This window comes from Actinomadura atramentaria DSM 43919, from assembly GCF_000381885.1.
Lineage (GTDB): Bacteria > Actinomycetota > Actinomycetes > Streptosporangiales > Streptosporangiaceae > Spirillospora > Spirillospora atramentaria.
On the sequence record NZ_KB907221.1, the window covers coordinates 56761 to 114431 of the forward strand.

Annotated in this window: 50 protein-coding genes and 1 tRNA gene (1 of these 51 running past the window's edge); 30 read left to right on the forward strand and 21 right to left on the reverse strand. The window is 75.5% G+C overall.

Translation table 11 applies throughout. The features are described from left to right. Positions 1–95 precede the first annotated feature (95 nt). Both G339_RS0126685 and G339_RS0126690 read right to left on the reverse strand, forming a co-directional pair. Positions 96–845: an MBL fold metallo-hydrolase gene (locus G339_RS0126685; RefSeq protein WP_019634127.1), complete on the reverse strand. Its 750-nt coding sequence runs from the start codon at positions 843–845 to the stop codon at positions 96–98. Between the two features lie 55 nt (positions 846–900). Continuing rightward, positions 901–1656, reverse strand: coding sequence for an IclR family transcriptional regulator (locus tag G339_RS0126690; protein WP_026341803.1), 756 nt, complete (start codon positions 1654–1656; stop codon positions 901–903). A 69-nt stretch (positions 1657–1725) separates the two neighbouring features. Here G339_RS0126690 and G339_RS0126695 point away from each other — a divergent pair, with 69 nt between their 5' ends. The 10 genes from G339_RS0126695 to G339_RS0126740 are packed head-to-tail and all read left to right on the forward strand — an operon-like array spanning position 1726 to position 13386. Next, positions 1726–2703 carry an ABC transporter substrate-binding protein gene (locus tag G339_RS0126695; RefSeq protein WP_019634129.1) on the forward strand — a complete coding sequence of 326 codons (978 nt, stop codon included), beginning with the start codon at positions 1726–1728 and terminating at the stop codon, positions 2701–2703. Beyond that, positions 2700–3521, forward strand: a complete 822-nt coding sequence (locus tag G339_RS35395; RefSeq protein WP_019634130.1) for an LLM class flavin-dependent oxidoreductase — start codon at positions 2700–2702, stop codon at positions 3519–3521. Before G339_RS0126695 ends, G339_RS35395 begins: the two co-directional genes overlap by 4 nt. Continuing rightward, positions 3518–4657: an LLM class flavin-dependent oxidoreductase gene (locus tag G339_RS0126705; protein ID WP_019634131.1), complete on the forward strand. Its 1140-nt coding sequence runs from the start codon at positions 3518–3520 to the stop codon at positions 4655–4657. The genes G339_RS35395 and G339_RS0126705 overlap by 4 nt, the downstream gene beginning before the upstream one ends. Then, complete coding sequence (locus G339_RS0126710) at positions 4654–5556, forward strand: ABC transporter substrate-binding protein (protein ID WP_019634132.1); 903 nt, start codon at positions 4654–4656, stop codon at positions 5554–5556. Before G339_RS0126705 ends, G339_RS0126710 begins: the two co-directional genes overlap by 4 nt. 1 nt (position 5557) lies before the next feature. Continuing rightward, positions 5558–6697 (forward strand): sugar ABC transporter substrate-binding protein, encoded by a 1140-nt coding sequence (locus tag G339_RS0126715; RefSeq protein WP_019634133.1) that lies wholly within the window; start codon positions 5558–5560, stop codon positions 6695–6697. A 1-nt stretch (position 6698) separates the two neighbouring features. Then, the gene (locus tag G339_RS0126720) at positions 6699–8246 is read left to right on the forward strand and encodes a sugar ABC transporter ATP-binding protein (RefSeq protein WP_019634134.1); all 1548 of its coding nucleotides are present in this window, start codon (positions 6699–6701) and stop codon (positions 8244–8246) included. Continuing rightward, positions 8243–9256 (forward strand): ABC transporter permease, encoded by a 1014-nt coding sequence (locus G339_RS0126725; protein WP_019634135.1) that lies wholly within the window; start codon positions 8243–8245, stop codon positions 9254–9256. The genes G339_RS0126720 and G339_RS0126725 overlap by 4 nt, the downstream gene beginning before the upstream one ends. Then, positions 9253–10386 carry an LLM class flavin-dependent oxidoreductase gene (locus G339_RS0126730; protein WP_019634136.1) on the forward strand — a complete coding sequence of 378 codons (1134 nt, stop codon included), beginning with the start codon at positions 9253–9255 and terminating at the stop codon, positions 10384–10386. Before G339_RS0126725 ends, G339_RS0126730 begins: the two co-directional genes overlap by 4 nt. Continuing rightward, positions 10383–11837 (forward strand): aldehyde dehydrogenase family protein, encoded by a 1455-nt coding sequence (locus tag G339_RS0126735; RefSeq protein ID WP_019634137.1) that lies wholly within the window; start codon positions 10383–10385, stop codon positions 11835–11837. The genes G339_RS0126730 and G339_RS0126735 overlap by 4 nt, the downstream gene beginning before the upstream one ends. Beyond that, entirely contained in the window at positions 11824–13386 is a 1563-nt protein-coding gene (locus G339_RS0126740) for a GMC family oxidoreductase (RefSeq protein ID WP_019634138.1), read from the forward strand. Before G339_RS0126735 ends, G339_RS0126740 begins: the two co-directional genes overlap by 14 nt. Here the strand turns inward: G339_RS0126740 and G339_RS35400 are convergent. Continuing rightward, positions 13383–14708, reverse strand: coding sequence for an MFS transporter (locus tag G339_RS35400; RefSeq protein ID WP_019634139.1), 1326 nt, complete (start codon positions 14706–14708; stop codon positions 13383–13385). The two genes, G339_RS0126740 and G339_RS35400, sit on opposite strands and share 4 nt — an antisense overlap. Positions 14709–14896: 188 nt before the next feature. On the opposite strand from G339_RS35400, the gene G339_RS37140 reads away from it, so the two are divergent. Next, on the forward strand, positions 14897–16879 hold the full coding sequence (locus tag G339_RS37140; RefSeq protein ID WP_019634140.1) for a bifunctional phosphatase PAP2/O-acyltransferase family protein: 1983 nt from the start codon (positions 14897–14899) through the stop codon (positions 16877–16879). Beyond that, the gene (locus tag G339_RS0126755; RefSeq protein WP_019634141.1) at positions 16876–17673 is read left to right on the forward strand and encodes an SDR family NAD(P)-dependent oxidoreductase; all 798 of its coding nucleotides are present in this window, start codon (positions 16876–16878) and stop codon (positions 17671–17673) included. Before G339_RS37140 ends, G339_RS0126755 begins: the two co-directional genes overlap by 4 nt. Positions 17674–17695: 22 nt before the next feature. Here G339_RS0126755 and hpnH read toward each other — a convergent pair whose 3' ends face one another. From hpnH to G339_RS0126795, 8 genes are all read right to left on the reverse strand, one after another. Then, positions 17696–18700 (reverse strand): adenosyl-hopene transferase HpnH, encoded by a 1005-nt coding sequence (gene hpnH, locus G339_RS0126760; protein ID WP_019634142.1) that lies wholly within the window; start codon positions 18698–18700, stop codon positions 17696–17698. Then, the gene (locus tag G339_RS0126765) at positions 18700–19296 is read right to left on the reverse strand and encodes a phosphorylase family protein (RefSeq protein WP_019634143.1); all 597 of its coding nucleotides are present in this window, start codon (positions 19294–19296) and stop codon (positions 18700–18702) included. The genes hpnH and G339_RS0126765 overlap by 1 nt, the downstream gene beginning before the upstream one ends. Next, positions 19293–21257, reverse strand: a complete 1965-nt coding sequence (gene shc, locus G339_RS0126770) for a squalene--hopene cyclase (protein ID WP_019634144.1) — start codon at positions 21255–21257, stop codon at positions 19293–19295. Before shc ends, G339_RS0126765 begins: the two co-directional genes overlap by 4 nt. Further along, positions 21257–22318: a polyprenyl synthetase family protein gene (locus tag G339_RS0126775; protein ID WP_019634145.1), complete on the reverse strand. Its 1062-nt coding sequence runs from the start codon at positions 22316–22318 to the stop codon at positions 21257–21259. Before G339_RS0126775 ends, shc begins: the two co-directional genes overlap by 1 nt. Then, positions 22315–23625, reverse strand: a complete 1311-nt coding sequence (gene hpnE / locus G339_RS0126780; RefSeq protein ID WP_019634146.1) for a hydroxysqualene dehydroxylase HpnE — start codon at positions 23623–23625, stop codon at positions 22315–22317. Before hpnE ends, G339_RS0126775 begins: the two co-directional genes overlap by 4 nt. Before the next feature lie 5 nt (positions 23626–23630). Further along, entirely contained in the window at positions 23631–24518 is an 888-nt protein-coding gene (gene hpnD / locus G339_RS40065; protein ID WP_019634147.1) for a presqualene diphosphate synthase HpnD, read from the reverse strand. Between the two features lie 3 nt (positions 24519–24521). Next, positions 24522–25382 (reverse strand): squalene synthase HpnC, encoded by an 861-nt coding sequence (hpnC, locus tag G339_RS40070; protein ID WP_019634148.1) that lies wholly within the window; start codon positions 25380–25382, stop codon positions 24522–24524. Positions 25383–25462: 80 nt separating this feature from the next. Next, positions 25463–26104, reverse strand: a complete 642-nt coding sequence (locus G339_RS0126795) for a TetR/AcrR family transcriptional regulator (protein WP_019634149.1) — start codon at positions 26102–26104, stop codon at positions 25463–25465. 127 nt (positions 26105–26231) lie between these two features. Here G339_RS0126795 and G339_RS0126800 point away from each other — a divergent pair. The 7 genes from G339_RS0126800 to G339_RS0126830 all read left to right on the forward strand — a co-directional run bounded on the left by G339_RS0126800 (position 26232) and on the right by G339_RS0126830 (position 34303). Continuing rightward, positions 26232–26304, forward strand: a tRNA-OTHER gene (locus G339_RS0126800). A gap of 69 nt (positions 26305–26373) precedes the next feature. Continuing rightward, positions 26374–27744: an SDR family NAD(P)-dependent oxidoreductase gene (locus G339_RS0126805; RefSeq protein WP_019634150.1), complete on the forward strand. Its 1371-nt coding sequence runs from the start codon at positions 26374–26376 to the stop codon at positions 27742–27744. A 26-nt stretch (positions 27745–27770) separates the two neighbouring features. Next, positions 27771–28907, forward strand: coding sequence for a leucine-rich repeat domain-containing protein (locus tag G339_RS0126810; RefSeq protein WP_026341805.1), 1137 nt, complete (start codon positions 27771–27773; stop codon positions 28905–28907). Continuing rightward, complete coding sequence (locus G339_RS0126815) at positions 28904–30526, forward strand: ankyrin repeat domain-containing protein (protein WP_026341806.1); 1623 nt, start codon at positions 28904–28906, stop codon at positions 30524–30526. The genes G339_RS0126810 and G339_RS0126815 overlap by 4 nt, the downstream gene beginning before the upstream one ends. Then, on the forward strand, positions 30523–31692 hold the full coding sequence (locus tag G339_RS0126820) for an AAA family ATPase (protein ID WP_019634152.1): 1170 nt from the start codon (positions 30523–30525) through the stop codon (positions 31690–31692). The genes G339_RS0126815 and G339_RS0126820 overlap by 4 nt, the downstream gene beginning before the upstream one ends. Continuing rightward, positions 31692–32858 (forward strand): vWA domain-containing protein, encoded by a 1167-nt coding sequence (locus G339_RS0126825; protein ID WP_019634153.1) that lies wholly within the window; start codon positions 31692–31694, stop codon positions 32856–32858. Before G339_RS0126820 ends, G339_RS0126825 begins: the two co-directional genes overlap by 1 nt. A 116-nt stretch (positions 32859–32974) precedes the next feature. Beyond that, positions 32975–34303, forward strand: coding sequence for an aromatic acid exporter family protein (locus G339_RS0126830; protein WP_019634154.1), 1329 nt, complete (start codon positions 32975–32977; stop codon positions 34301–34303). Positions 34304–34342: 39 nt separating this feature from the next. Here G339_RS0126830 and G339_RS39160 read toward each other — a convergent pair whose 3' ends face one another. After that, positions 34343–34696: a hypothetical protein gene (locus G339_RS39160; RefSeq protein ID WP_157408026.1), complete on the reverse strand. Its 354-nt coding sequence runs from the start codon at positions 34694–34696 to the stop codon at positions 34343–34345. A 21-nt stretch (positions 34697–34717) separates the two neighbouring features. Between G339_RS39160 and G339_RS35410 the strand changes: the two genes are divergently transcribed. Further along, entirely contained in the window at positions 34718–35512 is a 795-nt protein-coding gene (locus G339_RS35410) for an SAM-dependent methyltransferase (protein WP_033324475.1), read from the forward strand. Positions 35513–35808: 296 nt separating this feature from the next. Here G339_RS35410 and G339_RS0126850 read toward each other — a convergent pair whose 3' ends face one another. The 3 genes from G339_RS0126850 to G339_RS35415 are packed head-to-tail and all read right to left on the reverse strand — an operon-like array spanning position 35809 to position 38445. Next, the gene (locus G339_RS0126850; protein WP_019634158.1) at positions 35809–37041 is read right to left on the reverse strand and encodes an acetyl-CoA hydrolase/transferase family protein; all 1233 of its coding nucleotides are present in this window, start codon (positions 37039–37041) and stop codon (positions 35809–35811) included. A gap of 33 nt (positions 37042–37074) precedes the next feature. After that, positions 37075–37824, reverse strand: a complete 750-nt coding sequence (locus G339_RS0126855) for an ABC transporter permease (protein WP_019634159.1) — start codon at positions 37822–37824, stop codon at positions 37075–37077. Positions 37825–37836: 12 nt separating this feature from the next. Further along, positions 37837–38445 (reverse strand): ATP-binding cassette domain-containing protein, encoded by a 609-nt coding sequence (locus G339_RS35415; protein WP_019634160.1) that lies wholly within the window; start codon positions 38443–38445, stop codon positions 37837–37839. On the opposite strand from G339_RS35415, the gene G339_RS35420 reads away from it, so the two are divergent. After that, positions 38438–38905 carry a hypothetical protein gene (locus G339_RS35420; protein WP_240489911.1) on the forward strand — a complete coding sequence of 156 codons (468 nt, stop codon included), beginning with the start codon at positions 38438–38440 and terminating at the stop codon, positions 38903–38905. The two genes, G339_RS35415 and G339_RS35420, sit on opposite strands and share 8 nt — an antisense overlap. Before the next feature lie 18 nt (positions 38906–38923). Here the strand turns inward: G339_RS35420 and G339_RS0126870 are convergent, their stop codons facing one another. The 5 genes from G339_RS0126870 to G339_RS0126890 form a co-directional block, all read right to left on the reverse strand. Further along, on the reverse strand, positions 38924–41254 hold the full coding sequence (locus tag G339_RS0126870) for a DUF8189 domain-containing protein (protein WP_084693427.1): 2331 nt from the start codon (positions 41252–41254) through the stop codon (positions 38924–38926). Between the two features lie 573 nt (positions 41255–41827). Then, entirely contained in the window at positions 41828–43126 is a 1299-nt protein-coding gene (locus tag G339_RS0126875; RefSeq protein WP_019634163.1) for an oxygenase MpaB family protein, read from the reverse strand. 13 nt (positions 43127–43139) lie between these two features. Further along, complete coding sequence (locus tag G339_RS0126880) at positions 43140–43826, reverse strand: TetR/AcrR family transcriptional regulator (RefSeq protein ID WP_019634164.1); 687 nt, start codon at positions 43824–43826, stop codon at positions 43140–43142. Positions 43827–43870: 44 nt separating this feature from the next. Continuing rightward, the gene (locus tag G339_RS0126885; RefSeq protein WP_019634165.1) at positions 43871–44299 is read right to left on the reverse strand and encodes a VOC family protein; all 429 of its coding nucleotides are present in this window, start codon (positions 44297–44299) and stop codon (positions 43871–43873) included. 115 nt (positions 44300–44414) lie between these two features. Then, complete coding sequence (locus G339_RS0126890; RefSeq protein WP_026341807.1) at positions 44415–44909, reverse strand: FBP domain-containing protein; 495 nt, start codon at positions 44907–44909, stop codon at positions 44415–44417. Positions 44910–44980: 71 nt separating this feature from the next. Between G339_RS0126890 and G339_RS0126895 the strand changes: the two genes are divergently transcribed. Further along, positions 44981–45559, forward strand: a complete 579-nt coding sequence (locus G339_RS0126895) for a TetR/AcrR family transcriptional regulator (protein ID WP_019634167.1) — start codon at positions 44981–44983, stop codon at positions 45557–45559. 14 nt (positions 45560–45573) lie between these two features. Then, positions 45574–47445 (forward strand): sensor histidine kinase, encoded by a 1872-nt coding sequence (locus tag G339_RS37145; protein ID WP_019634168.1) that lies wholly within the window; start codon positions 45574–45576, stop codon positions 47443–47445. Here G339_RS37145 and G339_RS0126905 read toward each other — a convergent pair. Next, positions 47371–47976, reverse strand: coding sequence for a response regulator transcription factor (locus G339_RS0126905; RefSeq protein WP_019634169.1), 606 nt, complete (start codon positions 47974–47976; stop codon positions 47371–47373). The two genes, G339_RS37145 and G339_RS0126905, sit on opposite strands and share 75 nt — an antisense overlap. Positions 47977–48100: 124 nt before the next feature. Between G339_RS0126905 and G339_RS0126910 the strand changes: the two genes are divergently transcribed. From G339_RS0126910 to G339_RS0126940, 7 genes are all read left to right on the forward strand, one after another. After that, the gene (locus G339_RS0126910; RefSeq protein WP_019634170.1) at positions 48101–48637 is read left to right on the forward strand and encodes a nuclear transport factor 2 family protein; all 537 of its coding nucleotides are present in this window, start codon (positions 48101–48103) and stop codon (positions 48635–48637) included. Positions 48638–48689: 52 nt separating this feature from the next. After that, entirely contained in the window at positions 48690–49619 is a 930-nt protein-coding gene (bla, locus tag G339_RS0126915) for a class A beta-lactamase (protein WP_019634171.1), read from the forward strand. 47 nt (positions 49620–49666) lie between these two features. Further along, positions 49667–50707: an aldose epimerase family protein gene (locus tag G339_RS0126920; protein ID WP_019634172.1), complete on the forward strand. Its 1041-nt coding sequence runs from the start codon at positions 49667–49669 to the stop codon at positions 50705–50707. A 91-nt stretch (positions 50708–50798) separates the two neighbouring features. Beyond that, on the forward strand, positions 50799–51464 hold the full coding sequence (locus G339_RS0126925; protein WP_019634173.1) for a hypothetical protein: 666 nt from the start codon (positions 50799–50801) through the stop codon (positions 51462–51464). Beyond that, positions 51461–52990 (forward strand): DNA polymerase Y family protein, encoded by a 1530-nt coding sequence (locus tag G339_RS0126930; RefSeq protein ID WP_019634174.1) that lies wholly within the window; start codon positions 51461–51463, stop codon positions 52988–52990. The genes G339_RS0126925 and G339_RS0126930 overlap by 4 nt, the downstream gene beginning before the upstream one ends. Positions 52991–53147: 157 nt before the next feature. Beyond that, entirely contained in the window at positions 53148–56420 is a 3273-nt protein-coding gene (locus tag G339_RS0126935; protein ID WP_026341808.1) for an error-prone DNA polymerase, read from the forward strand. Between the two features lie 90 nt (positions 56421–56510). Beyond that, positions 56511–57671, forward strand: partial view of a protein kinase domain-containing protein gene (locus G339_RS0126940; RefSeq protein WP_019634176.1) — the 5' portion only. Its footprint extends 792 nt past the window's final position; 1161 of the gene's 1953 nt are visible here — the first part of the coding sequence; its start codon is at positions 56511–56513; its stop codon lies beyond the right edge, outside the window.

Consider the following 57671-nt stretch of genomic DNA (forward strand, 5'->3'; position numbering starts at 1 on the left):
CGATAAATCATTTTCCGTAGACAACGGAGAAGTCAGCGCCAATCGGGTATCGAACCCGTGTCGGAAAGGGAAGTGGAAACTGCGTCCGCGAGCGGTCAGCCGTGGGCGCGGGCCTGCGCGACGGCCGTCGCGAGGGGCGTCTCGTGGGCGGGGCCGTGGCCGGGGAGGATCACGTCGGCGGCGACGGCGGCCAGGGGGTCCAGGCCGGCGAGGGCCAGCGAGCGGGGGCCGTGGTCGAAGATGCGCGGGATGAGCTGCGGGCCGCGCAGGCGGGTGAGCGCGTGGCCGGTGATCAGGGCGTCCCCGGTGATGATCGCCCCCGCCGCGGGCAGGTGGAACGCCGTGTGGCCCGACGTGTGGCCGGGGGTCGGGACGGGAACGGGCGCGCCGGGCAGGTCCAGCGGCCCGTCCGCCGCGAACGCCTCGACGTGCGGGACGGCCGCGTCGCGCGTCGCGCCCGCCCGCACGATGCCGAGCGCCCACGGCAGCACGCCCGGCCGCCACAGGTTCGCGACCAGGCGGCCCGGGGTGAGCTGCTCCAGGTACTCGCGGCGCGCGTGCCCGACCTCGCGCGGGTCGCAGAGCGCGGGCGTGCCGTAGCGGCGGTGGAACGGGACGAGCGCGCCCACGTGGTCGACGTGCGCGTGCGTCAGCAGGATCGCGCGGACGTCCTCGGGCCTGCGGCCGAGCGCGCGGATCGACTCCTCGACCGCGTCGGCGTCGCCCGGGTAGCCGCCGTCGACGAGCGTGAGGTCGTCGCCGTCGCGCAGCAGGACCCAGTTCACGCTGGTCCCGGCGACCAGGAAGACGTCCTTGGTCACCTCGGTGATCGCGTCGCCGCGCATGCGTGCCTCCCGGGTCCGGCGGTGTCCCCCGATCGTGCCGCATCGGCCGCGCTTTTCAACCGGGCGGGCGCTCGCCGGGCGGCAGCAGCAGGATCTGCAGCGCCTTGGCGCAGGTGCGGGCCTGCGCGAGGTACCAGTCGAGGCGGCGGATGGTGATCAGCTCGGGAGTGGCGCGCAGGGCGAGCGCGTAGCGGGCGCCGTCGGCGTGGTCGAGGACGGGCACGGCGAGCGTCCGGACGCCGGGGACCGACTCCCCGTCGTTGACCGCGTAGCCCTGCTCGCGGACGAGGTCGAGTTCGGCCTTCAGCTCGACCGGGTCCACGATCGTCCGGTCGGTGAGCGCGGGGAGCGGCCCGAGGCGGGCCAGGTCCGGTTCGGGCGACCAGGCGAGCAGCACCTTGCCGAGGGCCGTGGAGTGCAGCGGGCGGCGCAGCCCGGCACCGGCGTCGGGGCGCACCGAGTCGCCGACGAGGATCAGCGCCTCGTCGCCGCCGCGCAGCGCGAGGTCCACGGTGGTCCCGGTGACGCGGGCGAGCTGGCCGAGTTCGGGGACCGCGCGGTGCAGGCCGCGCTGGTGGAAGGAGAGCTGGCCGAGTTCCACGACGGACGGGCCGAGCCGGAACCGGGACGTCGCGGGGTCCTGCTCCAGGAACCCGGACGCGACGAGCGTGCGGGCGAGCCGGTGCGCGGTGGAGGTGGGCAGGTCCAGCCGCCGCGCGAGGTCGGACGCGCCGAGCGCCGGTCCGCCGTCGCGGAAGCACTGGAGGATCGTCAGCGCCCGGCGCACGGCCTGGGCTCCTTCCACGGGCATCCGGCACGTCCTTCCCACATGGTGATAACCAAATTGTCCTACCGAAATAGTAGTGATTAGCTGACCGGCATGGAACGCCCCTCCCCGCCGGACACGCTGTGGTTCACCCGCTGCCCGGTGCCGACCGCCACCGGCGTCGCCGCCGACCTGGGCTGGCTCGCCGCCGAGTTCCGCGCCGACGGCATCGCCGTCCGCTCGCTCCAGGACGTCCCGCCCGGCGAGGCGGGCGACCGCCACTACACGCACGCGCTGCCCGGGCTCGTCCGCGAGGGCGGCAGCGTTCCCGCCCTGTGGGCTCGGTCACGCGGCGCGGACACGCGGCTGCTCGGCCTCACCTGGATCGAGGAGCGGCAGGCCGTCCTCACCCGGCGCGGCGAGACGGGCCTGCGGCTCGGCGCGGCGCGGCTCGCGGTCCCCCGGCGCGACATCGCGATCGACTTCTGGCGGGCGATGGCGCTGGCCGGGTTCGCCGGGGCGCTCGCGCTGGAGGGCGCCGCGCTGGACGACGCCAAGACCGTCGAGGTCGAGGCCGCGCCGGACGCGCCGCAGTGGGCGGCGGAGCTGGCCGCGCTGGAGCGCGGCGAGGTGGACGCCGTGTACGTCAAGGGCGCGCTCGCCGTCGAGGCCGCGCTCGCGCACGGCGCGGAGGTCGCGGTCGACCTGGACGCCGTCCCGGACCGCCGGTCGCGGGTCAACAACGGCACGCCGCGGCCGATCACCGTCCACCGGCGGCTGCTGGAGGACCACCCGGACCTGGTGGCGCGGTTCCTGGCCGTCCTGCTGCGCGCCGCCGACTGGGCCGCCGGCAACCCCGGCGGGCTGCGGCGCGTCCTGTCCGCCGAGACGGGCGCGGGCGCGGCGGCGGTGGCGCGCGCCTACCGGCCGCAGCCGCTGCACCCGGACCTGTCCGACGAGCGGCTGGACCTGCTGGCTGCGCAGGAGCGGTTCCTGCGCGCCCGCGGCTTCCTGGACGCGCCGGTGGACGTCCGGGAGTGGGCGGACCGCGGCCCGCTGGACGCCGCGCTCGCGGCGGAGGCGGCGCGATGACCGCCGAGTTCCACCTGACGCTGCCCGTCCGGCCCGCGCCCCGGCCCGCGCTGCCGGGCGTCGTCACCGACCGGCGGCCCCCGGCGCGCGGCCCGTTCGACGTCCTCGACCAGGTCGCGCGCGGCGCGGACCTCGCGGGCCTGGCGGGCGTGGTCGCGCCGTTCGACCCGGCGGGCGCGGACGCGCTGGTCGTCGCGGGCGGCGCGCTGCGCGCGACCCGGCACGCGGTGGTGACGGCCGCGTTCCACCCGGCCGCGACGACACCGGTGTACGCGGCGAAGCTGTCGGCGTCGCTCCAGCGGTTCTCCGGCGGCCGGCTCGGCTGGCTGCCCGTCGTGGACCTGGACCCGGCCGTCGCGCGGGCGCACGGCGACGTCCTGACCGGCCCGGACCGGTACGCGCGCGCCGACGAGTTCCTGACGGTCGCCAAGGGCGTCTGGACGCAGGAGAAGTTCACCTTCGAGGGCCGGTTCTACGACGTGTTGGACGGGGGGCTCGGCCGCCCGCTCGCCGAGCGCCCGTTCCCGCGCGTGTTCCTGTCCGGGACGTCGGACGAGGCGCTGGCGCTGTCGGCCGCGCACGCCGACGTCCACCTCTTCGATCCGGGCGACGACGTCGCGGCGCTGCTGCCGGACGGCGTCCGCGCGGGCCTGCGGCTGCCGCTCGGGGACGCCGACCCGGCGCGGATCGCGGACGAGGTCCGGGCGAGCGGCGCGTCCGTCGTCGTCGCCGTGGCCCACGACGGCGACGAGCTGCGCGCCGCGTACCGGATCGGCGAGCACCTGCTGCCGCTGCTGCGTGAGGAGGACGGGTCGTGACCGTCGACGTGTACTGGCGCATCCACATGGAGGGCGACCAGACGTCGCTGCGCCGCCGCGCGGGCACCCGGGGCGGGTTCGCGCCGGACGTGCCGGGCTCGCTCGCGCCGGGCGTCCGCGCCGGGGAGCCGGACGGCTTCTCCCACGCCGACTACATGGCGGAGGTCGCCCGCGCCGCCGAGCGGTCCGGGTTCGTCGGCGGGCTGCTCCCGTCGTTCCCGCACACCGACGACCCGTGGGCCGCCGCCGCGACGCTGGCCCGCGACACCGAGACCTACAAATTCATGATCGCCTTCCAGCCGGGGTTCCTGCACCCGGTGCAGGCGGCGCGGATGAGCGCGAGCCTGCAACTGGCGACGGGCGGCCGGACCGTCTACAACGTCATCTCCGGCGGCGGCGGGCCGAGCCAGCTCTGGTGGGGCGACAGGGTCGACCACGACGACCGGTACGCGCGGACGTCGGAGTTCCTGGACGTCCTCAAGGGCGTCTGGCACGGCCACGAGACCGGCGGTTTCACCCACGACGGCCGGTTCTACCGCGTCGAGGGCGCCGCGCTGCCGGACGGCCTGACCGGGCTGCCGCTCCCGGAGGTCTACTTCTCCGGCTCGTCCCCGGCCGCGATCGAGGCGGCCGGGCGGCACGCCGACCGGTACCTGTCGTGGCTGGAGCCGTTCGACGCGCTCGCCGAGAAGTTCGCGGCCGTCCGCCGGTTGAGCCCGGCGCCGCCGCGCTTCGCGGTCCGCGCCGAGATCCTGGCGCGCGAGACCGACGAGGAGGCGTGGGACGAGCTGCGCCGCGCCTGGACCGGCCGCACCGCCCGCACCGAGGACGGCGGCGGCGACAGCGGTGACTCGGTCGGCTGGCGGCGCGGCCGGTCGTTCCTGGCCGACGCGGGCGACGACGTCCGCGGCCTGGAGGTCCAGCCCGGTCTGTGGGGCGGCTTCCACGAGCTGCGCGACGGCCCGCCGTTCGGGCTCGTCGGCTCGTACGAACGCGTCGCCGAACGGCTGGACGAGCTGATCGGGCTCGGCGTGGACGCGTTCGTCCTCGCCGGAGTCCCCCACCTGGAAGAGGCCCGCCGCGTCGGCGACCACGTCCTCCCCCTGCTGTCCGCAACCCCTGGAGTCCCCGCATGACGACCCGCGTCGGTTACTTCCCGCAGAACAACTCGCTCTGGGTGCTCGCCCGTCGCGGCGTTCTGGAGCGTTCCCTTCCGGACGTCGCGTGGGTGGACCTGCGCGACCTCGCGCCCGGCGACCGCCCCGACCCGAGGACGGGCCTGCCGTCCGTCCACAGCGACCACCTCTTCGACGGCGGCTACGACTTCATCGGCACCGGTGCGACGCCGCCGATCACCGCGCAGGGCAACGGCCGGGACATCGTGTACGTCGCGATGTCCGAGCCGCGCCACGAGAACGGGCGGCTGGTCGCCCACGCCGATTCCGGCATCCGCGAGGTCGCGGACCTCAAGGGCCGCCGCGTCGCGCTCGGGCACGGCTCGTGGCAGACGACGCTCGTCCTGCTCGCGCTGGAGAAGGCCGGGCTGACCTGGGCGGACATCGAACCGGTGGACGTCTACGACGACGCGGCGCGGCGGTTCCTCGACCGCGAGGTCGACGCCTGGGTCGGCTCGTACCCGTACCTCACCGCCGTCGAAGAGCAGGCGGAACTGCGCGACCTCGTTCCGACCGACACTCTCTTCTCGCACCGGTCGATGTGGTTCACCAGCCGCGCGTGGGCGGACTCGCACCCCGGTGAACTGGCCGCGATCGTCGGCGCGCTCCAGGAGTCCGACCGGTGGGTCGCCGAAAACCCCGCCGAGGCCGCCGCGCTGTTCCCCGGCCTGGACACCGCCGCGTGGGAGCACGCGCTGCGCACCCGGCCGTGGGGGCTGCACCCGGTGGACGAGGAGTTCGTCGCCGAACAGCAGCACGCCGCCGACCTCCTGCACGCGGCGGGGCTGCTCAAGCGCTCCGTCCGCGTCGCCGACGCCGTCCGTCCCGACATCAACCGCCTCGTCGAACAGAGCCGCTGACATGCAGATCACCCTCACCCGCCGCCGCACCGCCCGGTTCGCCGTCCCCCTCGCGCTCGTCGCGCTCGTCGCCGCCGGGTGCGGCCGGGCCGGGACGACCGCGGACGCCGCGAAGCCGTCCGGCGACGCCGACACGGCCGCCGTGCGGGCCGCCGAGCGGTTCCTCGCGCCCTACAAGGGCAAGGCCGACGTGTGGAAGGGGCCGACGACGTCGCCCCCCGCCGCCAAGGGCAAGACGATCGTGTTCCTCAACCGGTACACGTTCAGCGAGACGAACTCCTACGTCATCAAGACCGCCCGGCAGGCCGCAGCGGCGCTGGGCTGGAAGTTCGTGGCGCTGGACGTCAGCAAGGACTTCGACGCGGGCGTCGCGCAGGCCGTCGCGATGAAGCCGGACGGCCTGTTCAGCCAGGTCACCGAGGGCGACACGGACGTGAAGGCGCTGCAGCGCATCGCGGACTCCAAGATCCCGCACGTCGAGTTCACGGTCGGCACGACCGACTACAACAAGAACAACCCCGGCATCACCCACATCGTGGACTACCACTTCTACGAGCAGGGGCAGCTCGCCGCCGCGCAGGCCGTCGTGCAGACCGGCGGCAGGGCGAAGCTCGGCCTGTTCCACGCGGCTGCGAACTCCTCCAACCGGCAGGAGATCCAGGGCATCAAGGACTACTTCGCCAAGTACGGCGGCGGGTCGGTCGCCAAGGAGAACGTGGTCGCGGACGGCGTCATCGGCACCCCGCAGCTCGGCCAGGCCGCCGTCGCGTTCCTCCAGGGCAACCCGCAGATCAACGTGCTGTGGCACGAGTTCGACGGGATCGCGCTCGGCGCGGTGCCCGCGCTGAAGGCGGCCGGGCTGTCGAAGGTCCCGCAGATCTCCCACGAGGGCGACGCGCCGAACCTGGACTTCGTCCGCGACGGCGCGGGCCAGGTCGCGGACGTCGCGGTGTCCTACGGCTGGGCGACGTGGGCGGCGTTCGACGACCTCAACCGGATCTTCAACGGTCTCGAGCCGCCCGCGGACGACGGCATCCCGGTCCGCGTGCTGACGAAGGACAACCTGCCGCCGCGCGGCCAGCGCTTCGAGGGCGACCTCGACTACGCCGCGCGGTACAAGAAGCTGTGGAAGGTCGGCTGAGGTGGCCGCCGCCCTGACCGGTCCCCCCGCGCTGCGGGTGCGGGGGCTCGGCAAGACCTTCGGCCGCAACCGGGTGCTGTCCGGGCTGTCGTTCGAGGTCCGCGCGGGCGCGGTGACGGCGCTGCTCGGGGAGAACGGCTCGGGCAAGTCGACGCTGGTGAAGATCCTCGCGGGCGTCCACGCGCCCGACCCCGGCGACGCGCGCGTCGAGGCCGCCGGGACGCCGGTCGCGCTGCCGCTCACCCCGGACCGGGCGCACGCGGCGGGCCTGCGGTTCCTGCACCAGGACCTCGGGCTCGTCCCGGAGCTGACCGTCGCGGACAACCTCGCGCTGGCGGACCGCTCGGGCCGGTCCGGGCTCGCGCCGACCCGCCGCCGCGACGAGCGGCGGCGCGCGGCGGAGCTGCTCGCGCCGTTCGACGTCGCCGCCGACCCCGGCGCGCACGTCGCGGACCTGCCGGTGTCGGAGCGCTCGATGGTCGCCGTCGCCCGCACGTTCGGGGACGTCCCGCCGGGCCGCCCGCCGGTGGTGTTCCTCGACGAGCCGACCGCCGCGCTGGCCGCCGACGACGTCGCGCGGCTGTTCGCGGCGATCCGGCGGCTGTGCGCGCGCGGCGCGGCGGTCGTGCTGATCTCGCACCGGCTGGAGGAGGTCCTGGAAATCGCGGACCACGTGCTGGTGCTGCGCGACGGACGGCTCGTCGCGGACCGGCCCGCCGCCGGGCTCACCACCGCGACGCTGGTGGAGGACATGACGGGCCGCCGCGTCGAGCCCGGCCGCGCCGCCCCGGCGGGCGGCGGGGACGCGGCGGGCGGCGTCCCGGCGCTGTCGGTGCGGGGCCTGCGCGGCACGCGGCTGCGCGGCGTCGACCTGGACCTGCGCGCGGGCGAGGTGCTGGGCCTGACCGGGCTCGTCGGCTGCGGGCGCAGCGAGCTGGCGCGGATCGTCGGCGGCGCACAGCGCCCGCGCGGCGGGAGCGTCGAGGTCGGCGGGACGGCCGTGCGGCTGCGCTCCCCCGCCGACGCCATCGCGCGCGGGATCGTCGGCGTCCCGCAGGACCGGCACGCGCACGGCGTGCTGCTGGACCTGTCGGTCCGGGAGAACCTGACGCTCGGGGACCTGCGGCCGGTCACCCGGCGCGGCGCGATCGGGCGGGCCGCCGAGCGCGCCGAAGCGCGGGCGCTCATCGAGGAATTCGACATCCGCCCGCCCGACCCCGAGGCCGCGCTGCGGACGCTGAGCGGCGGCAACCAGCAGAAGGTCGCGCTGGCCCGCGCCGTGCGGCTGGAGCCGCGCGTCCTGGTGCTGGACGAGCCGAGCCAGGGCATCGACATCGGCGCCCGCGAGGGCATCGGCCGCGTCGTGCGGCGGCTGCGCGACGCGGGCGTCGCGGTGCTGCTGGCGACGTCCGACCTGGACGAGCTGATGGACCTCGCCGACCGCGTCGTCGTGCTGGACCGCGGCCGCGTCCACGCGACCCTGCGCCCGGCCGACGCCGGGCGCGACGACCTGTTCCACGCCGTGACCCTCTCAGGACGGGCAGCTTGAGCACCGACACCTCCACCGCCCCCGCGCCGGCCGCCGCGCCGGCCGGTCCCCCGCCCGCCGCGCTCGCGGCCCGGCTCACCGGCCTCGCCGCGCGCTGGTCCCTCGTGGTCCTGCTGGTCGCGTTCGCCGTGGTGTTCTCGCTGCTGCGGCCGGGCCAGTTCGACACCGCGCAGAACGCGCAGACCATCGCCTACTCGCAGTCGGTCATCGTCGTCGTGGCGCTGTCGGCGCTGGTGTCGGCGACGGTCGGCGAGATCGACATCTCCATCGGCGCGGTCATGACGACGAGCGGCGTCGCGACCGCGTGGGCGTTCGGGCGGGGCTGGCCACCCGTCGCGGCGGTCGGGCTCGGCCTCGGCTGCGGGCTGGTCATCGGCGCGGTGAACGCGCTGCTGATCGTCCGGGCGCGCATCAACTCGTTCATCGCGACGCTGGCGATGACGACGCTGCTCACCGGCCTGGCGCTGCTGCTCACCGACGGGCTGACGCTCTACAAGGGCGTCCCGCAGGGCTTCAACGACCTGGTCGCGGTGACCGTCGCGGGCGTCCCGCTGATGGTCGTCTACACCGCCGTCCTGGCGCTCGCGCTGGCGTACCTGCTGATGCGGACGCCGGTCGGGCGGCGGATGAAGGCGGCGGGCAGCGGCCGGGCGGCGGCGGAGCTGATCGGCGTCCGCACCGCGCGGTACGTGTCGGCGGCGCTGGTCCTCGGCTCGGTGATCGCCGCGTTCGGCGGGGTGCTCGGCACCGCGCGGCTGCAGGCCGCCGGGCCGGGCGGCGGCGACGCGGTGATGCTCAGCTCGATCGCGGCGGTGTTCCTCGGCGCGGTCGTGTCGCGGCGCGGCCACCTGAACGTGGGCGGCACCGTCCTCGCGGTCCTGACGCTCGGCGTCGGGATCACCGGTCTCACGATGCTGGGCGCCCCCGCGTGGGTGCCCGACGTGTTCAACGGGCTGGCGCTCGTCGCGGCCCTGCTCATCTCGCGCGCGGGAAAGGCGGCGACGGCGTGAAACTCCTGTGGTATCTGACCTCCCCCGACGGCCCGTACCCGTGGGAGCCGTCGCACCGTTGGGCGACGGACTTCGACCACCTCCGGCGGCTCGCCCGGGCGATCGACGACCTCGGCTACTACGGGGCGCTCATCGGGACCGGCCGCGACGACGGCCTCACGGTCGCCGCGTCGATGATCGGCGCGACACGGCGGATGCGGTTCCTCACCGCCGTCTACCCCGGCCTGACGTCCCCGGCGAAGCTCGCGCAGATCGCGCACACCATCGACCGGCACTCGGGCGGGCGGCTGCTGTTCAACGTCGTCAACGGCAACGACCGGACGCTGGCGCAGTACGGCGTCCACCTGGAGCGGGACGCGCGGTACGACTTCAGCGCCGAGTACTGGGACGCGTTCCAGCGCGTCTACCTCGGCGAAGAGGCCGCATACGCGGGCGAGCACGTCCGGCTCGCCGCCCGCGACCTGGACGGCGGCCCGCTCTCGCCCTGGGACGCGTTCCCGCGCCCGACCCCGCTCTGGGGCGCGGGCACCTCGCCCGCCGGGATGGCCCACTCGGCGAAGCTCCTGGACGTCTACCTCAGCTTCGCCGACACCCCCGAACGGCTCGGCGCGAAGTTCCGCCAGGTCGGCGCGCTCGCCGCCGAGCGGGGGCGCAAGCTGACGTTCGGGACGCGCTTCCAGATCATCGTCCGCGAGACCGAAGAGGAAGCCTGGGCGCGCGCCGAAGAACTCCTGGCCGCGACCGACCCGGCGACGGCCGCCGCGCTCGCGCAGTGGAACCTGCCGCCCGGCGAGACCGTCGAGACGTTCCGCAGCGGCGATCCGGCGGTCGAGCGGCGGCTGGCGGCGCTGCGCGCGGGGCGGCTGCCGGACGTCCGCGAGCTGGAGATCCACCCGAACGTGTGGACGGGGCCGAGCCTGTTCGGCTTCGACGTGGTGTCGCCCGCGTCCGGCACGTACCTGGTCGGCAGCGCCGAGAACGTCGCGGCGCGGCTGCGCGAGTACGCCGCGCACGGGACCGAGTCGTTCATCCTGTCGGGCTTCCCGCTGATCGAGGAGGCCCGCACGGTCGCGGAGCTGCTGTTCCCGCTGCTCGACCTGGACCACGAGTTCGCCGAGGAGCGCCGATGACCCGCACCGCGCTGGTCGAGGAACTGCTGGCGGCCGCGCCGGGCTTCGTCCTCGGGGACGAGACCGCCGCCGCGCCCGCGTCGGACGCGCTGCTGACCGTGCTCGACCCGTCGTACGCGTCGCCGCTGCTGGAGACCGCGTCCGCCGGGGAGGCCGACGTCGCGCGGGCGGTCGGCCTGGCGCGCGCCGCGTTCGACGACGGCCGGTGGCGGGCGCTCGCCCACCCCGCGAAATCCGCCGCGCTGCACCGGATCGCGGACCTCATCGAACGGCACGCCGCCGACTTCGGGCAGCTCGAATCGCTGGACGTCGGCGTCCCCGCGCCGGTCGGCCCGCACCTCGCGCACGCCGCCGCCGAGGTGTTCCGGCACTACGCGGGCTGGCCGGGGCGGCTGTACGGGGACGCGAACCCGTCCGAACCGGACGTCCACTCGTACACGCTGCGGCAGCCGCTCGGCGTCGTCGCGGCGATCGTCCCGTGGAACATGCCGCTGCTCATGGCCGCGTTCAAGGTCGCGCCCGCGCTGGCCGCCGGGAACTCGGTGGTGCTCAAGCCCGCCGAGCAGACGCCGCTGAGCGCGCTGCTGCTCGGCCGGATCGTGCTGGAGGCGGGTCTGCCGCCGGGCGTGCTGTCGGTGCTGACCGGCGACGGGACGGCGGGCGCGGCGCTGGTCGAGCATCCCGGCGTGGATCTCGTCGCGTTCACCGGGTCCACCGAGACGGGCCGGGCGATCCAGCGCGCCGCCGCCGGGACCGTCAAGCGCGTCCTGCTGGAACTCGGCGGCAAGAGCCCGAACATCGTGTTCGCCGACGCCGACCTGGAGCGCGCCGCGGCGGCGGCGGGCCGCACGGCCTGGCAGAACTCCGGGCAGATCTGCTTCGCCGGGACGCGGCTGCTGGTCGAGCGGTCCGTCCACGACGAGGTGGTGGAGCGGATCGCCGCCGACGCGGCGAGGCTCACGGTCGGGCCCGCGTTCGCGGACGGCACCGACCTCGGGCCGCTGGTGTCCGCCGAACAGCTCGCGAAGGTGCGCGGCTACGTGGAGTCCGCCGAGGCGGAGACGGCCTACGCCGGGACGGTCCCGGACGGCCCCGGCTACTTCGCCGCGCCGACCGTCTTCACCGGCGTCGACCCCCGCTCGCGGCTCGCCCGCGAGGAGATCTTCGGGCCGGTGCTCGCGGTGTTCCCGTTCGACGCCGCCGAGGAAGCGCTGCGGCTCGCGAACGACACGTCCTACGGGCTCGCCGCCGCCGTCTGGACGCGCGACGTCGGCCGCGCCCACGCGTTCGCCCGCGACCTGGCCGCCGGGACGGTGTGGGTGAACGCCTACGGCGAGCACGACTTCGCCGCGCCCTCGGGCGGGGCCCGGCAGTCCGGACTCGGCCGCGAGCACGGCCGGGAGTGGATCAGCGCGTACACGGAGGCGAAGACCGTTCATGTCCGACTCTGATTTCGACTACGTCGTCGTCGGCGGCGGGACGTCCGGCCCGGTCGTCGCGGCCCGGCTCGCCGAGGACCCCGACCTGTCGGTCCTGCTGCTGGAGGCCGGGCCGCCGCTGACGCTCACCGAGAGCCTGGCGCCCGCGCTGTGGCCGCGCACGCTCGGCGGCCCGATCGACTGGGGGTTCCGGACCGTCCCCCAGCCCGGCCTGGACGGGCGCGTCGTGGACTGGCCGCGCGGCCGCGTCCTCGGCGGGTCCAGCGCGCTGAACCTCGGCGGCTGGATTCGCGGGCACCGTTCCGACTACGACGCGTGGGGCGAGTACGGCGGCCCCGGCTGGGACCACGCGGCGCTGCTGCCGCTGTACCGCCGCGCCGAGGACTCCGGGCGCGGGCCCGCGCCGTGGCGCGGCGTCGGCGGGCCGGTGACGCTGCGGGAGCCGGGGCCGCCCGGCCCGGTGTACGAGGCCGTCGAGCGGGCCGTGGCCGAGGCCGGTTTCGGCGGGCGGACGGACGTCAACGGCCCCGACCCGTTCGGCAGCGACGTCCAGGAGATGACGTTCGCCGACGGCGAGCGCCGCACCCCGGCCGCCGGGTACCTGCGCGCGGACCGGCCGAACCTGGCGGTCCGCACGGGCGTCCGCGTCACCCGCGTGGTCGTCGAGGGCGGCCGCGCGGTCGGCGTGGAGGCGGACGGCGGGCTCGTCCGCGCGCGCCGCGAGGTCGTGCTGTCGGCCGGGACGATCGGGTCGGCGCACCTGCTCCTGCTGTCGGGGATCGGCCCGGCCGCGCACCTGGCCGAGCACGGGATCGACGTCGTCGCGGACGTCCCGGGCGTCGGCGGGAACCTGCACGACCACCTGCGGGTCGCGGTCCACGTCCACGCCGGGCCGGACGCCGGGGCGCCCGCGCCGCTCGTCAGCGACGAGAACCTGCGGCTGTGGGAGACGACGCGCGGCGGCCCGCTGCGCGACCTGGCGGGCGGCGGCGTGGCCTTTCTACGCACCGACGAGGAGTACTGCGCGCCCGACGTCGAACTGCTCATCGCGACCGGCCCGGCCCCCGGCCGCCCCGACCGGACGGGGTACATGCTCGCGCCGGTCGTCCTCCAGCCGCTGAGCCGGGGCACGCTGCGGCTCGCGTCGGCGGACCCGGCGGACGCGCCGCTGCTCGACCCCGCCTACCTCGCCGAACCCGAGGACCTGGCGACGCTCGTCGCGGGCCTGCGCGCCGCGCTGTGGGTCACCGAGCAGCCCGCGCTCGCGCCGTACACCGAGGGCCGGTCGCTCGCGCCGGACGCCTCGCGCGAGGAACTGGAGGCGTACGTCCGCGCGAACGCCGACACGGTGTTCCACCCGGTCGGCACCGCGCGCCTCGGCCCCGACGACGATCCGCTCGCGGTCGTGGACGGGCGGCTGCGCGTGCGCGGCGTGACGGGGCTGCGCGTCGCGGACGCGTCGGTCATCCCGGTCATCACGCGCGGCCACACGATGGCCCCGGCCGTCGTCGTCGGGGAGCGCGCCGCCGACATCCTCCACGCGGACCACTGGGCCGATTAAGCGTTCGCGGCCGGGCCGTCGTCCGGCCCGGCCGCGGGCGGCGCGTCGTCGGGATGGGAGCGGATCAGGAAGCTGCCGAGCAGCGCGATGCCGCCGGAGCCGATGAGGACGAGCTGGATCGGGTCCACCGAGCCGAGCGGCCCGAGATGGTACTCGTCGCCCTTGAGGACGTCCGCGACCGCGCCGGTGATGAGCGCCGCGACGGCCAGGCCGAACCGCAGCGTCCCGTGGAACGCGGTCAGCGCCACGTCGCGGACGTTGCCGGTGAGGCCGTCCTGGAGATGGGTGATGGAGCTGACCAGCGCCGTCGTCGCCGCCATCCCGAACAGGAACGCCGCCAGGTAGGCGACGGTCAGCGACGCGAACAGGCCCATCGCGACGATCACCAGGCCCTGCCCGGCGATGCCGATGCGCATCTGCGCGGGCAGGTTCGCGTCCGTCCGGCCGCGCAGCAGCGCCAGCCCGACGACGAACCCGACGCCGAACAGCCCGACCAGCGCGCCGAACCCGAGCGGCCCGGCGTGCAGAACCTCCCGGACGAACACGACGCCCAGCGAGAACAGCGCGCCGAGGCCGAGCGCCACGATCCCGACCGCCAGCAGGATCTCCCGGACGAACTGGATGCGCAGCGCGGACGTCAGCCCGTGCCGGACCGTCCCGCCCGACGCGCGCGCCGCGTCCTCGGCGGCCCGCACCGCCGCCGGGTCGGGGCCGAGGTCGGGCAGCGAGCGGATCGCGAAGAACGACACGACGTAGCTCGCCGCGTCCACCCAGAACACCGCGACGTACTCCCAGTGCCCGGTCCACGCGCCCTTGCCCGACGCCAGGTGGACGAGCCCGAACGCCGCCGCGCCGAGCGGCACCATCGCGTAGTAGAAGCCCATGACCAGGCCGTTGGCGAGGGCGAGGCGGCCCGCGGCGGGCCGGTCGGGGTCGTCGCGCTCCCCGATCAGCACCGGCACCGAGGAGTCGCGGGCGGGCAGGAACGCCAGGCTCGCGACCTCCATCGCGAACGCCCAGAAGAACACCCAGCCGAGCCACGGGACGATCGGCAGCAGCGCCGCCATTACGGCGCGGATCAGGTCGGCGGCCATCATGACGCGGCGGCGGTTCCAGCGGGTGATCGCGCGGGCGGCCAGCGGCGCGCCGACCGCCGACGGCAGCAGCCGCAGGACGAGCACGCCGCCGATCGCGGTGGTCGACCCGCTCAGCTTGAGCACGAAGTACATCAGCGCGAGCGTGCCCATCCAGTCGCCGAACGAGGAGACCGCCTGCCCGGCGAGCAGGCGGCGGAAGCCGACCAGCCGGAGCAACTCCTTCATCCGCCCCCCAAGGCTCCGTCCCGGTGCGCGGGACCGGCGGCCGCGCCGCCGATCTTCCGCACGACATGTCCGGTACCCCCCGGTGCGCCCGCCCAACATCACCGGCTCGCCAAGATCACCCCGGGGCGAACGGCCGTCTGACGCGGTGATTCCTGGGTAACTAGCGGGTTGTGGGGACACAGGACGTGGTGACCGCTCCGGAGGCCGTGCTGCCCGGTCGGCGAGCGCCCACCGGCCTGCGCGCGTGGCGCGAACTGCTCGTCGGGCTCGCCGTGTTCGCGCTGTACGCGCTCGTGGTCATGCTGCCCGAGGACGCGCGGCGGGCGGCGGCGCGGCGGCACGCCGACACGCTGTACGGCTGGGAGCGCGCGCTGCGCATCGACGTCGAGCACGCGCTGAACGGCTGGCTGGCGCACCAGCCGGTGCTGCGCGTCCTCGCCAACTACGAGTACGCCGTCACCTACATCGCGAGCGCGCTCGGCCTGCTGGTGTGGCTGTACCTGCGCCACCCCGACCGCTACCGGACGGCCCGCAACACGTTCGTCGTCCTGAACCTGCTCGCCCTGGCGTGCTTCACGCTGTACCCCCTGATGCCGCCGCGGCTGATGCCCGACCTCGGGTTCGTCGACACCGTCCGCCTCGGCCGGACGTGGGGGTCGTGGGGGTCGCCGCTGGTGGAGAACGCCGACCAGCTCGCCGCGATGCCGTCGCTGCACATGGCGTGGACGCTGTGGGTCGGCGTGGAGCTGGCGAAGACGTCGGCGCTGCGCTCGGTGCAGGTCCTCAACGCGCTCCACATCCTGCTGACCGGGTACGTGATCATGGCGACCGCCAACCACTACGTGCTGGACGCGGTGGCGGCCGTGCCGCTGGTGGCGCTGTCGGTCTGCACCGTCCGCCGCACGCGCGGGGCCCGCGCCGAGCGCGTCGCGGCGACCGACGCGTTCTTCCTCGCCGTGGAGACGCCGCGCGCGCCGCAGCACGTCGGCGGGGTGATGGTCCTGGACACCTCGCGGACGCCGGTCGGCCGGGCGGACGTGGTGCGCCTCGTCCTGGACCGGCTCGACCGGGTGCCCCGGTTCCGGCAGCGGCTCGTCACGCCGTCGCGGCTGCGCCGCCCGGTCTGGGAGGACCATCCCGTCATCGACTGGGATTGGCACGTCGTCGAACGGGACGTCACCGGGCGCGGCATGACGGGCCTGCGCGCCGTCGTCGCGGAGTTGCAGAGCGAGGCGCTGCCGCGCGACCGGCCGCTGTGGCGGATGGTGGTCGTGCAGGGCGTCGCGCCCGACCGGACCGCCGTGGTGTTCCTGATGCACCACGTCGTCGCGGACGGCATCGGCGTCGTCGCGCAGGCGCTCCTGCTGATGGACGCCCCGCCCGCGCGCGCCGACCGGGGCGGCCGCCGGCCGGGCCCGGCGGCGCGCGCGGCGGCGACGGCCGTCGGGTTCGCGCAGCTCGCCGCCGACACGCCGCCGCGCACCCGGCTGCCCGTCGGCGGGACAGCCGAGCGCCGGTTCGGCACGACGACGCTGCCGCTGCCGCTGATGCGCGACGTCGCGCGGCGGCACGGCGCCCGCGTCACCGACGTGGTCCTGTGCGCGGTGGCGGGCGCGGTCCACCGCGTCGCCCGCGACGCCGACCCGGCCGCCCGCGACGCGCTGTGCCGCTTCGCGGTGCCGCTGATGATGCGCTCCCCCGAGGACGGCGCGGAGGGCAACCACACGACGGCCGTCATGGTGGACCTGCCGATCGGCGCGCTCCCGGAGAACGAGCGGCTGGCCCGCATCGCGCGCCGCTGCCGGGGGCGGCGGACGGGCACCCGGGCGCAGGCCGCGTGGTTCGTGATGCGGGACGTCGCGCGGCTGATGCCCGCGCCGCTGCACCGCCGCTTCGCCCGCGCCGTCTACAGCCCGCGCTTCCTGCAAGGGGTCGTGTCGAACATGCCGGGCCCGGTGACGCCGCCGGTGCTGTCGGGCGCGCCGCTGGACGAGGTGTATCCCGTGATCCCGCTGGTCCCGGGCGCGCCGCTCGCGGTGGGCGCGCTGAGCATCGCGGGCGTGCTGTGCGTCGGCGTCTCGGCGGACCCGCGCCTGGCCGACGACGCCGACCGGTTCGTCGGCGCGATGCGCGACGTCGTGGACGAGCTGCGACGCGGCGGTGCCGCGTGACCCGCCCGCTCGACGGCAAGGTCGCGCTCGTGACGGGCGCGTCGTCCGGCCTCGGCCGGGCGGGCGCGCTGGCCCTCGCGCGGGCGGGCGCGCGGCTGGTCGTCCACGGCCGCGACGCCGCCCGGCTCGCCGAGGTCGCCGAGGCGACCGGCGGCACGGCCGTCGCGGGCGACCTCGCGGACCCGGCCGAGGTCGAACGGGTCGCGGCCGAGGCGCTGGCGGTCGCGGGCCGGGTGGACGTCCTGCTGTGCAACGCGGGCGTCGGCTGGTCCGGCCCGTTCCCGCGCATGGCGGCGGCCGACGCGGCGCGGCTCGTCGCGGTGAACCTCGCCGCGCCGATCGCGCTGACCCGCCTGCTGCTGCCGGGGATGCTGGAGCGCGGCGGGAGCCTGGTCTACGTCACCTCGATCGCGGGGCGGCTCGGCGTCGCGGGCGAGTCGGTGTACTCCGCGACGAAGGCGGGCCTGGACATGTTCGCGGTGAGCCTGCGGCAGGAGGTGCGCGGCACCGGCGTGCGCGTCGGGGTGCTCGTGCCGGGCGTCGTGGACACCGCGTTCTTCGAGCGGCGCGGCGAGCCGTACCCGCGGCGGCGGCCCCGCCCGATCCCGGCGGAGCGCGTCGCGGACGCGCTGCTCGCGGGGATCGTCGCGGGCCGCCCGGAGATCTTCGCGCCGCGCTGGCTGCGGCTTCCGGTCGTCGTGCGGGGCCTGTTCCCCGGCGCGTACCGGGCGCTGGACGGCCGGTTCGGCACCCGGACCGTCGCCGTGGAGGACGTGCAGGCCGGGCCGCGCTGAGCGGCGGCCCGGCCCCGTCCGGTCAGGCGCTGCGCGCGGCCCGGATCGTCTGCTTCAGCGAGCCGAGCGTCGCGAACACCGACGTCGGCTCGTACCCGCAGTGCGCCATGCAGTTCTCGCAGCGCGCGTCGCGGCCCCGCCCGTAGGCGCTCCAGTCGGTGGTCTCGACCAGCTCCCGGTAGGTGTCGACGTGCCCGTCCTCCATGAGGTAGCACGGCCGCTGCCAGCCCTTGAGCGAGTACGACGGGATCGCCCAGGCCGTGCAGTCGAAGTCGACCTTGCCCTCCAGGAAGTCCAGGAACAGCGGCGAGTGGTTGAACCGCCACCGCTTCCGGTTCCCGTTCGCGAACGCCTTGCGGAACAGCGTGCGGGTCTCCTGGACGCCGAGGAAGTGCTCTTGGTCGGGCGCCTTCTCGTACGCGTACGCCGGCGAGATCATCATCTGGTCCACGCCGAGGTCGTCGTTGAGGTAGTTGAGGACGTCGATGACGTTCTGCGGGCTGTCGTTGTTGAACACCGTCGTGTTGGTGGTGACGCGGAAGCCGCGCTCCTGGCACAGCCGGATCGCCGCGACGGCGTCGTCGAACACCCCGTCCTTGCAGACCGACGCGTCGTGCCGCTCGCGGAGCCCGTCCATGTGGACGGCCCACGCGAAGTACCGCGACGGCGTGAACTGGTCGATCTTCTTCGGGATCAGCAGCGCGTTCGTGCAGAGGAACACGTACCGCTTGAGCTTCACCAGCTCGTCCACCAGCTCGGCGATCTGCGGGTGCATGAGCGGTTCGCCGCCCGCGATCGACACCATCGGCGCGCCGCACTCGCGGATCGCCGCGACGGCCTGCTCGACGGGCATCCGCTTCTTCAGCTCGCTCGCCGGGTGCTGGATCTTCCCGCACCCGGCGCAGGCGAGGTTGCAGGCGTACAGCGGCTCCAGCTCGACCAGCAGCGGGAAGCGGTCGCGTCCCGTGAGCTTGTTGCGCAGGATGTAGCCGCCGATGCGCAGACTCTGGCGCAGTGGCATGGCCATTACGGACCGGCCTCCTCATGCAGGTGGGATTCCTTCGTCGCCGCGGCGGCGGCCCACGCGGCGAGCGCGGGGCCGGCGAGCCGCAGCCTGCGCCGGGCGGCGAGGCCGCGCAGCACGGTCGCGGGGGTGACGAGGGGGTGGTCGGGCGTGTCCACCACCGCGCGGACCACCGCCCACGGGCGGTCGCCCGCGGCCGCGACCAGCGGCGCGGACTCCATGTCCACGACGATCGCGCCGAGCGCGGCGAGCGCCCGCCGCTCCCGGCCGGTGACGGGGTGGTCGGCGGTGATGACCGGGCCGAGGCGGACGGCCGCCCCGGCGCGTTCGAGCAGCTCCGCGACGTCGGCCGCCGCGCGGCAGCGCAGCGGCCCGGCGGCGGTGCGCACCTCGGTGGCGACGACGAGGTCGCCGGGGCGCAGCCGGGCGTCCAGTCCCCCGCCGAAGCCCGCGACGGCCAGCGCGTCGAACGGCGGGAGCCGGTCGGCGGCGGCGCGCGCCCGGCGCGGGCCCATCCCGGTCCGCACGACCGTGCGGCCGGGGCCGCGCAGGGCGCGGGCCTCGACGCCGAGCGCGGCGCACACCGCCAGCCGCGTCACCGACGTCCCCCCGCGCCGAGGTAGCGGCCGAGCGCGCTGACCGGGAACACCAGCCGGTACAGGTGGTAGTTGATGTAGAAGTCGCCGGGGAACCCGGTGCCGGTGAAGAAGTCCTCGTCCCAGCCGCCGTCGTCGCGCTGGTTGCGGACGAGCCAGTCCACGCCGCGCCGCACCGCCGGGCCGCGCTCGCCCGCGGCGAGCAGGCCGAGCAGCGCCCACGCGGTCTGCGACGGGGTGGACGCGCCCCGGCCGATCCACGACGCGTCGCGGTAGGACCGCAGGTCCTCGCCCCAGCCGCCGTCGGGGTTCTGGTGGCGTTCGAGCCAGTCCACGGCCCGCCGGACCGCGGGCTTCTCCGGCCGGACGCCCGCGGCGATCAGGGCGGGCAGGACGCCGCCCGTCCCGTAGACGTGGTTGGCGCCCCACCGGCCGAACCAGGAGCCGTCCTCCTCCTGGTGTTTGAGCAGCCACACCACGGCGCGCTTCACGATGGGCGTGCGGGCCATGCCGCGCGCGCACAGCGCCTCGACGACGTGCGCGGTGACGTCGGCGGACGGCGGGTCGATCACCGCGCCGAAGTCGCAGAACGGCAGCTTCTCCGGGAGCGTGCGGGTGTTGTCGGCGTCGAACGCGGCGAACCCGCCGTCCTTGGAGACCATCCCGGTCATCCAGCGCAGGCCGCGCTCGACGGCGGGCCCGGCGTCGGGGTGGCCGACGCGGTCCAGCGCGAGGATCGCCTCGGCGGTGTCGTCGGTGTCGGGGTAGACGTCATTGTCGAACTCGAACGCCCAGCCGCCCGGCGGCAGGTCGGGCCGCCGCACGCTCCAGTCGCCGGGGCCGCGGACCTCCTCGCGCAGCACCCAGTCGGCGGCGCGCAGCAGCGCCGGGTCGTCGCCGGGGACGCCCGCGTCGGCGAGCGCGGTCATCGCCAGGACGGTGTCCCACACCGGGGACTGGCACGCCTCCAGGCGGCGGCCCTTCTCGTCGCGGATCGTGAACCGCTCCAGCCCGGCGAGGCCGCGCCGCATCACCGGGTGGTCGAGGCCGTACCCGAGCAGGTGCAGCGCGATCAGCGAGTACACCCACGGCGGCTGGATGCCGCCCCACGAGCCGTCCGCCTCCTGCCGCGCGACGATCCACTCGCCCGCCCGGCGCAGCGCGGCGCGGCGCGGGCCGCGCAGCGGACGCCGGTCGTAGACGTGCAGGAGCTTGTCGAGGGCGAGGAACGCCTCCTCCCAGCCGGGACGGCCGGGGCGGCGGCTCCGGCGGCGGGCCGGGCCGGGCGCGGGGCGCAGCTCGTCCAGGTCGAACGGGAGCGGCCGGACGGGGCGCAGCGCGCCGACGACCGTCAGCGGGACGATCGTCTGCCGCGCCCAGCAGCCCCAGTCGTAGATGTTCAGCGGGAACCACGACGGCAGGAACATCATCTCCGGCGGCAGGACCGGCAGGTCGTCCCAGGACCACTGGCCGAACAGCGCCAGCCAGAACCGCGTGAAGACGCGGGTCGCGGGAATGCCGCCGTCCGCGCGGACGAACGCCGAGGCGCGCGCCATGTGCGCGGCGTCCGGGGCGTCCCCCGCGAGCCGCAGCGCGACGTACGCCTCGACGGTGGTGGACAGGTCGGCCGGGCCGCCGTGGAAGGTCGCCCAGGACCCGTCCGGGCGCTGCTGGGACCTGATCCAGCGGGCGGCCTCGCGGGTGTCGTGCGCGGAGCGGACGCCGAGGAACTCGCGGAGCAGCAGGTCCTCGGCGTCCATCGTGACGTTGGTCTGCAGCTCGCCCTTCCACCAGCCCTCGGGCGACTGGAGGGAGAGCAGGCGGTCGCGGGCGGCGGCGAGGGCGTCGGCGGGCGTGCGGTCGCCCGCGGGGGCCGCCGCGAACGGCACGGCCCCCGGGCGGACGGCGGTCGCGGACTCCTCGGCGGACTCCCCCGCCGGTTCGGTGGACGCGGTGGTCGTCATCAGTGGTCCCGGTGGGTGACGAAATCGGCGATGTGCAGGAACTCGGCGCGGACGTCGTCGGGCGGCGCCGCCGCGTCCAGGTGCGCGGCGGCCGACTCGATCCGCCGCACGGCCTCCGCCTCGGCCCACGCGCGCCCGCCGGACGCCTCGACGAGCCGGGCGATCTCCTCCAGGTCGGCCGTCCCGGACGGCACCGGCCGCCGGTACAGCCCGGCGAGCCGCGCCGACTCCGGCGTGCCCGCGCCGAGCGCGGCGACGATCGGCAGCGACATCTTGCGGGACCGCAGGTCCGACAGCGCGGGCTTGCCGGTGACGGCCGGGTCGCCCCAGATGCCGAGCAGGTCGTCGACGAGCTGGAACGCCAGGCCCAGCTCGGACCCGAACCCGGCGAGCGCGGCGGCGACCGGCTCGGGCGCGCCGGTCAGGACCGCGCCGATCGAGCAGGAGCAGGCGAGCAGCGCGGCGGTCTTGCCCCCCGCCATGTCCAGGCACTCCTCCAGGGTGATCTTCTGGCGGGTCTCGAACTCCAGGTCGAGGGACTGGCCCGCGATGAGGCGGCGGGTCGCGGCGGCGAGGTCGCGGGCGGCGGCCTGCGCGCCGGGCGCGGGGGCCTCCAGCAGGACCTCGCCCGCGAGGGCGAGCAGCGCGTCGCCCGCGAGGATCGCGGCGGGCTCGCCGAAGATCGTCCACGCGGCGGGGCGGTGCCGCCGGGTGCGGTCGCCGTCCATGATGTCGTCGTGCAGGAGCGAGAACGCGTGCGTCAGCTCGACGGCGACGGCGGCGGGCAGCGCGGTCTCGGGCGCGGCCCCGGCGGCGCGCGCCGACAGCAGTGCCAGCGCGGGCCGCAGCGCCTTGCCGGACGAGCCGGTCGGCCTGCCCGGCGCGGCGGGCTTGCCGCCGTGGTTCGCGACGGCCCCGGCGGGCCTGCCGTCGGCCTCCGTCCAGCCGAAATGGTGCGCCGCGACGCGGTACGTGCGCGGGTCGAGCCGGCCGACCGCGGCGCGCAGCGCCCCGTCGACGAGTTCACGCGTGCCGGTCATCGAGACGGGAACGGTGGTCATCGGTCCCTCACCCCCTCCAGGTGGCGGCGGACCAGGCGAGCGGCGGCCAGGCCGCTGCGCACTGCGCCCTCCATGGTGTCGGGCCAGCCCGTGTCGGTCCACGCGCCGGCCAGGAACAGGCCGGGGGCGCGGGTCGCGGCCCCCGGACGCGGCGCCCCGCAGCCGGGGCGCTGGCGGAACGTCGCCCGCCGCTCGCGCGTCACGAACAGCTCGCGCAGGCGGGCGTCGCGCGCGGCGGGCAGCAGGCGGCGCAGCTCGGGCTCGAACACCGCGCGCAGCTCGGCGACGGGGCGGTCGATCCAGCGGTCCGCCGCCGACACCGACACCGCGAGGTACTGGCCGTCGGCCAGGCCGCTCGGTCCCGTCCGGTCGAACATCCACTGGACGGGCGACCCGACGGCGGCGGCGAACGGCAGGTCGAGGACGCGCCGGTCGAACACCGCGTGGACGTTGACGATCGGGCTGGCGTCCAGCTCGGGCCAGCGCAGCGGGTCGGGCAGCGCCTCGGGCGGCAGCAGCCGGGCCGCCGCGCGGTGCGGGACGGCGACGACGACCGCGTCGGCCGCGATCGGGACGCCGTCCACGACGACCTTCGGGTCGGCGGTGACGGCCTCGACCTTGGCCCGCAGCCGGACCTCGCCGCCCGCCGCCTCGATCCGCCGCAGCGCCGGGCCGCCGTGCAGGTCGCCGAGCGGGACGGCGGGGACGCCGATGTCGGCGGCGTCGGGGCGGCCGAACAGCGCGCGGCGGCACACCAGCGCGGACAGGCCGAGTGCGGCCTCATCCACCTCGGCGTTCAGCGACGCGGTGATGAACAGCCCCCACAGCGCCTCGCGGGCGAGCGCGCTCTGCCCGCGCGCGGCCAGCCACGGCCCGGCGGCGACGTCGTCCAGGGACGGGTCGGCGGGGTCGAGGCGGCGCAGCGCGGCGGACGCGCGGACGGCCCGCAGCCGGTCGCGGACGGGCAGCGGCGCGTAGCGGGCGAGCGCGGGCAGCAGGTGCAGCGGGCTCGGCAGCGGGGCGCGGCGCAGCCGGGCGGCGGGCCCGCCGGGCTGGAGCACGGTGACGTCGAAGCGGTCCTGGACGTCCGCCCTGTCCGCGACGCCGAGGCGGTCGAGCAGCCCCCGGTAGGCGGTGCAGCAGCGCAGGAACACGTGCTGGCCGTTGTCGATCGTCAGATCGCCGCGCCGGAACGAGTGCGTCGCGCCGCCGAGCCGGGGCCGGGCCTCCAGCAGCGTGACGGGCACGCCGCACTCCTGGAGCGCGACGGCGGCGCTGATCCCGGCGAGGCCCCCGCCGACGACCACGACGCTCAACGCTCCACCCCCGTCAGCGCCCGCGCCGCCACGACGGCCTTCTGCCAGGTCGGCAGCGACATCCGCGACGACAGCGCGATGGTGGGGCGGTCCGCGATGCGCTCCAGGAGCCGCCGGTAGATGCCGGACATCGCGGCGGTGCAGGCGGCGCTGCGGCGGTCCAGCATCGGCAGCAGCCGCTGCCCGTCGGCGTACCAGGCGCGGGCCCGCTCCACCTCGAAGCGGACGAGCGCGTGCAGTTTCTCCGGCGGGTCGGTGAAGCGGCCCGCCGCGTCCTGGTCGAGGGTGCAGCCGAACCGGTCGAGGGTCTCGGCGGGCAGGTAGACGCGGCCCGCCAGGCGGTCCTCGCGGACGTCCCGCAGGATGTTGGTGAGCTGGAGCGCGACGCCGAGCGCGTCCGCGAGCCGCCCGGCCTCCTCGTGCCGCTCGGTGCCGAACACGCCGAGCGACAGCCGCCCGACCGTGCCCGCGACCTGGCGGCAGTAGCCGAGCAGGTCCTCGAACGCCTCGTAGTGGGTGCCGCGCACGTCGCTCTCGCAGCCGTCGATCAGCTCCCCGAACGCGTCGAGCGGGATCGGGTGCCGCGTCGCGGCGTCGGCGAGGGCCGTCAGCACCGGGTCGCCGCCGAGCGCGCCGAGCCCGGCGCGGCCCGCGACGACGTCCTGGAGGGTGTCCAGCCGCCGCCGCGCGTCGGCCAGCAGCTCCAGCCGGACGTCGGCCGGGTCCGGGCCGTCGCCGATGTCGTCGATGCGGCGGGCGAACGCGTAGATCGCGCTCATCGCGCGCCGCTTCGGGGCGGGCATCAGCCGGATGCCGTAGGCGAAGTTGCGCGCCTCGGCCCGGACGACCCGCTCGCAGTGCTGGTAACCGTCGGCCACCGTCATCTCTCAGCCCCTTCCCAGAGCGGACGCCCACCCGGCCAGCAGCCGGACCCGGCCCGCGCGCAGTTCCCGGCCGAGCACGTCGTGGCGGCCGCGGTCGAGCGCGGCGAGGGTCGCGCGGCCGCCCGCGACGTACCCGGCGACGGCGAGCCGCGCCCAGCCGGCGAGCCCGGCCAGCAGCGGCGGCGCGCCCTCGGCCAGCAGCGCGGCGGCGCGGGCGGCCTGCAGCGCGACGACGCCGCGCAGCCGCGTCGGCGTGTACGGGAGCGCGAGGTCGTCGTCGGTGCAGCCGAACCGCCGCAGGTCGTCGGCGGGCAGGTACACGCGCCCGCGCGCGTAGTCCTCGCCGACGTCCTGGCAGTGCTCGATGACCTGGAGCGCGGAGCAGACGCGGTCGGAGGCGTCCATCAGCTCCGGCGTGGCGCGGCCGAAGACGTGCAGGACGATGCGGCCGACCGGCTCGGCGGACAGCGTGCAGTACTTCAGCAGCTCGTCGAACGTCGCGTAGCGGTCGACGACCTGGTCCTGGCGGTTGGCCTGGATCAGGTCGCGGAAGGGGTCGAGGGGGATTCCGCGGTCGCGGACGGTGGGGGCGAGCCGGCGTAACTGCGGGAGGCGGGGGGTGCGCCCGGCGGCGACGGCGTCGAGCTCGGCGTCGATCAGGTCCAGGAGTTCGGCGCGGCGCTCGGGCGGGGCCTCGTCGCCGACGTCGTCGACGAGCCGGGCGAAGCCGTACACGGCGCGCAGGTCGGCGCGGTGGCGGGCGGGCAGGACCCGGGTCGCGACCGGGAAGTTCTCGCGGGTGACGAGCGCGCCGAGCGTCCGGTCGTGCTCGTCGAAGCTCCAGCTCGGATCGGGGGACGCCACGATGTCCTTTCGTCGGTGATCAACACTGTGTGATTCGCCGACTACGGCATCGAGGAAACCCTGTCCGAGGTATGGACTGTCTAAAGCGCGGCGTCCGGCGCCGCGAGGGCGGGCACGACGTCCTCGACGAGGTGGAGCAGCACGTCGCGCAGCAGCGTCCGGGTCTGCGCGCGGGTGAGCCGCCCGTGCTTGAGCCATTCGCGGGCGGCGGCCTCGGCCATCCCGGAGTAGCCGCGGAACGCCGCGCGGACCTCGGGGTGCGCGGCGGCGAGCGGGGCGAGGCCGACGACCTCGGTGAGGTGGTCCACGGCGCGGCCGCGGGCGGCGTCCAGGACGCGCTCCAGGTCGGCGTCGCCGCCGGACGCGGTGAGGTCCAGCGCCCGCACCCACGCGGTGCGGTTGCGGTGCAGCAGCTCCAGCCACGCGTCGAGGCTCCGCTCGATCCGGTCGCGGACCGTCGCCCCGGCGTCGAAGGCGGGGACGGGGACCGGCGGGATCTCCACCATCCGCTCGACGGCGGCGACGTACAGTTCGCGGCGCGTCCCGAAGTAGTGGTGGAGCAGGCCGCGGCTCACCCCGGCGGCCGCCGCGATCTCGGCGGTGGACACCGCCTCGTACGGGCGTTCGCCGAACAGCCGCCGCGCGCACGCCAGGATCTGCTCGCGGCGCTCGTCGGGGCCCTTGCGGACCCGGCGCGGCCGTTCCGTCGCGTGCTCGCCCATCGGCCGCCTCCCGTTCCTCCGGCCCGGCGTCCATCATGCCGCGCCGGACGCCGCCGGACCTGGCGAGATGTCCTCTTCGCGAATGATGCCCGCGAACGTGTCGATCTTCGCTATCGTCTGGCGCGGCGGAGCCGTAGCGCAGAGGTCGTCGCGCCCATGCCGCGAGCTGGAGGACGTCGGTTCGAATCCGACCGGTTCCGCCCCCGGTCGTCCACGCCGGGCGGCGGCCCGACGCGCCGCCGTCCCGGCGAGCCGTCGAAGGAGCCCCCGTGTCCGCCGAGCCCCCCGCCGGACCGCGGCCGCCGGGGGACGACGAGCTGGCGGCCTGCCTGCGCGTCCTCGCGCGGGCGCGCGAGGCCGACCCCGACGACCCCGCCTGGACCGAGGTCCACCGCGCCGCCGAGCAGACCCGCCGCGCCGCCAAGAAGGCGCGCCGGGCCGCGCGGCGCGCCGAGCGCCGCGCGCACGACCTGGCGGCGCTCGCGACGGCCGAGCGGTTCCGCGAGCAGAACCCCTCCCCCGCGCCCGCGCTCGGGCCGCCGGCCGGGACGGCGCGGCCGGTGCTGCGCGGCGCGCGCGCCTGCTATGTCTGCAAGGAGCCGTACCGGGAGGTCGATTCCGAGTACCACCAGCTCTGCGCCGCGTGCGCCGAGGAGAACCGGGAGCGCCGCCACGCGCGGTGCGACCTGCGCGGGCGCGTCGCGCTCGTCACCGGCGGGCGCATCAAGATCGGGTTCCAGCTCGTGCTGAAGCTGCTGCGCGACGGGGCCGAGGTCGTCGTGACGACGCGGTTCCCGCGCGACGCGGCGCGGCGGTTCGCGGCCGTGCCGGACGCGGCGGACTGGCTGGACCGGCTGCACGTCCACGGGGTGGACCTGCTCGACCTGCCGTCCGTCGCGGGGCTGCTGGAGGCCGTCGAGGCGCGGTTCGACCATCTCGACGTGCTCGTCAACAACGCGGCGCAGACCGTCCGGCGGCCCGCCGCCTACCACCGCGAGGTGCGCGGGCGGGAGGGCGCGCCGCTGCTCGGCCGCGCGGCGCGGGTGGACGTCGCCGAATCCGCGCGGGCGGCCGTGCCCGCGCTGATGCCCGCCTCGGACCCGGCGCTGTTCCCGTCCGGCCAGGTGGACGAGACGGGCGAACCGCTCGACCTGCGGGACCGCAACAGTTGGACGCTGCGGCTGCACGAGATCGACCCCGGCGAATGGCTGGAGACGCAGCTCGTCAACGCGTTCGCGCCGTTCCTGCTGACGTCGCGGCTGCGCGGCATGCTCACCGCGTCGCCGTTCCCCGACCGGTACGTCGTGCAGGTGTCGGCGATGGAGGGCAGTTTCGCGCGGGCGAACAAGACCGTCCGGCACGCCCACACCAACATGGCGAAGGCGGCGCTGAACATGCTGGTCCGCACGGCCGCCGCCGACTACGCCGCCGACGGCGTCCACATGACGGCCGTCGACACCGGCTGGGTGACCGACGAGCGCCCGCACCCGGACCGGGCGGCGCAGCGCGCGGCGGGGTTCCGCCCGCCGCTGGACGCGATCGACGGCGCGGCCCGCGTGTACGACCCGATCGTGCGCGGCGTGCGCGGCGAACGCCTGTCCGGGGTGTTCCTGAAGGACTACCGGCCCACCGCGTGGTGAGGGCGCAGGGTGAGAGAGAGAACGACATGACGCCAGAGCCGATGCCGGTGCGCTGCCCGGCGATCGAGCACCCCGACGTCCCGCCCGCCGACCCGGCGGCGCTGGCGCCGCTGCTGGACCGGCTGGCGGCGCCCGCGCCGGTCGCCGGGGACGAGGAGTTCCCGGTCGGGACGCTGCGCGCGGACGGCCGCGTCGACCTGTGCAAGCAGGGCCTCGGCGCGGACGGCGCGGCGCGGCTGCTGCCGGTCGCCGCGCGGTCCCCGCACGCCGCGCACGTGCTGCTCGGCACGAACGCGATCGGCGACGCGGGCGCGCGGGCCGTCGCGGACGCCGTCGCCGCCGGGCACGGGCTGCGGACGCTCTACCTCGGCTGCAACCGGATCGGCCCGGACGGCGCGGCGGCGCTGGCCGACCGGCTCGCGGGCGACGGCACCGTCCGCGCGCTGTGGCTGAAGCGCAACCCGGTGGGCGACGCGGGCGCGGCGGCGCTCGCGGCGATGCTGCGCCGCAACGCCGCGCTGCGCACGCTCGACCTGGTGAACACCGGGCTCGGGACCGACGGCCTGCGGGCCCTGGTGGACGCGCTCGTCGCGCGGGACGCGCCGCTGGAGCGGCTGTTCCTCGGCGGCAACGGCCTCGCGCCGCAGGCCGCGCCGCTGCTCGCGGCGCTGGTCCGGGACGCGGGCGTCCGCGAGCTGTACCTTCCCGCGAACCACCTCGGCGACGACGGCGCCGCCGTGCTGGCCGCGGCCGTGTCGCCGGACCGGCCCGCGCGGCTCGGCCTCGGCGGCAACGGGATCAGCCCGGCCGGAGCGGCGGCCCTGGCGGCGGCGCTGCCCGGCCTGGAGGCGCTGGACCTCGGCCGTCCCGCGTCGGAACGGGCGCTCGGCGCGCCGCCGAACACCACCGGCGACGCGGGCGCGGGCGCGCTGGCCGAGGCGCTGCCGGGCAGCCCGCTGCGGCGGCTGGAGCTGCGGCACACGGGCGTCACCGGGCGCGGCGCCAAGGCCCTGCTCGCCGGGCTGCCCGAGCGGACGCGGCTGGAGCACGTCGGGTTCGGGCCGGGCGTGCCGCGCCGCGTGAAGCGGGCGGTCGCGGAGCGGCTGCGGCCCGCCGCGCCGTCGCACCCGGACCTGCGGGCGATCGGGAGCGTCTACCGGTGAGGCTCCGCGACGAGCAGCGCGCGACGCTCGCGGCGTGGCGGGGCGTCCGCCGGTACGCGGTGCCGCGCCCGATGATCGAGCGGGCGACCGAGCGGCGGCTGGCCGGGGACTGGCGCGGCGCGTGCGCGGCCGCGGACGTCGAGGTCGCGTTCACGCCGGCGGGGGTCGCGGCCGAGCACGGCGCGGACGTCGCCGAGCGGCTGGCCGACGACCTGCGGCACCTCGCCCCCGAGCTGCTGCGCTGGCACATGCCGCGCATCCTGCACGGCCGCACGACGCTCGCGGCGGGCGTCACGGTGTACCTCGGGCCGGTCGGGGACGGGCCCGTGCTCAGCGTCGGGACGCCCACCCAGCCGGACGCGCCGCAGCGGCTCGTCCTGCGCTTCGAGCGCCCCGACCCGGACGCCCGCTGGTACGCCGTCGAGCACTGGCACGAGTCGCGGTTCCTGTGGGACGTCCGGCACACCGGTGCGCTGCTGTCGTTCTACGGGGACGGGACGCGGCTGCCGTTCCTGCGCCCGGACGGGACACCGCTGCCCGACGCCGAACTGCCGGACGCCGACCCCGGCCCGGACGACGTCGTCCGCGCGGCCGAGTGGGCGGCGGGCGACCTGCGCGCGGAGCTGGCCGCCGCCGGGATCGCGGCCGGGCGGACGGACGACCGGCTGCGCGCCCTGTTCGTCAACGCACCGCTGCTGGCGCGCGAGGCCGGGCGGTACGAGCGCGTGATGCTCGGCCGGGAGTGGTCGCCGTCGTGGATCGAACGCGGCACCGGCGGGCTCGCGCTGATCCGGACGTCGGGGGCGACGGACCGGCCGCCGCCCTTCCCGCAGCTCGCCGAGCACCGCTGGACCCACCCGGCCGACGCCGTCCTGCTCCGCGCGGGCCTGCTCACCCCCGACGAGCTGCACCCGCTGCTGCGCGCCGCGTACTTCCCGTCGCTCGGCCCGGCGGCGGGCCCGGTCGGGCCGCCGCGCCCCGCGCCGCCCGGCCCGGTGCGGGTCCGCTGCCGGGGCGAGTGGCACGAGATCCGCTCGTCCGGCGGCGGCTTCGCGATGCCGCACACCGAGGACGAGCAGCGCCGCGAGAAGGCGCTGCGCGCGTTCGGCGGCGCGGTCACCGGCTGCTTCGAGGTCCACGAGCGGTGGCGGAGCGGCACGGGCCGGCTGCCGCGCGCGCTGCGGGACCAGCGCACCGAGCTGTTCCAGCTCGCCCAGCACGGCGACACCGAGGGCGTGGTCGCGCTGCTGGACGCCGGCGTCGACCCGCACGTCCGCGACGCGCGGCGGCGGACGCTGCTGCACGCGCTCCCGCTGCTCGACCACGAGCGCCTGCTCCCCCGGCTGCTCGCGGCCGGGCTGGACCTGGAGGCCGTCGACCACATGTCGCAGACGCCGCTCGCGGTCGCCGTCGCGCACTTCGGGTCGCGCGCGCTGATCGACGCGCTGCTCGCGGCCGGGGCGCGGCTCGACCCGGTGGACGACGAGGAGTGCTCGATCGCGGACCTCATCGACCGCTGGCGCGCCCGCGACCTGCGAGACCTGCGCGAGCGGGTCCTGAAGGAGCACCCCGACGCCTACGCGGGCTACTGGAAGCACGACGACGAGGACGACGAATGACGGACGCGCTCGCGGCGGCCGACGACCTGAACCGCCGGGCCCGCGCCTGGCGCACCGAGCCCGCCCGCTCCACCCAGCTCGAAGCACTCGCCCTCGCGGTCGTCGCGAACCTGCCGGTGCTGCTGTGGGGCGAACCGGGCATCGGGAAGTCGGCCGGGCTGGAACTGCTCGCGGACACGCTCGACGTCCCGCTGGAAACGGTCATCGCGAGCGTCCACGAGCCCTCGGACTTCGCCGGGCTGCCCGTCATCGGCGACGACCCGGCGACGACCGGCGTGCCGATGGCCCCGCCCGACTGGGCCGTGCGGGTCGCCGCGGCCGGACGCGGCCTGCTGTTCTTCGACGAGCTGTCGTCCGCGCCGCCCGCCGTGCAGGCCGCGCTGCTGCGCGTCGTCCTGGAGCGGCGCGTGGGCAGCCTCGCGCTGCCCGGCCCGGTGCGGATCGTCGCCGCCGCGAACCCGCCCGCGAGCGCCGCCGACGGCTGGCACCTCAGCCCGCCGCTGGCGAACCGGTTCGTCCACCTGCGCTGGACGCACGAGCCGCGCACGGTCGCGCGCGGCCTCGCCGGGACGTGGCCCGCGCCCGTCGTCCCCGTCGTGGACCCCGCCGCCGCGGCGGGCGCGGTCGCGCGGGCGCGCGGCGTCGTGTCGGCGTTCCTCACCGCGCGGCCCGGCCTCGCCCACCACCTCCCCGCCGACGCCGAGGCGCGCGGCGGCGCGTGGCCGTCGCCCCGCACCTGGGAGATGGCGCTGCGGCTGCTGGCCGCCGGATACGCGACGGACGCGCGCCCGGAGGCGGTCTCCGCCGCCGTCGTCGGCGCGGTCGGCGACGGCGCGGGCCTGGAACTGCTCGCCTACCTCGACGAACTCGACCTGCCCGACCCCGACCGCGTCCTCGCGCGTCCGGACGCGTTCGCGCTGCCCGAGCGCGGCGACCGGCAGCTCGCATTCCTCACCGCCGTCGTCGCCGCCGTCCAGGCCGAGCTGACCCGCGAGCGCTGGGAGGCGGGCTGGACGGTGCTGGCCAAGGCCGTCGAGGCGGGCGTCCCGGACGTCGCCGCGCGCGCCGCGACCGACCTGGCCGCGATGCGCGACCCGGCGTGGCCGGTGCCGAGCGGCATCGACGCGTTCGTGGAGCTGCTGAGCCTGTCGGGCGCGCTCGCCTGATGGCGCTGGACCGGACGAAGCTGCTCGCCGCCCGGTACCGCGCGGCGGCCGACCGGCCCTACCTCGCGTCGGCGATGTACTCGCTGACGGTCGTGGAGAGCGGGCGCGTCCCGACGATGGGCGTGGACGCGCGGTGGCGCTGCTACGTCAACCCCGCGTTCGTCGCCGCGCACGACGTCCGGGAGCTGGCGGGCGTGTGGATGCACGAGGTCGCGCACCTGCTGCGCGACCACCACGGCCGGTCCGCGCGGCTGCCCGCCGCGCTCCAGCGCGACGCGCGGCGGGTGAACATCGCCGAGGACTGCGAGATCAACGACGACCTGCTGGCGGACGGCGTCCCGCTGCCCGCCGGGCGGGTCGCGCCCGACGACTTCGGGCTGCCGCGCGGACGCCTGTTCGAGGAGTACGTCGCGGGCGTCCCGCCGCAGCCGTACGGGCACGACTGCGGGTCGGGCGCGCACGGGGCGGCGCGGCCGTGGGAGCTGGCCGGGGGCTCGGACGCGCCGGGCGTCGGGGACGTCGAGGCGGCGGCGCTGCGCCGCGCGACGGCCGAGGCGGTCCGCGCGCACCTGCGCGGGCGCGGGACGGTGCCGGGCGGCTGGCGGCGCTGGGCGGACACCGTCCTGGAACCCGTCGTGGACTGGCGGCGCGTCCTCGCCGGTGCGGTGCGCGAGGCGGTCGCGTGGGCGTCGGGCGCGGTGGACTACACCTACCTGCGGCCGTCCCGGCGGACGGCGGCCGTGCGCGGCGCGGTGCTGCCGAGTCTGCGCCGCCCGCTGCCGCGCGTCGCGGTCGTCGTGGACACCTCGGGCTCGATGGGCGACGAGGAGCTGGGCGCGGCGCTCGCCGAGGTGACCGGCGTCCTGCGCGAGGTCGGCGTGCGCGGGAACCGCGTCAGCGTCCTGGCCTGCGACGCGGACGTGCAGGCCGTCTCGCGCGTGACGGCCGCCGCCGACGTCGCCCTCGGAGGCGGCGGCGGGACCGACATGCGCGTCGGCATCGCCGCCGCCCTCGCCGCCCCGGACCGCCCGCAGGTCGTCATCGTCATGACCGACGGCCTCACCCCCTGGCCTGCCGAACCCCCCGCCGCCCGCCTCATCGCCGCCGTCATCGGCCCCGCGGACGTCCCGCCCTGGATCGAAACGGTCCGCGTCCCCTCCCCCTGACCGGGGCGCAGGTTTTGTGCGCCGTTTGCCGGGGGGCGCTCGGGGGCGGGGGAAGCGTCGGCTTTAGTGGGAGACGCGAGCACGCACCGACAACCCGCGACCGCCGGAAGCCCACCGTGACCAGAATCAGGCTCCTCAGCCGCCTTCCCGCGGGGACGGCGAGCCAGCTCAAGTTCGTCGGCACCCGCGTCGCCCGGCTGACCCTGACGTCCATCGCGGCCTATGTCCTCGCCGACTGGCTCCTCAAGGGGCCGGCGCCGCTGCTGGCGCCGCTGACCGCGCTGCTCGTCGTCCAGTACTCGATCTACGAGACGATCAAGTCGAGCATCGGGCGCGTCCTGGCCGTCACCTCCGGCGTGCTGCTGGCCGTCCTGTTCGGGCACACGGTCGGGTTCTCCTGGTGGAGTCTCGGGCTGACGATCTTCGCGGCGCTCGTGATCGGGTTCGCGCTGCGGCTCGGCGACCACCTGCTGGAGGTGCCGATCAGCGCGATGCTGATCTACGCCCTCGGCGCGTCGAACACCGCGGGCGCGACCGACCGCGTGGTGGAGACGCTGATCGGCGCGGGGACGGGCCTGGTCGTCACGGTCCTCGTCCCCGCCGTCCAGGTGACGCCCGCCCAGGAGGCCGTCGAGAACCTGGCGAACCGGATGTCCAAGCTCATCGACGACCTCGCCGAGGCGGTGCGGCGCGGCGTCCAGACCGACGACGCCCGGCAGTGGCGGTCCACCACCGACCGGCTGTTCCAGGACATCGGGCAGACCGACCAGGCGCTGGAGGCCGCCGAGCAGAGCGTCCGGCTCAACCCGCGCGCGTCCCGGATCATCGACGCGGGGGCGGCGCTGCGCAACGGCGTCGAGACGCTGGAGCGGTTCGCGGTGTCGCTGCGCGGCCTCGCCCGCGCCGTCACCGACGCCGCGCACCTCGACGACCGCAACCGCATCCTCGACGAGGTCGACGTCCGCGAACCGCTCGCCCGCACGCTGACGGCGATCCGCGACACCGTCGTCACCTACGCGACGCTGGCGCGGTCGGACGTGGAGCGCTCCGCGACCCCGTCCGACCTGGAAGAACAGCTCAGCGAGGCCATCGCCACCGCGCAGGAGCAGCGCGACCTGTTCGTGGAGCGCCTGCTCGGCCGGCTCGAAGCGGACCTGCGCTGGCCGCTGTACGGCGAGATCCTGATGCACCTCGACCGGCTGATCGACGACCTGCGCGTCGAGCACCGCATGGAGGCGCGCGAACTGTGGCGGCAGGAGCGCGGCGCGTCCCGCCTGCTGCCCGAGCGCCCGGCCCGCGCGGTGTCGCGCGCGAGCGGCATCCTGCGCGGCGCGACCCGCTCGGCGGGCGACTCCGCCGAACGCAACGCGTCGGCCGCCGACGTCGGCTCCGTCCCCAACCGCCCCCGAGAAACCGCCCACTCCCACCACCCACCCCAACGCTGACTCCGCCTGGGGCACGGCCGGACCGGCACGCGGATCGCGTCAGGCGGTGCTGTCAGCGCTCGACGGGCCGTCGGTCCAGAGTTCGAACTGAATGCCGGGCGCGGGCAGAGCCCAGGCCGGATTGATGTGGACGGCGCCGCTCGTCGCCGACACCCAGGACCTCGAGATTTCCGGTTCCGGATAGTCGCCGCCCTCGTCGAAGAAGGCGAACATCCCGTAACCGGTCGTGGCGATCGTATGCGTCGCGTCCAGCAGTCTGGGGAGCATTGATTCCTTGCGTTCGTTCCGGTGGACGGATTCGGGCTCGGTCGAGTATTCCGTGGAGAGGGCCGCATTCCGACCGGCCAGGACAGGCCAGGACGACATCCGGTTGAGGTCGTTCCAGTGACTCATCGCCGTGGGAGCATCGGGGGCATGCCTGACCATGATCTCCGGTCGGCCGGCCTTGAACTCGATACGACCAAGCCGTCGCCGGCACGCGTCTACGACTACTTCATCGGTGGGAAGGACAACTTCGCGGCCGACCGGGCCGCCGCCGACATGGTGTTGAAGGACTGGCCGGAGATTCGCCCGGCCGCGCTCGCCAACCGACGTTTCCTGTCGCGGGTCGTCGCCGAGCTCACGCGGCGCGGATTCCGGCAGTTCCTCGATCTCGGCTCCGGCCTGCCCACGCAGGAGAACGTCCACCATGTCGCCCAGCGCATCGCGCCGGACGCTCGCGTGGTGTACGTCGACAACGACCCGATGGTCCTCGCCCACGCCCGCGCGCTCCTGGACGACTCCTCCGGCACGAGATACGTACACGCCGACTTGCGCGATGTCGACGAAGTCCTTCGCGCCGCGCTCGATACCGGGCTCATCGACTACGACGAGCCCCTCGTCCTGCTGATGGTCGCCGTGCTGCCGTTCTTCCGCGAGACCGACGACGCCCGCGGCATCATCACCCGCTATACCGGCGCGCTTGCTCCGGGAAGCCTGTTCGTGTGCTCCGGAATGGTTTCCAACACTGCCCCGCCGGAGGCTGCCGCGCGGATCCGTCAGCAGTTCGGCAGCGCGCCCTCCCCGGCTCTGATCCGCACTCGGGCGCAGGTCAACGAAATCCTCGACGGCTTCGAAGTCGAGCCGCCCGGCCTTGGGAACGTGCGCACCTGGCCCGACCCCGGGCCGGACGAGTTCCCTCTCAACTACGGCGGGGTCCTGCGAGTCTAGGTTTCGCGGTCAGTGCTGGAAGAAAGCCGCATGCGAAGGGGTCGTCGAGGGTGGTGAGGTCGCCGGTGGCGATGCTCGTTCCGTTGCGCATGAGGGCGGTGTGGTCTGCGATTCCGGCGGACACGAGCATTGGTCTGTCGGGGGTGATGACCAGGGCGGCGGCTCCGGTGTCGGCGCAGCGGCGGAGGGTGGTCCGGACACCGTAGGCGAGATCGACCGCGTCCTGGACGGTTTCGCTCCACCGTCCGAGGTCGGTGTCGGACGGTCAGTTCACGCAGTTCGGCAGGCGTGGGACGTCAGCTCAGGGGGAAGCCGAGAGCGCGGCCTTCGGTGCGCAGTTCTTCTCGGGCGTCCGGGTGGGCCACATTGTCGATGATCTGCTCCGCCTGCGCGGCGGCGTCGTGGCCCCAGATCTCGGCGGTCCCCTGTTCGCTGACGATGTAACTGTGCTGGAAGGACGTCACCGGCCCGGCGAGACGCGGAATGACGGTCGAGACGTCCGCGCGCGGATGCCACGACGGCAGCGCGATGATCGCATGGCCGCCCGGCGAGTGCAGCGCCCCGACGACGAAATCGGTCTGCCCGCCGAATCCCGAATAGATCGTCCCGCGCACGCGGCTCGCGTTGGCCTGCGCGTAGAGGTCGATCTGCAGGGCGCTGTTCACGGAGGTCAGGCGGGGTTGGCGGGCGATGAGCCCGGGGTCGTTGGTCTTCTCCGTCCGCAGCATCCGGACGCGGTCGTTGCGGTCGATCCAGTCGTACAGCTCGGGGCCGCCGAACGCGAATGACGCGGTGATCGGCGACGCCGCATCCAGCGCGCCCGCCTTTTCCAGCGCCAGAACGCCGTCGCTGAACATCTCCGACCACACCGCCAGTCCGCGCCGATCCGCGAGGGAGGCGAGCACCGCGTCGGGAATCGCGCCGATGCCGATTTGGAGCGTCGCGCTTTCCGGGACGAGCCGGGCCACCCGCTCCCCGATGCGGCGCGCGATGTCACCGGGGTCGCGGTGCGCGGGAACGGCCAGCGGCTCGTCCGTCTCGACGGCGTAGTCGATCTCGTCCAGCGCGAGGACCGCGTCCCCGTGCGTGAACGGCATGCGCGGGTTGAGCTGCGCGACGACCAGCCCGCCGCGCGCCCGGACGGCCTCGATCGCGGCGGGCAGGATGTTGACCTCGACGCCGAGCGAGACGGTGCCGCCGACCGGCTGGGACGTCTGGACGACCACGACGTCCGGCGGCAGCGTCTCCTTGAGCAGCAGCGGGACCAGCGACAGGCGGCACGGGAAGTACCGCAGGTTCGCCCGGCCGCGCATGCCGGGACCGACGAACGGCGTCTCCAGGACGACGCCGTCGCGGTCGGGCAGCCCGGTCTGCGCGTTCAGCATGAACAGGCGGTATTCGGCGACGGCCGCGTCCACGATCTCCAGGGCGCGCCGGGGCGCGGCGAAGTTGCCTCCGGCGACGATCCTCGGGCAGCCCGGCAGTCCGGACAGGACGGCGGCCAGGTGCGACTCGGAGACGACGCGCATCGGAACTCCCCCATTGATCGACTTACCCCCACATTAGGGCGCGCGGTGGAAGAGCCGGACGCCGCCGAACAGGCAGAGCGCCGCCAGGACGAGCGTCACGCCCGCGCCCGCCGCGACCGTCCCGTCGGCGTAGTGCCCGAGGAACACCTCGCGCACCGCGTCCACGGTGTAGCGGAACGGGACGGCGCGCGACGCCCCGTCGAGCCACCCGGGCGCGAGCGTCATGGGCAGCAGCAGGCCGGACAGCAGCATGAGCGGGATCGCCGCCGTGTTGACGATGGCGGCGAACTCCGGCACCGTCCGGACGTTCATCGCCAGCCCGTACGACAGCGCCGACAGCGCGGCCGCGAGCACGCCGACGAACAGCAGCCCGATCATGATCCCGAGCAGCGGGGCGCGCAGACCGAACGCCAGACCGAGCAGAACGAGCACGGCGGACTGCGCGAGAAGCTGGACGACGTCGCGCAACGTGCGGCCGAGCAGCAGCGCGGCCGGGCTCACCGGTGTGGCGCGCATCCGGTCGATGACGCCGAGGTTGCGGTCCATCAGCAGGCCGAGGCCGACGAACGAGCCGCCGAGCAGCGCGAGCTGGACGAGGACGCCGGGGACCAGCGTCTGCCAGGACGTCGCGTCCGTCCCGAGCCGCAGCCCGGTCAGCAGCGGGCCGAACAGGGCGAGGAACAGCAGCGGTTGCAGCATCCCGAAGAGCAGTTGCGTTCTCGAACGGAGCGTCGCCCGCAGGTAGCGGCCGAAAACGGTGCCGGTGTCGGTGAGAAGGGTCATAGGGGTCTCCGGTCAGATGGCGACGGGTTCATCGGCCCGGCCGGTGACGGCGAGGAACGCATCTTGCAGGCTGGCGGCCGGGTCGCCCGCGTAGCGGGTCTTGAGGTCGGCGGGGGTGCCTTCCGCGACGACCGTCCCGGCGTCCACGACGACGACGCGGTCGGCGAGGGCGTCCGCTTCGTCCAGGTAGTGGGTGGTGAGGAAGACCGTCGTGCCGTGCTCGGCGCGGATGCGGCGGACGAGGTCCCACAGGTCGGCGCGGCTGCCGGGGTCGAGGCCGGTGGTGGGCTCGTCGAGGAACAGGACCTCGGGCCGGTTGACGAGACCGAGCGCGATCTCGAGGCGGCGGCGCTGGCCGCCGGACAGCGCGGCGGTCGGACGGTCCGGCGGCAGGTCCAGGTCGCGGGCCAGCCCGGCGGCGCGCTCGCGGGCGGCGGCCCTGCTCAGCCGGTGCAGACGGCCCTGGGTGACCAGTTCCTCGCGGACGTCGCAGGCGGGGTCCAGCCCACCCGACTGCGCGACGTACCCGATGCGGCGGCGCACGCCGGCGGGGTCGCGGCGCAGGTCGTGGCCGGCGATCTCGGCCTCGCCGCCGGTGGGCGGCAGGAGCGTGGTGAGCATCCGGAAGGCGTCCCCCCAGCGGCTCGCGGACATCGTGCGGGAGCGCGGGCCGGGCGAGTCCGCGGCGCGCGCCGTCCTCGCGCGGCTGCGCGCCGAGGTCCGCCGCCGCGACCGCAGTCTCGGGCTCACCGAAGGGTTCGGCCGCATCTACCAGATGATGCGCGCCGCCCCGACGCTCACCGCGCGGCTGGAGGAACTCGGGCAGCAGATGACCGACGCGCTCGCGGCGGTCCTGGCGGAGGAGACCGGCGCGGCACCGGACGATCCGCTCCCCCGCGTCGCCGCGGCGCAGATCGGCGCGGTCCATTCCCTGGTCTTCGCGGAGATCGGCCGGCGCATCACCGCGGGCGAAAGTCCGGACGAGATAGCGGACGCCCTGGAAGTCCTTCTCGACGCCGCCGAGGATTTGCTGGGCGGCCGCCTGCTCGCCTACGCCCCGGCCGGGGGCGGCGGCGTGTGAACGCCGCCGCCCGCTCACTCAGGAATCGCAGCGGCCGGACGTCGGCGGGGTCTTGGACGTCCGGGCGACGGGAATGGACTCGACGCCGTCCGTCCCTTCCTTGGCGTACGAGACGTTGTGGCCGGGGACGGTCCAGGTGTACCCGTCCAGCCTGATCTTCCAGTAGCCGATCGTCTCGCGCAGGACGGGCGCGGTCTCGACCCAGCCGAACCGCTTCGGCGGGACGTGGATCTGCACCTGTTCGGTGACGGTGCTCTGCTGGAGCCACGTGAAGGACTCGTTGAACTCCTGCGAGAAGAACTCGACCGAAAGCCCTATCGACTGGCCGAAACTGAACTCGGTACCGGAGGTCCGCGCCCAGCTTATGTAGTATTCGGCGTCCCGGTCGGGGCTCTGGTTGTAGAGGACCCGTCCGTTCACGCAGCCGTCCGCCGCCTTGTAGGCGCGCGGTTCCTCAAGCGCGACGAATTCGCACTTGTTGCCGTCGGGATTGGCCGCGCACCGGGCGGCGGCCTGCTTGAGGACGATGTTCAGCACGCCGGGCGCGGTGGGGCCCTTCCCGAGCATCGCGCTGCTGCCGAGCCTCCACTTGTTGTGGTCGTTGGGCGAATCGGTGTCGCAGTTCATCCGCTCCACCTGCTCGCCGTCGTGGATTCCGGCGTCCGCGGCCAGCGCGGTCAGGCAGAACCTGCGCTCACCGCGCTGGCGGAAACGGAAGTCGGAGGCGGTCTGCGTGCCCTTGTCCGCGTTCGCGGGCAGGACCGGTTCGATGTACCACTGCTGTTCGACGCGCGCGGGATCGCAGGCGGCGAGTTGCAGATGGTACGGCGGGAAGGTGTCGTCGACCTCGTCGACGCACCGGCCCGTGGCGTTGTTGTAGATGCTGATCGCTCCGCCCGGATCGTCCGTCGGACGCAGCGTCCACAGGTGCGCGGGGCTGCGGAGCGGGTTGCCGCGCGTGATGCGGCTCCCGGGGTCGCGCGGGTCCTTGACGTTCAGCGCCAGGAACAGGTCGCTCGGCATGATCGTCAGGCAGTCCAGCGAGCCGGGGGGCGCGCATTTGTCGGACCCGACCGCGGAGAGGTCGGCCCAGTCGACCCAGACGTCCTCCTTGCTGCCCGTAGGGCTCCCGGCCGCGAGTTGGCTGCGCTGGTAGAGCTTGTCGGAGTCCTTGCCGATGGCGAAGACGTCGAGCGCGACGAAGTTCCCCCGCCGGACGGGCTGCACCGCGACCGACCGCATCTTCTCGTCGCCCAGGGCGCGCCAGCCGCCGCTCCAGATCCCGTTGGGGGCGTCCTCGGAGACCGGGGCCGTCTGCGACCTGTAGGCGACGCGACCGGCGGCGTCGATGCCGAAGACCGAGAGGCGGCCGTCGGTGTGCGCGACGACGGCGGGCCGTCCGGGAACGGCCGGGCCGATCGACCGGCCCTCGCCCCAGGCCCCGACCGGTTTCGCCGACGTGCCCGGCTCCGACTGCGTGACCGTCCACAGGCGGCCGTCCCCGCGGTCGCCGAAGACCTGGAACAGCGTGCCCTTCTTGAGGACGTTCGGTGCGACGGAGACGTTTCCGGTGAAGCCTTTGCCGATCTGCGTCCACGCGGACCAGTTGCCGGCGGGCAGCGGCTTGTCCGGCGTGCTCGGATGCTTCTGCGCGATCACGCGGAGCCGCCCGTCGCTCTTGCGGGCGAAGACGCTGATGCGCCCGTCCCCGGCGGTCGCGGCGGTGGGGTTGCCGACCCACGTTCCCGGCAGCGATTCCCACTTGCTCCAGCTCGTGCCGTTGGGAGCCTTCTGGACGAGGTGCCAGACGTGCCCGTCCGCCCCGCGGAGGAAGAGCTCCAGGCGGCCGTCGGTGTTGCCCTTCACGGCGCCGTCGCGATTCGGGGACGGGCTGCTGTAGGTGTTGTCGTTCGCGACGATCGTCGGGGCCCCGGCGACGGCGGTCTTCGGCGGGGCGCCCAGGTCGGCCCACGCGCCCCAGCTCCCGTTCGCGGCCTGGGTCTGGTACCACAGGTGGCCGTCCGGACGCCGGACGAACACCGAGGGGCGCTTGTTGAGGTTGCGGGCGGTCACCGGGTCGCCCACGGCCTTGCCGCCGGTGCTCGCCCAGGCGCTCCAGCCTTCGTCCTCGCGGTCCCGCGCCCTGCGGTAGAGGGTGCCGTCCGCGCCGCGAACGAAGACGGTCAACGTCCCGTCGGCGGCACCGGCGACGACCGGAGCCCCGGCGACGGCGGCGTCCGGAGCGGCGACGGCGGGCACCCCGGCGACCGCCGCCAGACCACCGGCCGCCAGGCACACGGCGGCGGCTAAGGCTCCCCACCGCCGACCCCGAACGGACTTTTCAGACATAAACCATCCCTCCTCGACCAGAGAATGACCGAATTAAAAAGAACGTCCGAATATAGACACCATGAGACCGGCCCAAAGATCTCGAAATCCAACGCTACCCAAAAACCAAACCAAGGTCACTGACTTCTCCGCAAACCCCCACACCAACGACCCTTCCACCGGACCGCCCGCAGCAATGCGCGAACAGCACCCAACCCCGCCCACCCACACGCACAGCGACCGCGCCACTCCCCCGCCCGCCACCTCAAACCACGTCCGACCACCCGCCAGCGATCAGCGCTTCAGCGTAAGATCACCGCCATATCCCGACACTTGACGCCCCCCATCAGGTCTCAAATAGGCAACGGCGGGGCTCAACCGCAGGTCACGAAGTGTTCTCCCCGCGCGAGCGGGGGTGCGCCCAGGCGTGCGCAATTTCCCAGGTCACCGGATGGCCGCCGCCACGATCTGCCCCTCGCGCTCCGCCGCCCTGACGTGCGCCACCGTCGCCCCGCTCCCTCGTCCGCCCGATGTGCTGTCGCACCTCATGGTGACGTGCCCGGAGCGAAGTCGGACAGCCGGCTGACTCAAGTCTCAGGCGGCGTGCGGCGTGTACTCCGGGCTGCCATAGGTCGCGAGCCGTTTCTTGAGCATGCGGGTCGCGTAGGCGTCGGCCGCCCGACGAAGAAAAGGACGGCGACCGGCCGCGACCACGGCGAGGAACCGGCCGACGATGAACGGCGCGGTGAGCGCAACGCGCGCGACGTCCCCGACGCCGAGGGTGACGCTCATGGCGGCGGCGGCCTTCCGGTCCCCACCGCAGACGCCCAGGAAGAGAACCCGGCTCCAACTGCGCTCGACGGCGTCGGCCGCCCGGTCGAAAGCCGTCCGCCCCGGCCGCAGGTACGCCTTCATCGTGGAGCGGACGAGTTCGCCGCACGTGGCGTCGTCGAACCCGTCCCGCAGCACGGCCGCGCGCGCGTGGAAGACCTCGATGATCCCGTCCGCCGTGGTCGGCAGCAGTTCCTCGGGCAGGCCGAGCAGGAAGCACCGGTACCGGCTCACCTCCAGCATCGCGCGTTCGCGCGGGGAGAACGAGGTGCGGCCCCGGCGGCGGGCGAGCGACGCGAGCACGTACATGTTGATGAGCCCGGCGGGCATCTGGTCGACCTGCGGGACGGGCACGCCGTACACGTCCGCGTCCCACTGCTCGGAGCGGCGGAGCGCGTTGTAGCGCACCATCGAGTGCATCAGCCGCACCATCGCCGCCGCCTCGAAGCCGGGGCCGTGCCGCCGGAGCGCGCCCGGCAGCGCCGTCACCGCGAAGAAGCTCGCGGTCTCGTTGACGCGCCGGTCGGCCCGCCGGCTCGACAGCGCCCCGGTCAGCGTCATCGGGAGCGCGGCGTAGGTGTTGAGGAACGTCGCCAGGAACGCGCCCCGCGTCAGGAACGGCGCGAGGAACGCCCCGCTGACGCGCAGGTGGCGCGCGCCCTCCTCGACCAGGCCGAGGTCGACCCAGTCGGGGGCGGCCTCCATCGCGGCGATGAACGCCCGCAGCTCGTCCGGGGCGTCGGGGACGGCGTCGACGCCCTCGCGGCAGGCCCGGCGCAGCATGCCGATCAGCCCCCGGACGCCGTGCTTCTCGACGAGCGAGGCGTACGGGTCCGCGACGACGTCGCCGAGCAGCGTCGCGGTCCGCATCAGCTCGACGAGGCGTTCGTCCGCGAGCAGCGGCCCGCGCTCCGCGACCCACGCGGGCAGCGCGGACTCGTCGGCCGGGTCGGTCGTGAACCGGTAGGGGGTCTCGGCGAAGTCGATCCCGCCGTAGAGGCCGGGCTGCAGCTCCCGCTGACCGCGCGCGCGTTCCGCCAGCCGGGGGTAGTGGAGGGCCATCGGATACCTCGCTTCAGGGACGGAGGGCGGCGGTCAGGAAGCGGGCGCAGGTGGCGCGGGCCGCGTCCAGGTCGGCCGCGTCCGGGTCGATCTGGAACTGCGCGGCGACACCGCGCAGCAGGCCGACCACCGCCGTCGCCGCGGCGGGCGCGTCCAGGTCGGGGGTGATCGTCCCGTTGCGCTGGCCGAGCGCGATGACGTGCCGCACGCCGCGGCGGAAGAGGGCGTCGTCGGCGGCGAAGACGGGCCGCAGCGCGGATTCCTCGGCGAGGGCCGAGCCCCAGAGCACCAGGAACGCGCGGGCCTCGTCCAGGACGGCGAGGTAGGTGGACGCGACCGTCACCAGTGCGCGCACCTCGACGCCCGCGTCCCCGGCGAGGCCGGGGTCGGCGCGTTCGGCGAGGCTTTCGAGCAGCCGCGCGACGGCCTGCGGGTCGTCGGCGTCCAGTGTGCCCAGCCGCGCCGCGAACGCCGCCTGGGCGCGGCGGGCGAGCCGTTCGACCAGTTCGGCCCGTGATCCGAAGTGGTGGTTGGCCAGGCCGCGGCTGTATCCGGCCGCCGCGCCGACGTCGGCCATCGAGGTCCGTTCGACGCCGTGCCGCGCGAACAGCCGGGCGGCGGCGTCGAGCAGGGCGTCTTCGGCCTGTGCCCGCCGCTCCTCCTGGGTGCGCCGGACGGTGTGAGACGTGTTGGACGTCATGTCTCACACCCGTAGTTACTTGCGAAGCGCTTAACAAGTGCCGTTCAGAGGCTGGCGGCCGTCACGTCCCGGACGCGGCTCGTGAAGAACCAGGAGTGGCCGAACGGGTCTTCCAGCTCGACCTGGAGGAGGTCGCCGTGGAACTGCTTCTCCACCGGCCGGACGATCCTCGCCCCGGCGGCGACGGCCCGTTCGGTGAGCGCGTAGACGTCCGGGACGAAGACCAGCAGATCGACCGGGGTTCCGCCGATCGCCCGCGGGCTGCGGAAGTGGTATTCGGGGTACTCGTCGCGGAGCAGGAAGACCGCGTCGCCGATCCGGAATTCGGCGTGCGCCACCTTGCCGCCGCGCCGCGGGATCTCGATGCGGATGTCCGCGCCGAAAGCCTTGCGGTAGAAGCCGATGGCCGTCGTGGCGTCGTGGACGTTGAGATACGGGACGCCGCCCTTGTACTCCTCGGGGATCGCGTTCATAGCGGGGTGCCGCCTCCAGAAGCCGGATGGTTCGTTGTCGCTGATCCTCATCCTGCTCACCGCGCCTACCTGCAACAACGTCAAAGTTCGCAACGGTCGTGAACCCAGCGGTTAACTATCCGGCGGTCACCTTGGCGAGGAAGGCGCGCAGGTTCGCGACGGTCCGCTCGATCTTCTCCTCCAGCGTGAGGGATTCGGGGAGCCGCGCGCCCGCGCCCGCGGGCTTCTTGCCGCGCACGTAGAGCGAGCAGGCGAGGTCGTCGCAGATATAGGTGCCCACGGAATCGCCCTGCTGCCCGGAGCGGCCCGCCCGCGGGGCGATCATCAGCGAGACGCCGCCGGTGTGGGTGGTCAGGCAGAGGGAGCACATGGCGCGCCGGGCCTGCCGGGCGGCGGTGCCCGGGGAGCGCAGCGCGACGGCGACGGGGCGGCCGTCCATCTCGGCGGCGAGGTAGGCGCGGTCGGGGGCGCGCGGGTCGCGCCAGCCGAGGAAGTCTACATCCTCCCACGGGCGTTCGGCCAGGTCGCGCGGGACGGCCAGGCGCTTCGCCTCGCCCTTGGTGCAGTTCACGAACGCGGTGCGGATCTCCTGCTCGGTCATCGGTCTCATGAGCCGCAGGCTAGTTTGCCTAAATCATTTAGGCAACTGCATAATTGATGTAGGCAGAGGAAGGGGGCACCGTGGTCCGAGCGGGACTGACGCCCGAGCGCCTGACCCGCGCGGGCGCGGAACTGGCCGACGAGGTCGGCTTCGAGCAGGTGACCGTCTCGGCGCTCGCCCGCCGGTTCGATGTCAGGGTCGCGAGCCTGTACTCGCACCTGAAGAACTCCGAGGACCTCAAGATCAGGATCGCCCTGTTCGCGCTGGAGGAACTCGCCGACCGGGTCACCGCGGCCGTGGCGGGACGGGCCGGGCGGGACGCGCTGGCCGGGTTCGCGGACGCCTACCGCGACTACGCCCGCGAGCACCCCGGCCGCTACACCGCCGCCCGGCTCCGGCTCGATCCCGAGACGGCGGCCGCCAGCGCGGGCGTCCGGCACTCGCGGATGACGCGCGCGATCCTGCGCGGCTACGACGTCGCCGAGCCCGACCAGACGCACGCCGTCCGGATGCTGGGCAGCGTGTTCCACGGTTTCGTCAGCCTGGAGGCGGCCGGGGGTTTCAGCCACACGCCCGTCGCCGCGCAGGAGTCGTGGGCGTGGACCCTCGATTCCCTCGACGCCCTGCTGCGGAGCCGGGCGTGGGAAGATACCGGGTGATTTCGGGGGGCAGCGTGGGGTCGAGCGGGGACGATCTCCGGCCGCGGGTCGCGCGCGCGATGCTGTGGACCGCGCTCGCGCTGCTCTTCTGCATCCGGGCGTTCGACGCCGTCCGGCGCGGCGCGGACGCGGAGGCGCTGGCCCTGGCGGCGGCCTCCTACCCGCCGCTGGTCCTGCTGCTGGCCCGGCGCTTCCGGCCGGGCGTCCGCCACGCGCTGCTCGCGGCGCTGACCGCGCTGGCGCTCGCGCCGTTCGCGCTGGTCGGGACGGCGTGGGGCTGGCTGCCGTGGACGATCGGGGCCGGGGTGCTGGTCGCGCTCCCGCCCCGGACGGCCTGGCCGTCGCTCGGCGCCGTCCTGGTCGGCACGGCCGTCGTCGGCGCGCTGGCCGGGGAGCCGGTCGGCACCTGGGCCTGGCGGCCGCTCGCCCTGGCGACGGACGCGCTGATCGTGTTCAGCCTCCACACCCTCGGCGGCCTGGTGGCGGACCTGCACGCCACGCGGGACGGCCTGGCCCGGATCGAGACGTCCCGGGAGCGGCTGCGGCTGGACGCCGAGCTGCGCCGGACCGTCGGCGCGGACCTGCGGTCCATCGCCGGGCGGCTCGCGGCGGCGGCCGGGGCCGCGCCCGAGGAGGCCCGCGCCGACGTCCGCGCGGCGACGGAGACGGCCCGGCGGACGCTCGCGGAGGTCCGCTCGATCGCGGGCCGCGCCCCGGAGGCGCGCCGCCCGCCCCCGCCGGTCCGGTCGCCGGGGTTCGTCCGGGCGATCCTCGTCGCGGTCGTGCTCGTCCAGACGGCGCGGACGGCGGTCAACTTCTTCTTCGTCGCGGACGGCGATCCGCGCTGGTCGTACCTGCTCGTCCCGCTGCTGGCGTTGGCCGTGGCGCTGCTGTCGGCGCGGCCGTCGCGCGGGCGGCTCGCCGTGGTCGGCCTACTGCTGATACCGGTGGCGTGGCCGGGGAGCTACGCGGCGGGCGCATTGGCGATGATCAGCGATCTGTGGGGGCTGTTCGTCGGGGCGGCGCTGGCGTGGGTGCGGCCGCCGAGGTCGTGGCTGATCGCCGCCGCCGTGCTGGCCTTGCAGGTGGTGCTGTCCGTGACGCCGCCTCCGGCGTCGTCGATTCCGGACATCGCGGCGGGCCTGCTCTCGACCGTCATCCTCGCGTGGCTGTTCTACAGCCTGTCCCGGCTCGGCGACCTGGTCGTCCTGCTCGGACGGGCCCGGCACGAGCTGGCGGCGGCCGCCGTCGCCGCCGAGCGCGCCCGGATCGGCCGCGACCTGCACGACGTCCTCGGGTTCGGCCTGTCGGCGGTCGCGCTGCGCGGCGAGCTGGCGCTGCGGCTGCTGGACCGCGACCCGGCGCGCGCCGCCGGCGAGCTGGCCGCGCTCGTCCCGGTGCTGGACCGCGCGCACGCCGAGCTGGACTCGATCACCGGCGACCGGGTGCGCCTCGACCCGCGCCGGGAGGTGGACGCGGCGGTCGAGGTGCTGACCGCAGCGGGCATCGACGTCCGCGCGGAGGTCGCGGCCGGGCCGCTGCCGGACGGGACGGGCACCGCCGTGGCCGCCGTCCTCCGCGAGTGCGTCACCAACATCCTGCGGCACAGCCGCGCGCGCATCTGCGCCATCGCGGTGACCGGCGCGGACGGCGGCGTGCGGCTGCGCGTCGTCAACGACGGCGCGGACGGGCCGCCCCGCGCGCCGGGCGCCGGGGGCACCGGCCTGGCGAGCCTGGCCGCGCGCGCCGGGGGGCGGCTGTCGGCGGGGCCGCGGCCGGGCGGCGGGTTCGAGGTGGTGGCCGAGTTCCGGTCAGATCCACCCGGCCTCGGCGGCGATGCGGATGGCGTCGACCCGGTTGCGGGCGCCGAGCTTGCCGGCCGCTGACGTCAGGTAGTTGCGGACGGTCCCGTACGACAGGAACAGCCGTTCGGCGATCTCCAGCGGCTGCGCGCCGGTCGCGGACAGCCGCAGCACCTCGGTCTCGCGCTGGGTCAGCGGCGTCGGCGGGGCCAGCAGCGCCGCCGACGCCAGCGCGGGGTCGAGCACGGTGCCGCCCGCCGCGACCGTGCGGACCGCCGCCGCCAGCTCGTCCGGCCGGACGTCCTTGCGCACGAACCCCGCGACGCCCGCCTCCAGCGCCCGCCGCAGATGGCCGGGGCGGCTCAGCGCGGTGAGGATCAGCACGCGGCAGCCGGGCGCGCGCTCGGGGAGCAGCGCGGCGGCCGACAGCCCGTCCAGCTCGGGCAGGTCGATGTCGACGACCGCGACGTCGGGCCGGTGGCGCGCCGCCTCGGGGACGACGCGCGCGCCGGAGTCCACCTGCGCCACGACCTCGATGTCGTCCTCCAAGCCCAGCAGTTCGGCCAGGGCCTCGCGCAGGAGGTGCATGTCCTCCGCGATCAGGACACGGATCATGCGGACATCCTCCCAGCGGACGCGTGTGAAAAATGCACGGTCGGCCGGTGACGGCGGCACTGTCGCGGGCGCGGGGCGGATCGCCAGCATTGTCCGTACCGACCGTACGGCAAAGGAGAACCCGTTGATTTCCACGATCGTCCCGAGCGGCTACTTCGCCCCGCTGGAGAAGGCGCAGACCGGCCTCGGCGCCGACGACCAGCTCGCCTGCCTGAACCTGGTCGCGCGCTTCGAGTGGTGCTTCGACGCGCGCAACTTCGACGCGCTCGGCGAGATGCTCACCGACGACTTCGTCCTGGACCACGTCTGGGGATACCGGGAGGGCCGGGACGCGTCGATCGCACTGCTGCGCGAGAAGCTGCCCATCAACGACGGGCTGCGCCACGCCAGCCTCAACCCCACCGTGTACGCCGAGGACGACGGCACCGCGACGGCGCTGTCCTACCTGCTCGGCGTACTGGTGGGCGAGGACGCGGGCGGCCCGCAGCGGCCCATCATCGCGGGCGAGGGGATGCGGGTGGACCGGTTCCGCAAGGACGGCGGAATCTGGCGGATGACCGCCTGCACGGTCGACCAGATGTGGGTCCACAGCTCGTTCCCGATCCCGGACGACGAGCGGGCGCACTACCGGCTGGACGCGGCTTCCCGGCCCCGGATCTGACGCCGCGTCCCGCGTTGGACACGGCGCGCCGGGATCTGTTCTGCTCTACCGCATGGGTATCGGCTCACTACGGTTTCGGCTCGTCCTGTCCGCCGTCGTCGCGCTCGGCGGCTGCGGCGGCGGCTCCCCGGCCGCCGAGCGGGCGGTCCCCCGCGGCGCTCCGGGCGACGTCGCCGCGTCGTCGGTGGAACGGCAGCTCCGCCGACTGGAGCAGCGGCATCACGGACGCGTCGGCGCGTACGCGATCGACACCGGAACGGGCCGGGTGCTCGGCCACCGGTCGGACGAGCTGTTCCCGGTGCTGTCGACGTCCAAGGCGATGACGGCCGCGGCGGTGCTGCGGAAGGCGCGGCGGTCCGATCCGGGACTGCTGGACCGGGTCGTCCGCTATACGCGCGGCGATCTCGTCGCCAACTCGCCCGTCACCGAGAAGCACGTGGGCACCGGTATGACCGTCGCGGACCTGTGCGCGGCGGCGATCACCGTGAGCGACAACACGGCGGGCAACCTGCTGCTGCGGCAGATCGGCGGCCCTGCCGGGCTGACCGCGTTCTACCGGTCGCTCGGTGACCCGGTCAGTCGGCTCGACCGGTGGGAGACCGATCTCAACGTGTGGCGGCCGGGTGAGCGGCGGGACACCACCGCGCCGGCGGCGTACGCCCGCGACCTGCGCACGCTCACGCTCGGGACCGCGCTCGCGCCCGCCGACCGCGACCGCCTGACCGGCTGGATGAAGGCGACCACGACCGGCGGAGCGCGCATCCGGGCGGGGCTTCCGAAGGGCTGGACCGTCGCGGACAAGACCGGGACGGGGCCGGGCTACGGCACGACCAACGACGTCGCGGTCGCGTGGCCGCCGTCCGGAGCGCCGATCGTCCTGGTGATCCTCACCAACCGGCGAGCTGCGGACGGGGCCGCGGACGAGGCGACCGTCGCGGAGACGACCGCCGTTCTGGCACGCGGGCTCGGTGCGGCCGGGTAGGACCTCCGGGACCGCAGGTAACATGATCTTGAAGGGGAGGGGCGCCGATGGGGATCGCCGTGGAGCCGTTCGGGACGCTGCCGGACGGCACGGCCGTGGAACGGTACACGCTGGCGGACGAGACCGGGCTGACTGTCCGCGTCCTGACCTACGGGGCGATCGTGCAGGCGGTCGAGACGCCCGACCGCGCCGGGCGGACCGCGAACGTCGCGCTCGGCTTCGGGACGCTCGGCGAGTACGTCGAGCACAACGGCGGGCCGCACTTCGGCGGGCTCATCGGCCGGTACGCCAACCGCATCGGCGGGGCGCGGTTCTCGATCGACGACTCGCCGTACCGGCTGGCGGCCAACAACGGGCCGAACAACCTGCACGGCGGCCCGGACGGGTTCGACCGGCGGCTCTGGGCGGCCGAGCCGGACGGCGACGCGCTGCGGCTCCGGCTCGTCAGCCCGCACGGCGACCAGGGCTTTCCCGGACGGCTCGATACGACCGTCGTCTACACCGTGCGGGCGGGCGCGCTGACGATCGACCACCGCGCGATCACCGACCGCCCGACCGTCGTCAACCTGACCAGCCACACCTACCTCAACCTGGCCGGGGAGTCCGCGGGCGACGTGCGCGGCCACCTGGTGGAGGTCGCGGCGGCCCGCTACCTGCCGGTGGACGAGACGATGCTGCCGCTGCCGGGCGCGCCCGCGCCGGTCGCGGGCACGCCGTTCGACCTCGCCCGGCCCCGGCCGCTCGGGGAGGTCCTGGCAGCGGACGATCCGCAGCTCGTCCGCGCGGGCGGCCTCGACCACACGTTCGTGCTGGACGGCGCGTCCCCGGCGGTCCGGGTGACCGAGCCGGGCACGGGCCGCGTCCTGGAGCTGTCCACGACCGAGCCGGGCGTGCAGGTCTACACGGGCAACCATCTGGACGGGTCGCTCACCGGGACCGGCGGCCGGGCGTACGTCCGGTACGACGGGCTGGCGCTGGAGACCCAGCACTTCCCCGATTCCCCGAACCGGCCGGACTTCCCGACGGTTCTGCTGCGCGAGGACGGGGTTTACACGTCCTCCACGACGTACGCGTTCACCGTGGACTGACCGGCGGACCGGCCTGTCGCACACCGGGTGACCTGCGCTAACGTAAGCATTCGAACGCACGTTCGATCATGCTCTCAGGCGGGAGGACACCGTGGCGGAACCGGCGCGGACGCTCGCGGGGCCGCTGCCCGGCGCGGCTCCGCGCCCGGCCGTCCCGGTGCTGCCCGCGCTGCGGACGGTCGTCCCCGGCGGGCTGCGGCCGGGCTCGCTCGTCGGCGTGGCCGGGCATGGGTCCGGCTCGCTCGGGCTGGCGCTCGTCGCGGGCGTGTCCCGGCACGGCGGCCCCGACCGCGCGGGCGGCTGGTGCGCCGTCGTCGGGCTGCCGGAGTTCGGGGTCGTCGCGGCGGCGGGCATGGGGGCCGCGCCGGAGCGGCTGCTGCTCGTCGACGACCCCGGCGACCGGTGGGCCGACGTGGTCGCGGCGCTGACCGAGGCCGTCGACCTGGTCCTGCTGCGCCCGCCGGAGCGGCCCGGCGCGGCGGCGGCGCGGCGGCTGGCGGCGCTCGCGCGGCGGCACGGCTGCGTGCTGGCGCTCGCGGGCCCGCACGCGGCCGCGTGGCCGGGCGTCCGGCTGCGGCTGCGGGTGGCCGAGTCCCGGTGGGAGGGGCTCGGCGCGGGGCACGGCGTGCTGCGCGCCCGCCGCGCCCGGGTGACGGCCGAGGGGCGCGGCGGCGGCGCGTGGCTGTGGCTGCCGGGCCCGGCCGGGGAGGTCGCCCCGGCGGACGGCGGGCGGCCCCGGCTGGAGGTCGTCGCGTGACGGGCGGTCCGCGGGTACTGGTCGTGTGGTGCCCGGACTGGCCCGCGACGGCGGCCGGGATCGACGCCGCGACGGCCGGCGCGGTGGTCGCCCGGGGGCGGCTCGCCGCCTGCACGGCGGCGGCGCGGGCCGCGGGCGTGCGGCGCGGCCAGCGGGTCCGCGACGCGCAGCGCCGCTGCCCGGAACTGGTCGTCCAGGACCGCGACGAGGCCGCCGAGGGACGGCTGTTCGAGACCGTCGCGGCGGCCGTCGCCGCGCTGATCCCCCGGGTGGAGGTCGTGCGGCCGGGCGTGTGCGCGGTCCCGGCGCGCGGCCCGGCGCAGTTCTACGGCGGGGAGGAGGCGCTGCGCGTCCACGTGCAGGACGCCGTCGTCGAGGCCGGGTTCGACTGCGGCGCGGGCGTCGCCGACGGGCTGTTCGCGGCGGAGCTGGCGGCGCGGCAGGACGGCGGGGCGATCGTCCCGGCGGGCGGGTCGGCGCGGTTCCTGGCCCCCTATCCGCTGGCGGTGCTGGAGCGGCCCGAGCTGGCGGAGCTGCTGGCCCGGCTCGGCGTCCGGACGCTCGGGGACTTCGCGGCGCTGCCCGCCGCGAGCGTCGCGGACCGGTTCGGCGCGGACGGGGCGCGGGCGCACCGGCTGGCGCGCGGTATCGAACCGCGGCCGCTCGCGCCCGGCGCGGCCGCCGCCGACCGCGCGGCGCGGACCGCGTTCGACCCGCCCGCCGAGCGGGCCGAGCAGGTGGTGTTCGCCGCCCGGCGGCTGGCGGCGGAGCTGCACGCGGCGCTGGCGGCGGACGGCGTGACGTGCGCGCGGCTCGGCGTGGAGGTCGGGTTCGCCGACGGGCGGGTGCTGGAGCGGCTGTGGCGGCACGACGGGAACCTGTCGGCGACGGCGGTGGCCGAGCGCGTCCGCTGGCAGCTCGCGGCGTGGCGGCCCGAAGAAGGGGACGCCGACGCGGTGTGGGGCGGCGCGGCGTGGCTGGAGCTCGTCCCCGACCAGCTCGTCCCCGACACCGGTAGGCAGGACGGCCTGTGGGGGCGGGGCGCGGTGACCGACCGGGTCGCGCGCGCCGCCGACCGGGTGCAGGCGCTGCTCGGCCACGGCGGCGTCGCCCGGCCGGTGCTGGTGGCGGGCCGCGACCCGGGCGAGCGGGTGGTGCGGGTGCCGGTCGGGGACCTCGCGCCCACTGACCGGCCGGACGGGCCGTGGCCGGGCGGGGTGCCCGATCCCGCGCCCGCCGCCGTCCCGCCCGGCCCGCTGCCCGCCGAGGTGACCGACGACGCTGGCGCGCGGGTGGCGGTGTCGGCGCGGTGCGCGGTGTCGGCGCCGCCCGCGCGGCTCGCGGTCGGCGGCGGCCCGGCCGTGCGGATCGTCGCGTGGAACGGTCCGTGGCCGGTCGCGGAGCGCTGGTGGGACCCGCCGCGCGCCCGCCGCCGCGCCCGCTTCCAGCTCGCGACCGAGGACGGGCGCGCCTACCTGGCGTCGGTGGAGCACGGGAACTGGCAGGTCGAGGCGGTCTACGACTGAACTCCGGAAGGCCCACCGACGCTGACCTTCCCGACACCGCCCACCATCGGGGCGTTGCCCCTGATCCAGGTGCTTCGCCAGGCCAGTGGTGTCGAAACCGTTGTTTCGGCGTACCGTGGTCGCGCGGAACGGCGGTCGAGGTGAGGGAGGGCGGGGCATGGGCTGGTTCAACCCCGTCGTGCCCTGGAGTGAGCTGGAGCGGCGGCTGCGGTGGGGCGGCGGGGCGGTGGCTCCCGTGGAGGAGGCGCCGGTGCCCCGGCCGGAGCCGCCCGCGCCTGGGGATGTTGTGCCTTGGGCCGAGTTGCACTGTCATTCGTCGTTCAGTTTCTTGGACGGGGCCAGTGATCCCGATGCGCTCATCGCCGAGGCCGTGCGGCTCGGGGTCGAGGCCGTGGCCATCACCGACCATGACGGGATGTACGGGGCCGTGCGGTTCGCCGAGGCCGCGCGGGGGACGTCGGTGCGGACGCTGTTCGGGGCCGAGCTGACGCTGGACGATCCCGGGCCGCGTGCCGGGGAGCCCGATCCCGGCGGGCGGCACCTGCTCGTCCTGGCCCGCGATCCGGAGGGGTACGGGCGGCTGTGCGCGGCCATCACCGCCGCGCAGCTCGCGGGCGGTGAGAAGGGCCGCCCGGTCTACGACCTCGACGCGCTCGCGGACGCGCACGGCGGCCACTGGGCGGTGCTCACCGGCTGCCGCAAGGGACCGGTCCCCGCCGCGCTCGCGACCGGCGGGCCGGACGCCGCCGCGCGCGAGCTGGACGCGCTGATCGCCCGGTTCGGCCGCGACAACGTCTTCGTCGAGCTGACCGACCACGGCCTGCCCGGAGACGATCCCCGCAACGACGCGCTGGCCGCGCTGGCGGAGCGGGCGGGGGTCGGGCTCGTCGCGTCCAACAACGTGCATTTCGCCGCGCCCGGCCCGGACGCGCGGCTCGCCGAGGCCCTGGCCGCCGTCCGGGCCCGCCGCGCGCTGGACGACATGGTCGGCTGGCTGCCCGCGCACGGCGCCGCGCACGTGCGCGGCGGCGCGGAGATGGCGGCGCGGCTCGCCCGCTTCCCCGGCGTGCGGGAGCGGACGGTGGAGCTGGCCCGCGCGTGCGCGTTCGATTTCGGGGTGGTCGCGCCGAAGCTGCCGGACTGGCCCGTCCCGGACGGCCACACCGAGGCGTCGTGGCTGCGCGCCCTGGTCGCGGAGGGCGCGCGGCGGCGCTACGGGCCGCCCGAGAACGAGCGGGTCACCGGCGCGTACGCGCAGATCGCCCGCGAGCTGGACGTCATCGAGCAGCTCGGCTTCCCCGGCTACTTCCTGATCGTCCACGACATCGTGGCGTTCTGCGAAGACAACAAGATCCTGTGCCAGGGCCGCGGGTCGGCCGCGAACTCGGCGGTGTGCTACGCGCTCGGCATCACCGGCGTGGACGCCGTCCGGCACGGCCTGCTGTTCGAGCGCTTCCTGTCGCCGGGCCGCGACGGGCCGCCCGACATCGACCTGGACATCGAGCACCGGCGGCGCGAGAAGGTCATCCAGTACGTCTACGACAAGTACGGGCGTTCCTGCACCGCGCAGGTCGCGAACGTCATCGGGTACCGGCCGCGGATGGCCGTCCGGGACGCGGCCCGCGCGCTCGGCCACTCCCCCGGCCAGCAGGACGCCTGGTCGCGGACCGTCGACTCCCGCGACCCGGTCGGCACGGAGAACGCCGTGCCCGAACCGGTCATGGCGCTCGCGCGGCGGATGATGGGCCTCCCCCGCCACCTCGGCATCCACTCCGGCGGCATGGTCATCGCGGACCGCCCGGTCGGCGAGGTCTGCCCGATCGAGTGGGCGCGGATGGAGAACCGCAGCGTCCTGCAGTGGGACAAGGACGACTGCGCCGCCGCCGGGCTGGTGAAGTTCGACCTGCTCGGCCTCGGGATGCTCGCCGCGCTGCACGACGCGTTCGACCTCGTCGCCGAGCACCACGGCCCCCGCCTGGACCTGCAGTCGATCCCGCCGGACGACCCGCGCGTGTACGCGATGCTGTCGGACGCCGACACGGTCGGGGTGTTCCAGGTCGAGTCGCGCGCGCAGATGGCGACGCTCCCCCGGCTGCGGCCCCGCGAGTTCTACGACCTGGTCGTGCAGGTGTCGCTGATCCGGCCCGGCCCGATCCAGGGCGGGTCCGTCCACCCGTACCTGCGGCGGCGCAAGGGCCTGGAGCCGCCGACGTGCCCGCACCCGCTGATGGAGGGCGCGCTCGCGAGGACGCTCGGCGTCCCGCTGTTCCAGGAGCAGATGATGGAGCTGGCCATCGCCTGCGCCGGGTTCACCCCCGCCGAGGCCGACGAGCTGCGGCAGGCGATGGGCGCCAAGCGCGCGCCCGAGCGGGTGGAGCGGATGCGCGCGCGGCTGCTGTCGGGGATGGCCGAGCGCGGCATCACCGAGGACGTGGCCGAGGACGTCTACCAGAAGATCCTCGGGTTCACCGGCTACGGCTTCCCCGAGTCGCACGCGCAGAGCTTCGCGCACCTCGTCTACGCCAGCGCGTACGTGAAGCGGCACTATCCGGCGGCGTTCACGGCGGCGCTGCTGCGCAACCAGCCGATGGGCTTCTACAGTCCGCAGTCGCTGCTGGCGGACGTGCGGCGGCACGGCGTGACGGTCCGGGGCGTGGACGTCAACGCCAGCGCCGCGCACCCGACGCTGGAGGAGCCCGTCGCGCCGACCGTCCGGCACCCGCACGGCCCGGCGGAGCCGCAGCCCGCGCTGCGGCTCGGGCTGGCCGGGGTCCGGGGCCTGGGCGACGACCTCGCCGAGGCGGTCGCGGCGGGCCGCCCCTACGCGAGCCTGGAGGACCTGGCGCGGCGCGTCCCGCTGTCCGCGCCCGCGCTGGAGGCGCTGGCCGCCGCCGGGGCGTTCGGGTGCTTCGGCCTGGACCGCCGCGCCGCGCTGTGGGCGGCGGGCGCGCTCGCCGGGACGGGCCCGGACCGCCTCGACGGCGTGGTGCCCGGCGTCGAGGCCCCGCCGCTGCCCGCGATGACGCCGGTCGAGGAGACGCTGGCGGACCTGTGGGCGACGGGCGTGTCCGGCACGCACCCGGTGGCGCACGTCCGCGACGCGCTCGACGAGCTGGGCGCGCTGTCGTCGCGCGCTCTCGCGGACGTCTCCGGCGACCGCAACGTCGTGGTCGCGGGCCTGGTCACGCACCGGCAGCGGCCCCCGACCGCGAGCGGCGTGGTGTTCATCAGCCTGGAGGACGAGACCGGCATCGTGAACGTCGTCTGCCCGCCGCAGGTGTTCGAGCGGTTCCGCGCCCTCGCCGTCGACTCCCAGGCGCTGCTGGTGAACGGGCGGCTGGAGCGGGTGGACGGCGTGACGCACGTCCGCGCGACGCGGCTGCGGCGGCTCCCGGTCCCGGGCCGGAACAGGTCGCGCGACTTCCACTGAGCCCGCTGCGCGACGACCGCTCCGACCGGCACACTTGGAGATCTCTTTACTTTCGACGACCCGGCCGGTCCGGGCGGGAGGTCGACGCGGATGGACGGTTCCCCGGCCCGGCGGCCCGGCGACCCCGAGCGGGTCGGGCCGTACCGGATCGAGGCGCGCCTCGGCGAGGGCGGGATGGGCGCGGTGTACCTGGGCCGCGCGGCGGACGGGACGGCGGTGGCGGTGAAGGTCGTCCGGCCCGACCTGGCCGGGCATCCGGCGTTCCTCGCCCGGTTCCGCGACGAGGCCCGCAACGCCCGCCGCGTCGCGTCGTTCTGCACCGCGCAGGTGCTGGACCACGGCACGGACGGCCCGACCGCCTATCTGGCGACGGAGTTCATCGAGGGCCCGTCGCTGCAGCAGCAGCTCGACGCGGACGGGCCGCTGACGGCCGGGACGCTGCACGGCGTCGCGGTCGGCGTCGCGACGGCGCTCGTCGCGATCCACGCGGCGGGCCTGGTCCACCGCGACCTGAAACCCGGCAACGTGCTGCTGTCGCGCTCCGGCCCGCGCGTCATCGACTTCGGGATCGCGCGGGCGCTGGACGAGGCCGCCTCCCTCACCCGCACCGGGCAGCTCCTCGGCACGCCCGGCTTCCTCGCGCCCGAGCAGGTGTCCGGCGGGGAGATCACCCCGGCGACGGACGTGTTCGCGTGGGGCTGCCTGGTCGCGGTCTCCGCGAGCGGGCACAACCCGTTCGGCACCGGGCCGGTCCACGTGATGGCGGCGCGGGCGCTGCACGCCGAGCCGGACCTGTCGGCGCTCGCCGAACCGCTGGCCGGGCTCGTGCGGGCCGCGCTCGACAAGGACCCGGCGCGGCGGCCGACGGCGCGGGCGCTGCTGCTCGACCTCGTCGGGGCGGACGCGCCGGGCCCCGCCGCCGAGGCCGCCGCCCGCGCGGTCCCGCCGACGCTGGTCGCGCCGCCGGAGCAGCGGCGGACGGAGCCCGTGCCGGAACCCGTGCCGGGAATCGTGCCGGACACCGCGCCGATCGGGACCGGGCCGGTCGCGACCCTGCCGCCCGTGCCGGAACCCGTGCCGGGGCCGGACTACGCGCCGCCCGCGCGGCGGCGCGGCCGGTCGCGGGCGCTGCTGGCGGGCGGTGCCGCCGCCGTCGCCGCCGCGCTCACCGCCGTCGCGGTCGTCGTGCTGTGGCCGGACGGGAAGCCCGCCGCCGGGCCCGCCGCGTTCCCCCGCGACCCGCTGCTCGTC

Coding starts and splice junctions, on each gene's coding strand:
- G339_RS0126685 (WP_019634127.1), bottom strand. CDS start 845: ATGCGCGGCGACGCGATCACCGAGGTGACCAAGGACGTCTTCCTGGTC.
- G339_RS0126690 (WP_026341803.1), bottom strand. CDS start 1,656: ATGCCCGTGGAAGGAGCCCAGGCCGTGCGCCGGGCGCTGACGATCCTC.
- G339_RS0126695 (WP_019634129.1), top strand. CDS start 1,726: ATGGAACGCCCCTCCCCGCCGGACACGCTGTGGTTCACCCGCTGCCCG.
- G339_RS35395 (WP_019634130.1), top strand. CDS start 2,700: ATGACCGCCGAGTTCCACCTGACGCTGCCCGTCCGGCCCGCGCCCCGG.
- G339_RS0126710 (WP_019634132.1), top strand. CDS start 4,654: ATGACGACCCGCGTCGGTTACTTCCCGCAGAACAACTCGCTCTGGGTG.
- G339_RS0126715 (WP_019634133.1), top strand. CDS start 5,558: ATGCAGATCACCCTCACCCGCCGCCGCACCGCCCGGTTCGCCGTCCCC.
- G339_RS0126735 (WP_019634137.1), top strand. CDS start 10,383: ATGACCCGCACCGCGCTGGTCGAGGAACTGCTGGCGGCCGCGCCGGGC.
- G339_RS0126740 (WP_019634138.1), top strand. CDS start 11,824: ATGTCCGACTCTGATTTCGACTACGTCGTCGTCGGCGGCGGGACGTCC.
- G339_RS35400 (WP_019634139.1), bottom strand. CDS start 14,708: ATGAAGGAGTTGCTCCGGCTGGTCGGCTTCCGCCGCCTGCTCGCCGGG.
- hpnH (WP_019634142.1), bottom strand. CDS start 18,700: ATGGCCATGCCACTGCGCCAGAGTCTGCGCATCGGCGGCTACATCCTG.
- shc (WP_019634144.1), bottom strand. CDS start 21,257: ATGACGACCACCGCGTCCACCGAACCGGCGGGGGAGTCCGCCGAGGAG.
- G339_RS0126775 (WP_019634145.1), bottom strand. CDS start 22,318: ATGACCACCGTTCCCGTCTCGATGACCGGCACGCGTGAACTCGTCGAC.
- hpnD (WP_019634147.1), bottom strand. CDS start 24,518: ATGACGGTGGCCGACGGTTACCAGCACTGCGAGCGGGTCGTCCGGGCC.
- G339_RS0126795 (WP_019634149.1), bottom strand. CDS start 26,104: ATGGGCGAGCACGCGACGGAACGGCCGCGCCGGGTCCGCAAGGGCCCC.
- G339_RS0126810 (WP_026341805.1), top strand. CDS start 27,771: ATGACGCCAGAGCCGATGCCGGTGCGCTGCCCGGCGATCGAGCACCCC.
- G339_RS0126820 (WP_019634152.1), top strand. CDS start 30,523: ATGACGGACGCGCTCGCGGCGGCCGACGACCTGAACCGCCGGGCCCGC.
- G339_RS0126825 (WP_019634153.1), top strand. CDS start 31,692: ATGGCGCTGGACCGGACGAAGCTGCTCGCCGCCCGGTACCGCGCGGCG.
- G339_RS39160 (WP_157408026.1), bottom strand. CDS start 34,696: ATGAGTCACTGGAACGACCTCAACCGGATGTCGTCCTGGCCTGTCCTG.
- G339_RS35410 (WP_033324475.1), top strand. CDS start 34,718: ATGCCTGACCATGATCTCCGGTCGGCCGGCCTTGAACTCGATACGACC.
- G339_RS0126850 (WP_019634158.1), bottom strand. CDS start 37,041: ATGCGCGTCGTCTCCGAGTCGCACCTGGCCGCCGTCCTGTCCGGACTG.
- G339_RS0126855 (WP_019634159.1), bottom strand. CDS start 37,824: ATGACCCTTCTCACCGACACCGGCACCGTTTTCGGCCGCTACCTGCGG.
- G339_RS35415 (WP_019634160.1), bottom strand. CDS start 38,445: ATGCTCACCACGCTCCTGCCGCCCACCGGCGGCGAGGCCGAGATCGCC.
- G339_RS0126870 (WP_084693427.1), bottom strand. CDS start 41,254: ATGTCTGAAAAGTCCGTTCGGGGTCGGCGGTGGGGAGCCTTAGCCGCC.
- G339_RS0126875 (WP_019634163.1), bottom strand. CDS start 43,126: ATGGCCCTCCACTACCCCCGGCTGGCGGAACGCGCGCGCGGTCAGCGG.
- G339_RS0126880 (WP_019634164.1), bottom strand. CDS start 43,826: ATGACGTCCAACACGTCTCACACCGTCCGGCGCACCCAGGAGGAGCGG.
- G339_RS0126885 (WP_019634165.1), bottom strand. CDS start 44,299: ATGAACGCGATCCCCGAGGAGTACAAGGGCGGCGTCCCGTATCTCAAC.
- G339_RS0126890 (WP_026341807.1), bottom strand. CDS start 44,909: ATGAGACCGATGACCGAGCAGGAGATCCGCACCGCGTTCGTGAACTGC.
- G339_RS0126905 (WP_019634169.1), bottom strand. CDS start 47,976: ATGATCCGTGTCCTGATCGCGGAGGACATGCACCTCCTGCGCGAGGCC.
- bla (WP_019634171.1), top strand. CDS start 48,690: ATGGGTATCGGCTCACTACGGTTTCGGCTCGTCCTGTCCGCCGTCGTC.
- G339_RS0126920 (WP_019634172.1), top strand. CDS start 49,667: ATGGGGATCGCCGTGGAGCCGTTCGGGACGCTGCCGGACGGCACGGCC.
- G339_RS0126935 (WP_026341808.1), top strand. CDS start 53,148: ATGGGCTGGTTCAACCCCGTCGTGCCCTGGAGTGAGCTGGAGCGGCGG.